Origin of the sequence: Paenibacillus sp. B01, from assembly GCF_009649995.1 — a bacterium.
GTDB classification, from domain to species: Bacteria; Bacillota; Bacilli; order Paenibacillales; family Paenibacillaceae; genus Paenibacillus_O; species Paenibacillus_O pasadenensis.
In genome coordinates this window covers 1,491,608-1,549,278 of the sequence record NZ_CP045802.1, presented here as the reverse complement: position 1 = coordinate 1,549,278, position 57,671 = coordinate 1,491,608, and the positions used below count along the sequence as shown (strand labels likewise).

General features: G+C 57.9%; 51 protein-coding genes and 1 pseudogene (2 of these 52 running past the window's edge). 10 read left to right on the top strand and 42 right to left on the bottom strand.

Annotation, left to right across the window (positions count from 1 at the left end):
- From GE073_RS06655 to GE073_RS06520, 28 genes are all read right to left on the bottom strand, one after another.
- Positions 1 to 873: the beginning of an ABC transporter ATP-binding protein gene (locus tag GE073_RS06655; protein ID WP_228551330.1), read on the bottom strand. The gene continues 1,557 nt to the left of window position 1, outside the view; only the first 873 of its 2,430 coding nucleotides appear in the window; the start codon lies at positions 871 to 873; its stop codon lies beyond the left edge, outside the window.
- A 1,152-nt stretch (positions 874 to 2,025) separates the two neighbouring features.
- Positions 2,026 to 2,838, bottom strand: a complete 813-nt coding sequence (locus GE073_RS06650) for a S24/S26 family peptidase (RefSeq protein ID WP_101808730.1) — start codon at positions 2,836 to 2,838, stop codon at positions 2,026 to 2,028.
- A complete protein-coding gene (locus GE073_RS06645) occupies positions 2,831 to 3,109 on the bottom strand; it encodes a PqqD family protein (RefSeq protein ID WP_028600625.1) in 279 nt (92 codons plus the stop codon). Before GE073_RS06645 ends, GE073_RS06650 begins: the two co-directional genes overlap by 8 nt.
- The gene (locus tag GE073_RS06640; protein ID WP_153783111.1) at positions 3,106 to 3,990 is read right to left on the bottom strand and encodes a hypothetical protein; all 885 of its coding nucleotides are present in this window, start codon (positions 3,988 to 3,990) and stop codon (positions 3,106 to 3,108) included. Before GE073_RS06640 ends, GE073_RS06645 begins: the two co-directional genes overlap by 4 nt.
- 295 nt (positions 3,991 to 4,285) lie before the next feature.
- Entirely contained in the window at positions 4,286 to 4,501 is a 216-nt protein-coding gene (locus GE073_RS06635) for a hypothetical protein (protein WP_028600463.1), read from the bottom strand.
- 33 nt (positions 4,502 to 4,534) lie between these two features.
- Positions 4,535 to 4,750, bottom strand: coding sequence for a hypothetical protein (locus tag GE073_RS06630; RefSeq protein WP_153783110.1), 216 nt, complete (start codon positions 4,748 to 4,750; stop codon positions 4,535 to 4,537).
- A gap of 34 nt (positions 4,751 to 4,784) precedes the next feature.
- Entirely contained in the window at positions 4,785 to 4,991 is a 207-nt protein-coding gene (locus tag GE073_RS06625; RefSeq protein WP_028600461.1) for a hypothetical protein, read from the bottom strand.
- 52 nt (positions 4,992 to 5,043) lie between these two features.
- Positions 5,044 to 5,541 (bottom strand): hypothetical protein, encoded by a 498-nt coding sequence (locus GE073_RS06620; RefSeq protein WP_101808726.1) that lies wholly within the window; start codon positions 5,539 to 5,541, stop codon positions 5,044 to 5,046.
- 28 nt (positions 5,542 to 5,569) lie between these two features.
- Positions 5,570 to 6,256: a VanZ family protein gene (locus tag GE073_RS06615; RefSeq protein WP_153783109.1), complete on the bottom strand. Its 687-nt coding sequence runs from the start codon at positions 6,254 to 6,256 to the stop codon at positions 5,570 to 5,572.
- Between the two features lie 42 nt (positions 6,257 to 6,298).
- Positions 6,299 to 7,243 (bottom strand): LCP family glycopolymer transferase, encoded by a 945-nt coding sequence (locus tag GE073_RS06610; protein WP_153783108.1) that lies wholly within the window; start codon positions 7,241 to 7,243, stop codon positions 6,299 to 6,301.
- Entirely contained in the window at positions 7,240 to 8,388 is a 1,149-nt protein-coding gene (locus GE073_RS06605; protein ID WP_153783107.1) for a nucleotidyltransferase domain-containing protein, read from the bottom strand. The genes GE073_RS06610 and GE073_RS06605 overlap by 4 nt, the downstream gene beginning before the upstream one ends.
- Positions 8,389 to 8,428: 40 nt before the next feature.
- Positions 8,429 to 9,766, bottom strand: a complete 1,338-nt coding sequence (locus GE073_RS06600; protein ID WP_153783106.1) for a UDP-glucose dehydrogenase family protein — start codon at positions 9,764 to 9,766, stop codon at positions 8,429 to 8,431.
- Between the two features lie 15 nt (positions 9,767 to 9,781).
- A complete protein-coding gene (locus GE073_RS06595; protein ID WP_153783105.1) occupies positions 9,782 to 11,155 on the bottom strand; it encodes a sugar phosphate nucleotidyltransferase in 1,374 nt (457 codons plus the stop codon).
- Complete coding sequence (gene rfbD, locus GE073_RS06590; RefSeq protein ID WP_153783104.1) at positions 11,121 to 12,017, bottom strand: dTDP-4-dehydrorhamnose reductase; 897 nt, start codon at positions 12,015 to 12,017, stop codon at positions 11,121 to 11,123. Before rfbD ends, GE073_RS06595 begins: the two co-directional genes overlap by 35 nt.
- On the bottom strand, positions 12,010 to 13,029 hold the full coding sequence (gene rfbB / locus GE073_RS06585; protein ID WP_153783103.1) for a dTDP-glucose 4,6-dehydratase: 1,020 nt from the start codon (positions 13,027 to 13,029) through the stop codon (positions 12,010 to 12,012). The genes rfbD and rfbB overlap by 8 nt, the downstream gene beginning before the upstream one ends.
- A gap of 20 nt (positions 13,030 to 13,049) precedes the next feature.
- The gene (rfbC, locus tag GE073_RS06580) at positions 13,050 to 13,595 is read right to left on the bottom strand and encodes a dTDP-4-dehydrorhamnose 3,5-epimerase (RefSeq protein ID WP_153783102.1); all 546 of its coding nucleotides are present in this window, start codon (positions 13,593 to 13,595) and stop codon (positions 13,050 to 13,052) included.
- A gap of 12 nt (positions 13,596 to 13,607) precedes the next feature.
- The gene (locus GE073_RS06575; protein WP_153783101.1) at positions 13,608 to 14,357 is read right to left on the bottom strand and encodes a sugar phosphate nucleotidyltransferase; all 750 of its coding nucleotides are present in this window, start codon (positions 14,355 to 14,357) and stop codon (positions 13,608 to 13,610) included.
- The gene (locus tag GE073_RS06570) at positions 14,354 to 15,604 is read right to left on the bottom strand and encodes a glycosyltransferase (protein WP_153783100.1); all 1,251 of its coding nucleotides are present in this window, start codon (positions 15,602 to 15,604) and stop codon (positions 14,354 to 14,356) included. Before GE073_RS06570 ends, GE073_RS06575 begins: the two co-directional genes overlap by 4 nt.
- Positions 15,597 to 17,150 carry a murein biosynthesis integral membrane protein MurJ gene (murJ, locus tag GE073_RS06565; RefSeq protein ID WP_153783099.1) on the bottom strand — a complete coding sequence of 518 codons (1,554 nt, stop codon included), beginning with the start codon at positions 17,148 to 17,150 and terminating at the stop codon, positions 15,597 to 15,599. Before murJ ends, GE073_RS06570 begins: the two co-directional genes overlap by 8 nt.
- A complete protein-coding gene (locus GE073_RS06560) occupies positions 17,143 to 18,492 on the bottom strand; it encodes an O-antigen ligase family protein (protein ID WP_153783098.1) in 1,350 nt (449 codons plus the stop codon). The genes murJ and GE073_RS06560 overlap by 8 nt, the downstream gene beginning before the upstream one ends.
- A gap of 14 nt (positions 18,493 to 18,506) precedes the next feature.
- On the bottom strand, positions 18,507 to 19,682 hold the full coding sequence (locus GE073_RS06555; protein WP_153783097.1) for a glycosyltransferase family 4 protein: 1,176 nt from the start codon (positions 19,680 to 19,682) through the stop codon (positions 18,507 to 18,509).
- Positions 19,683 to 19,692: 10 nt separating this feature from the next.
- On the bottom strand, positions 19,693 to 20,835 hold the full coding sequence (locus GE073_RS06550; RefSeq protein ID WP_153783096.1) for a DUF1972 domain-containing protein: 1,143 nt from the start codon (positions 20,833 to 20,835) through the stop codon (positions 19,693 to 19,695).
- 4 nt (positions 20,836 to 20,839) lie between these two features.
- On the bottom strand, positions 20,840 to 21,967 hold the full coding sequence (locus GE073_RS06545; RefSeq protein ID WP_153783095.1) for a glycosyltransferase family 4 protein: 1,128 nt from the start codon (positions 21,965 to 21,967) through the stop codon (positions 20,840 to 20,842).
- A gap of 39 nt (positions 21,968 to 22,006) precedes the next feature.
- Positions 22,007 to 22,705, bottom strand: coding sequence for a sugar transferase (locus GE073_RS06540; protein ID WP_153783094.1), 699 nt, complete (start codon positions 22,703 to 22,705; stop codon positions 22,007 to 22,009).
- Positions 22,706 to 22,712: 7 nt separating this feature from the next.
- Complete coding sequence (gene galU / locus GE073_RS06535) at positions 22,713 to 23,612, bottom strand: UTP--glucose-1-phosphate uridylyltransferase GalU (protein ID WP_028600450.1); 900 nt, start codon at positions 23,610 to 23,612, stop codon at positions 22,713 to 22,715.
- A 288-nt stretch (positions 23,613 to 23,900) separates the two neighbouring features.
- Complete coding sequence (locus GE073_RS06530; protein WP_153783093.1) at positions 23,901 to 24,593, bottom strand: CpsD/CapB family tyrosine-protein kinase; 693 nt, start codon at positions 24,591 to 24,593, stop codon at positions 23,901 to 23,903.
- Positions 24,574 to 25,326, bottom strand: coding sequence for a YveK family protein (locus GE073_RS06525; protein ID WP_153783092.1), 753 nt, complete (start codon positions 25,324 to 25,326; stop codon positions 24,574 to 24,576). Before GE073_RS06525 ends, GE073_RS06530 begins: the two co-directional genes overlap by 20 nt.
- Before the next feature lie 28 nt (positions 25,327 to 25,354).
- Positions 25,355 to 25,630 (bottom strand): hypothetical protein, encoded by a 276-nt coding sequence (locus GE073_RS06520; RefSeq protein WP_153783091.1) that lies wholly within the window; start codon positions 25,628 to 25,630, stop codon positions 25,355 to 25,357.
- Between the two features lie 393 nt (positions 25,631 to 26,023).
- On the opposite strand from GE073_RS06520, the gene GE073_RS06515 reads away from it, so the two are divergent.
- The 4 genes and pseudogenes from GE073_RS06515 to GE073_RS06500 all read left to right on the top strand — a co-directional run bounded on the left by GE073_RS06515 (position 26,024) and on the right by GE073_RS06500 (position 29,046).
- Positions 26,024 to 26,392, top strand: a complete 369-nt coding sequence (locus tag GE073_RS06515; RefSeq protein ID WP_028600446.1) for a helix-turn-helix domain-containing protein — start codon at positions 26,024 to 26,026, stop codon at positions 26,390 to 26,392.
- Positions 26,393 to 26,644: 252 nt separating this feature from the next.
- On the top strand, positions 26,645 to 26,818 hold the full coding sequence (locus GE073_RS06510) for a hypothetical protein (RefSeq protein ID WP_153783090.1): 174 nt from the start codon (positions 26,645 to 26,647) through the stop codon (positions 26,816 to 26,818).
- A 314-nt stretch (positions 26,819 to 27,132) separates the two neighbouring features.
- Positions 27,133 to 28,085, top strand: a pseudogene (locus GE073_RS06505) (IS30 family transposase).
- Positions 28,086 to 28,197: 112 nt separating this feature from the next.
- Positions 28,198 to 29,046 (top strand): hypothetical protein, encoded by an 849-nt coding sequence (locus GE073_RS06500; protein WP_153783089.1) that lies wholly within the window; start codon positions 28,198 to 28,200, stop codon positions 29,044 to 29,046.
- Positions 29,047 to 29,452: 406 nt separating this feature from the next.
- On the opposite strand, the gene gltB is transcribed toward GE073_RS06500, so the two are convergent.
- Complete coding sequence (gene gltB / locus GE073_RS06495) at positions 29,453 to 34,060, bottom strand: glutamate synthase large subunit (RefSeq protein ID WP_153783088.1); 4,608 nt, start codon at positions 34,058 to 34,060, stop codon at positions 29,453 to 29,455.
- A gap of 1,094 nt (positions 34,061 to 35,154) precedes the next feature.
- Between gltB and GE073_RS06490 the strand changes: the two genes are divergently transcribed.
- Positions 35,155 to 35,418 carry a hypothetical protein gene (locus GE073_RS06490; protein ID WP_153783087.1) on the top strand — a complete coding sequence of 88 codons (264 nt, stop codon included), beginning with the start codon at positions 35,155 to 35,157 and terminating at the stop codon, positions 35,416 to 35,418.
- Between the two features lie 79 nt (positions 35,419 to 35,497).
- Here GE073_RS06490 and kapB read toward each other — a convergent pair whose 3' ends face one another.
- On the bottom strand, positions 35,498 to 35,887 hold the full coding sequence (kapB, locus tag GE073_RS06485) for a sporulation phosphorelay system protein KapB (RefSeq protein WP_028600443.1): 390 nt from the start codon (positions 35,885 to 35,887) through the stop codon (positions 35,498 to 35,500).
- Positions 35,888 to 36,018: 131 nt separating this feature from the next.
- Here kapB and GE073_RS06480 point away from each other — a divergent pair, with 131 nt between their 5' ends.
- Together GE073_RS06480 and GE073_RS06475 are read left to right on the top strand one after the other, a co-directional pair.
- Positions 36,019 to 37,137 (top strand): MGDG synthase family glycosyltransferase, encoded by a 1,119-nt coding sequence (locus GE073_RS06480; RefSeq protein ID WP_028600442.1) that lies wholly within the window; start codon positions 36,019 to 36,021, stop codon positions 37,135 to 37,137.
- A 205-nt stretch (positions 37,138 to 37,342) separates the two neighbouring features.
- Complete coding sequence (locus tag GE073_RS06475) at positions 37,343 to 38,755, top strand: NAD-dependent malic enzyme (protein WP_153783086.1); 1,413 nt, start codon at positions 37,343 to 37,345, stop codon at positions 38,753 to 38,755.
- 204 nt (positions 38,756 to 38,959) lie between these two features.
- Here GE073_RS06475 and GE073_RS25775 read toward each other — a convergent pair whose 3' ends face one another.
- The 6 genes from GE073_RS25775 to GE073_RS06450 form a co-directional block, all read right to left on the bottom strand.
- On the bottom strand, positions 38,960 to 39,640 hold the full coding sequence (locus tag GE073_RS25775; protein WP_267238407.1) for an MFS transporter: 681 nt from the start codon (positions 39,638 to 39,640) through the stop codon (positions 38,960 to 38,962).
- Positions 39,637 to 40,197: an MFS transporter gene (locus tag GE073_RS25770; RefSeq protein ID WP_267238406.1), complete on the bottom strand. Its 561-nt coding sequence runs from the start codon at positions 40,195 to 40,197 to the stop codon at positions 39,637 to 39,639. The genes GE073_RS25775 and GE073_RS25770 overlap by 4 nt, the downstream gene beginning before the upstream one ends.
- A gap of 532 nt (positions 40,198 to 40,729) precedes the next feature.
- Positions 40,730 to 41,311 (bottom strand): hypothetical protein, encoded by a 582-nt coding sequence (locus tag GE073_RS06465; RefSeq protein WP_153783085.1) that lies wholly within the window; start codon positions 41,309 to 41,311, stop codon positions 40,730 to 40,732.
- Between the two features lie 228 nt (positions 41,312 to 41,539).
- Positions 41,540 to 43,180, bottom strand: a complete 1,641-nt coding sequence (locus GE073_RS06460) for a C40 family peptidase (RefSeq protein WP_194843291.1) — start codon at positions 43,178 to 43,180, stop codon at positions 41,540 to 41,542.
- 338 nt (positions 43,181 to 43,518) lie between these two features.
- Entirely contained in the window at positions 43,519 to 44,379 is an 861-nt protein-coding gene (locus GE073_RS06455) for a cation diffusion facilitator family transporter (protein ID WP_153784688.1), read from the bottom strand.
- Between the two features lie 305 nt (positions 44,380 to 44,684).
- On the bottom strand, positions 44,685 to 45,167 hold the full coding sequence (locus GE073_RS06450; protein WP_052333587.1) for a zinc ribbon domain-containing protein: 483 nt from the start codon (positions 45,165 to 45,167) through the stop codon (positions 44,685 to 44,687).
- Between the two features lie 193 nt (positions 45,168 to 45,360).
- On the opposite strand from GE073_RS06450, the gene GE073_RS06445 reads away from it, so the two are divergent.
- The 3 genes from GE073_RS06445 to GE073_RS06435 all read left to right on the top strand — a co-directional run bounded on the left by GE073_RS06445 (position 45,361) and on the right by GE073_RS06435 (position 48,316).
- Positions 45,361 to 46,386, top strand: a complete 1,026-nt coding sequence (locus GE073_RS06445; protein WP_153783083.1) for a Delta(5) desaturase DesA — start codon at positions 45,361 to 45,363, stop codon at positions 46,384 to 46,386.
- A 101-nt stretch (positions 46,387 to 46,487) separates the two neighbouring features.
- The gene (locus GE073_RS06440; protein ID WP_101808708.1) at positions 46,488 to 47,720 is read left to right on the top strand and encodes a sensor histidine kinase; all 1,233 of its coding nucleotides are present in this window, start codon (positions 46,488 to 46,490) and stop codon (positions 47,718 to 47,720) included.
- Entirely contained in the window at positions 47,717 to 48,316 is a 600-nt protein-coding gene (locus GE073_RS06435; RefSeq protein WP_028600437.1) for a response regulator transcription factor, read from the top strand. The genes GE073_RS06440 and GE073_RS06435 overlap by 4 nt, the downstream gene beginning before the upstream one ends.
- 1,607 nt (positions 48,317 to 49,923) lie before the next feature.
- Here the strand turns inward: GE073_RS06435 and GE073_RS06430 are convergent.
- The 6 genes from GE073_RS06430 to GE073_RS06405 all read right to left on the bottom strand — a co-directional run.
- Complete coding sequence (locus GE073_RS06430; protein ID WP_153783082.1) at positions 49,924 to 50,889, bottom strand: carbohydrate ABC transporter permease; 966 nt, start codon at positions 50,887 to 50,889, stop codon at positions 49,924 to 49,926.
- A 15-nt stretch (positions 50,890 to 50,904) separates the two neighbouring features.
- Complete coding sequence (locus GE073_RS06425) at positions 50,905 to 51,768, bottom strand: ABC transporter permease (protein ID WP_228551822.1); 864 nt, start codon at positions 51,766 to 51,768, stop codon at positions 50,905 to 50,907.
- Between the two features lie 200 nt (positions 51,769 to 51,968).
- Positions 51,969 to 53,687 (bottom strand): ABC transporter substrate-binding protein, encoded by a 1,719-nt coding sequence (locus GE073_RS06420; protein WP_194843290.1) that lies wholly within the window; start codon positions 53,685 to 53,687, stop codon positions 51,969 to 51,971.
- A 119-nt stretch (positions 53,688 to 53,806) separates the two neighbouring features.
- Entirely contained in the window at positions 53,807 to 55,582 is a 1,776-nt protein-coding gene (locus GE073_RS06415; RefSeq protein ID WP_052333584.1) for a cache domain-containing sensor histidine kinase, read from the bottom strand.
- A gap of 184 nt (positions 55,583 to 55,766) precedes the next feature.
- Positions 55,767 to 57,464 (bottom strand): cellulase family glycosylhydrolase, encoded by a 1,698-nt coding sequence (locus GE073_RS06410; protein WP_153783081.1) that lies wholly within the window; start codon positions 57,462 to 57,464, stop codon positions 55,767 to 55,769.
- Positions 57,461 to 57,671 carry the end of a beta-mannosidase gene (locus GE073_RS06405; protein WP_153783080.1) on the bottom strand. The gene runs 2,333 nt beyond the window's last position, so 211 of the gene's 2,544 nt are visible here — the last part of the coding sequence; its start codon lies off the right edge, out of view — the gene reads right to left on this strand; its stop codon occupies positions 57,461 to 57,463. Before GE073_RS06405 ends, GE073_RS06410 begins: the two co-directional genes overlap by 4 nt.

Below are 57,671 nucleotides of genomic sequence, written 5' to 3'. Positions count from 1 at the left end.
GGCGACGATGAGCCAGAGCAGCGCGCTGCGGCTGCCGCCTTCGGTGAAGTTGTCGATGAGCAGCTTCATCAGATAGGTCGGGATGAGCTCGAAGGCGATGCTGAAGAGCAGCAGGACGCCGCTGGCGATCATCAGCCGGCGATGCGGCTGAGCGTACGCCAGGATGCGGCGGACCATGAGGTATTTGTTGCTGCAGCGGAGGCACTTGGTGCGCCGGTGCCAAAGGCGCTTGCCGCAGACGCGGCAAGCGCGGGAGGGCTCGGCCGCGCCCTGCGGCTCGGCCGAGACGGCTGCGCCGCGCGGGGCGGCGGCTTGCGCCGCGCCTCTGCGCACGCGCGGCGGGAGCTTTTGGGGCGCGCCGGCTTGCGGCGCGGCGTGGGGCTCGCGCCCGGAGGGCGCGGAGGGGCTCGCGCCGGCAGCGTCGCTGCCCGGCGCGGGAGGCTGCGGAGCCGCTCCCCCGGGAACCGGGAGCGGCTCCTCGAGCCATGCGGCGATGCGCGGCATGGCGATGCGGTACGCTTCCAGATGCGGAAGCGTGAAGCGCGCCCCCTCGCGCATGCCGTCGCGTGTCAGCAGGACGAGCGCGCCTCCTGCGACGCCTTCCCGCAGCTCGATCTCGTCGATCGTGCCTTTCGGGAAGCGCCGCTGCAGACGGCCCTGCTCGTCGATCACCGCCGCTTCGCGGTCGGTGAACACGAGCTCATAGCGCTGGAACTGCCGCGCTTCGTTGATGTCCGCGCCAAGCCGCAGCCAGCCATCGGCCAGCCGCTGCCTCAGCGCCGCAGCCGCTCCATCGCCTCCCGTTCGCTCACCATCCGTCGGCTCGACCGCCTTACGTCTGCCGCCGCCTCTGCCTGCCTTGCCGTACGCCATGCCCTCCGCCTCCTTGCTGTCCTAAGTCGCTAGTGTTGGTGCTAGCGCTGCTTGCTAGCGCTCCGTGCTAGCGTTGCTTGCTAGCGTTGCTTGCTAGCGCTGCTTGCTAGCGTTGCGTGCTAGCGCTGCTTGCTAGCGTTCCGTGCTAGTCAGACCGTCGCTCCGCTGGCACTGCACGCCCCCTCTCATCACCGCCACGCTACTTCGCTTGCTCCTTGCTCTGCCCAGCGGCTAGCATTCCTCCGCTATCGCCTCGCTGATGCCACGATACCTCGCGTTCAGACCTGCAACCCGACATTTTCGGGTTGCAGCCCCCGATTCGCGCCTCCGGGCTCCTGCAACCCGATTTTTTCGGGTTACAGCCTCCGATTCGCTCCTCCGGGCTCCTGTAACCCGACATTTTCGGGTTGCAGCCTCTGACTCGATCCTCCGGGCTCCTGCAACCCGACATTTTCGGGTTGCAGCCCCCGATTCGCTCCTCCGCACTCCTGCAACCCGATTTTTTCGGGTTACAGCCTGTGACTCGCTCCTCCGGGCTCCTGCAACCCGATTTTTTCGACTTAATGCCCTTCGGGAGCCCGCGTTAGAGCACATTAGCTCGATTTTTTCGAGTTAATACCTGCTGGATGCCCAACTCGAACCCTACTAACTCGATTTCTTCGACTTAATGCCTCCTGGGACGCCCCTATTCGAGCCGAGTTACTCGGTTTCTCCGCGCAACTCCGACGCTGGCGCATCTGTTCGAGCCGAGTTACTCGGGTTTTCCGAGTAACTCCGACGCTGGGGCATCTGTTCGTGCCGAGTTACTCGGTTTCTCCGCGCAACTCCGACACTGAGGCTCCTGTTCGAGCCGAGTTACTCGGTTTCTCCGCGCAACTCCGTCGCTGCCGCATCTGTTCGAGCCGAGTTACTCGGGTTTTCCGCGCAACTCCGGCGCTGAGGCCCCTGTTCGAGCCGAGTTACTCGGTTTCTCCGCGTAACTCCGACGCTGGGGCTCCTGTTCGAGCCAAGTTACTCGGTTTCTCCGCGCAACTCCGACGCTGGGGCATCTGTTCGAGCAGACTAACCCGGGTCTTCCGAGCAACTTGGGCGCTTGGACTCTCGTTCGAGCCTATTCGCTCGTCCCGTCCGCGCATCGGCGCGCTGTCTTCGTCAACGCGAAGCCGCGCGGTACATCGGCTTGCGGGACATGCTCCAGGTGCCGAGCTTGCGCGTAAATTTGCGCGTCAACGGATAGTGCAGCACGAGCCAGCGCAGCAGCCGCGCCTGCCAATGCTTCGGCGTGATCCACTTGCCGCCGAATTCAGCGGCACGGCTGCCCGTGCCTGATGGCGCCGCTCCTGCCGCCCCAACCGCGGCTACCGCTCCCTTCGCGGCCCTTGCGCCATCCGCATAGGCCTCCGATTCCGCGGATCTCGCCGCACCAGCCCCAACCGCGGCTACCGCTCCCTTCGCGGCCCTTGCGTCATCCGCATCGGCCTCCGACTCTGCGGATCTCGCCGTACCAGCCCCAACCGCAGCTCCCGCTCCCTCCGCGGCCCTTGCGCCAGCGGCATCGGCCGCCGCCTCCTTCGCCGCGCCAGCCCCAGCTGCCGCGATCCTCGCCACGCCCGCTCCTCCGCCGCGCCGAGCTCGGCGGACGCCGGTCCAGAGGCCGAGGATCGCCTCGGGGCCGACCGGGTCGTCGGCGACATAACTCGTGTCCCCGCGGAACACGTACTGACGGCCGGCGCCCTCGCCGCGGATCTCGACCAGGCGATGCCCGGTCAGGATGCCGCTGCCGCTTACGAACAAGCATACATCCCCTACCTCCAGGTCCCGCGCGCGGACGCGCACGAAGCGGCTTGCGTCGCCTTCCCGGATTAAGGGATACATGCTCATGCCGAAGGAGGTCAGCTCCATGGCGCCGCGCTTTTGAATCAAGGCGGCCACCATGGGGGCCAGGTTGCCCGCCGGACTATTCATGCACGATCAGCCCTACGCGGATGAGCTCCGCTACATACGCCTCCACGTCGGCCTGCACCTGCAGCGGATCCGCCGCATACTCCGAGGCGACGCGCTCCGTCAGCTGCGAGATGGTCGGGCATGCCTCGAGCAGCTCCCATATGTAGCCGCCCATCTCGTTCACCTTCGTGATCGAGTGGCTTTCCAGATCGAGCAGCACCCATTCGCCGTCGAGCTCCGCCGTTTCGATCGATTCCTGCCGCTTCAGGAGCTGATTTGCCAGCACTGTCATGAGATGACCTCCCAGAATGAATCGTTTTTTTGAAAATGCAGCTCATACGCCGGCACGCGCTGCACGACCTCGCGGCAGACCGCGATCATCTTGGCCGTCTCCGGCTTGCTGTGCTTCCAATAGAACACCTTGTCCATGAGGCCGATCAGCGCCTCGACCTTGCCCACCGGCTCTCGCCGCACTTCCTCCGCCTGCACGAGAAAATGAACGCCGCCGAGCGGACTGGCATCGGCCTCGCCGCGCTCTTCGTTCTCGCTGCGCAGCGGCGAGTCGTGGATCGTCACGCCGCCGTCCGCATCCAGCAGCAGCAGCGTCGCCTCGTCCGACAGAATCGGCCGCGGCGCCGACAGCTCGGCCGCCGTCGATTTGCCCGCTCCGCTATGCCCGACGAACATCCACGCCTTGCCGCCGTCCACGACGCAGGAGCTATGCACGAGCAGCCCCTCGCGGCGATGGATCAGCCATGCGCTGTACCAGTTGATGAGCGCATGCTTCAGAGCCAGATCGTCGAATACTTGCAGCTTCACGCTCGAATAGTCCGCCGACGTCTCCATCCGGTAATCCTTGCGCGAGTACACGACCGTGTCGCCGTCCGCTTCGATCTCGACCGGACCCTCGTCGTACATCGAGCCGTAAAAATCCGTTATGTACAGCACCGCCTTGGCCCCTGCCGCTTCCGTCGATGCCAACGCCGCCACCACTTCGCTCTCGCTCGCTTCACCCGCAGCCGCCTCGACTGCCGCCTCGCCGCTCCCGACCGGCAGCGCCGCCAGCTCGTCCCGATCCTCCGGGAACCTCGCGGCGATCCATTCCTTCAGATGCTCGGTCTGCACTTCGAACCGGATGCGATGGTGGCCTACTTTTGCTTGATATAGATACATATTGTATCACCCCATATGTGACAATTCGCCGCAACGCCGACCCGAGAGAGGGGAACGGCCATAGGCCCGTTCCCCTCTTCGAGTCTGCCTGCGCTTGCTCGGCGGCAGCTTCCCGCCATCCTGCACGCTTCGACCTCGCTCCGCCCGCCTTGCAGCGGGCTTGCACGCTTCGACCTCGCTCCGCTCGCCTTGCGTCGAGCCTGCACGCTTCGACCTCGCTCCGCCCGCCTTGCGGCGGGCTTGCACGCTTCCAATCGCTCCGCACGCCTCCACGCTCGTCCGCCTGCAACGGCGCCTACTTGGCGCCGTCGTAGCGGTCCAGGTAGCCGAGCGGCTTCGTTCCGCAGCCGCATGGACCTCCCGGTCCGCCCGGCCCGTAGAACAGCCGGCAGATGAACGGCGCGAAGTTCTGGCTTTTGCACCATTTGTAGAAAAAATTATTGCTGATGTTGACCGTGCCGAACTCGACCGACTGATGGCCGAGCACGGCAGGAGCGCAATACGGCTTCATCGACACCCACCTCATCCGGATATGCTGAGTCTGCTACTTCTTCGGCGTCCAGCCTTCCAGATGGTCAAGCGGCGCCGAGAAGCCTTTTCCTCCGCTCGGGCCGATGTTGCCATAGAACAGCCGGCAGATGAACGGTTTGAAGTTGTAGCACTTGCACCACTGATAGAAGAAATTATTGCTGATATTGACGGTGCCGAACTCAACCGCCTGATGGACGAGCACTCTAGGTGCGGAATAGGTCTTGATCACGCTGCTTCACCTCGTTTTCAGCCGGGACTGGCCGTCACTTCGGCGTTCCCTTGATGCCGGAGAAAGGCTCGTTGAAGCCGTGTCCCCCGCCTACGCTCCCAGAACCAAAGAACAGCCTGCAGATGAACGGCCGGAAGTTGAACTGCTTGCACCAGCGATAGAAGAAATTGTTGCTGATGTTCACGGTGCCGAATTCGACCTGTTCGTGCATGATGACTTTGGGCGGGTTGTAAGCCTTCATGGAAACCACCTCGCTTTCTTCAATTTACGATACATTTTGTATCATGTCAAGGTTATTCCTTGTCGGATTCCCCTTGATATGACCAGAGGACCTTCCATTCACCGGACTCCTGCGCGACGAATACGTCCTGCCTGATCTCGAACGCCCCGAAGCTGCTGAGATACGTCATCGTGACCGGCACGGCGAACACCTCCTCCAGCAGAGGCTGGTCCCCACCCATCCGCCAAGCGCCGACTTCCTCAAGCTCGCCGAGCTCGAAGCCGAACGTATCGACGCCGAAGTCCTGCATGAACACATGGGCTCGCTTCTGGATATAGCTGTCCTTGGCGAAATGCTCCTTCATCTGAGAGTGGAACAGTTCCCAGGACCCTCCGAAGTTGCCCTCCCGCTCCATCGTGTAGAAATCCGACACGACTTCGCGGGCGCCCCCCGAATCGACGCCGCCTCCGAGCCATCCCGCAGCAGAGCGCACCGTCAGCCACAGCAGCGCGGCCAAGCAAGCCGCAAGCAGCAGTCCGCCAATCGGCAGCCTTCTCTTTCTCCGGAACATCCGCTCCCTCCTCGTCCCATAACGTGCCTTAGGATATGAGCCGGGACGAGCGGTTAGACCTGCGGAACGCCTTCGAGACCAGGTATAGAAGCACCACCCCGAGGCAGCCGCCGATCCAATCGATCAGCACGTCCTCGGGGTTGGGGGTACGCGATAGGGAAAATTGCTGGTTGTACTCGTCCAGGCATGCGATCAGCGCCGTCAGCGACAGCGCGATGAACGCCGACAAGCCGGGCGTCACGCGGTACAGCCGGGCGAGCGCCCAGGCCAGAGCCGCCAGCACGGCATAGACGAACAGATGGGCCGCTTTGCGGAACAGGAACTCGATTACGTCATACGGGTTGAACGAGGGCATGTACAGCTGCCCGTTGTAATGGAACGACATCGGAGGCAGCCACTTCTGCGCCGTCTCCGCATCCAGCTTGCGCTCCAGCGCAGGCTTGATCGACTGGGTCTGATACGACTGGCTGGAAAAAACGAAAATCAGCAGCAGCCACGACAGCAGGCAGCCCCACAAAAGGGCTCTTGTCCGGCTCCGGCGAGGCGGCATCGCCGCGCTTGGCGGAGCGGCGGGACGCCGTCCTGCCGCCACGGTCCCGCGTCCGGAGCCGGGAGCCGCTCCGATCCGGCCTGCCGATTCCGCCGCCGTGCCGCGTCCGGCCGCAGGCCGGTTCCGGGAGCCGCTCGCGGTCCCGTCCACGCTTTTGCTTGCCATGCGGCGCTCTCTCCTTCATGCCCGGTTCGGGCGATCCGCCCGTCAATGGAGCACGGGCTTGCTTTGCTGCTGATGCTCCTTGATCATCGCGTGGAGCCGATCCCGCTCCGCCCGATCAACGATATAGTAGTAGATGCCGCCGATGCGCGTGCCTTGGCCGCTGACCTCTTTTTGCGTGATCTTCTCGATCTTCGGCCGATAGTTCACCAGCAGGTCCTTCATCGTGTCGAACGAGATGTCCGTCTTCACGTTGCTGCCGATCTGCTCGAGCATGCCGCTCGCCTTGGTCAGGCTGCTGATCGTGAGCGCGTTTTTCATCACCTGCTGGATGATGTCGCGCTGGCGGTTCTGCCGGCCGAAGTCGCCCCGCGGATCGTCGTAGCGCATGCGCGAGTACAGCAGCGCCTGCTCACCGGTCAGCTTCAGCTTGCCTTTCTCGTACGTCTGGCCGTCGATCGTAAAGGCGAACGAATTGTCCACCTCGACGCCGCCGAGCAGGTCGACGATCTTCTCGAAGCCTTCCATGTTGACCTTCACGTAGTAGTCCACCGGATAGTCGAGGAAGCTCTCCACCGTCTGCACGGCCATGTTCACGCCGCCGAAGGCATACGCGTGGTTGATCTTGTCCTCCGTATCGCGGCCGATGATCGTCGTGCGCGTATCGCGCGGAATGCTGAGCATGAGCACGTCGCTCTTCTGCGGATTGACCGCGAGCAGCATCAGCGTGTCGGTGCGTCCGACGTCGTTCAGCCGCTCGTCCACGCCCATTACGAGCACCGTGAACGGCAGGTTGTCGGACGGCACCGCTTCTTCCTCGACGGCAGGATCCTTGCTCACGTAGACCGGCCGCTGCGTCGGCTCGTAGACCTTGTGGGCCGTGCCTTTGATCGAGCTGTAGAAATACCAGGCGAAGCCGCCGACCGACAGCGCCGCCACCAGCAGGATGGACAGGACGGCGATCAGCGCCCGTTTCTGAATCAGGCTCATGGGGTGTCAAGCTCCTTCGCGCCGGCGCGCGGCCTTCTGCTGAGCAGATGCTTCAGCCGCAGCCGGTAGATTCGGGTGTACAGGGACAGCAAAGAGCCGCCCTTATCCTCCCGGAACTGGGAGCGCGCGTAATCCGCGGGCGGCAGGAACAGATACTGGATATGGCGGAGCATCGCGGACGGCTTGTCGTACGTGACGAAGATCGAGGCGAAGCGGAACAGATAGTACCGCCGGCTTTTGATGCCGAGCCCGGCCTCGCGCAGGAGGCGCTCGCTCCAGAACGGCCAGCGGCGCCGGCGATCGAGCGGCTTCACCCACTGCAGCGACGGGCAGAGGCGGTAAACGAGCGACAGCACCGCCGTCAGCTTCGCCAGATTGCCGTCTCGCCGGGCCCTGGCGAGCAGCGACTCGTAGGACACCGTATCCCAGGTCCGGTCGATCACCTGCGCGATGTCCACGATGTACTTCAGCGACGACATATGATGGTTGAACGCATGCAGGCAGACGTGGTAGAGCGTGTCCTCGTCGTTCAGCTCGCGCAGGCACGGGCTGCCGTCCAGCGGAGCCGTGCGGCTCCACAGCGCCTCCACGTCCGTCTCATGCCCGTGCGAGCGGAGGAGGCTCCAGTGCAGCTCGACGGCCAGGAACGGGAACATCGGGTTGTCGTAGAACTTGTTGAACAGCAGGTGGAAATGATCGTCGTCCAGCTGCTCGCCGTCCTCGAACCCGAGCCGCCGAAGCAGCGCCGACGCGCGCTGCAGATCCTCGGGACGGACGAGCACGTCGAGATCCGTCGTCGGCCTCGCCGCGAAGTGGCCGAAGAAGCGCTCCGCCATGCGGATGCCCTTGAGCGGGACGAGCGGGATGCCCTCCTGCTCGAACGCGCGGAACAGCTTCTTCTGCTCGGCGCGGATCAGCATGTTTTGGAACAGGATGCGCTCGGACTCCGCCTTCAGCTCGGCCTGCAGCCAGGCGGGAGCTTCCTGGAGCAAGCCCCTTTCCTGAAGGAGATGGTAGAACTGGCTGCCGGTAAAGGAGTCGCGGATATCCGCCCAAGCCCGCCTCCAGCTCTCCTCCTCCCAAGGCTCGTTCTCGGATCGCTCATAGATCCGGTCCAGCAGCTGCATCGATTCGCTCGGCTTCAATGGAATCCTCGCCTCCTTTCCGGCGGCCAGCCGCCTCTTGCTAAAATTGCAGAGCGGGGCTCTGCTCGCGGACGCCCTTGCTCAGATTGGGACGGCCGACCGAGTAATAAACGAACGACGTGCCGGCGAGCTCCTCCTCCGTGAACTGGTTGCGGCCGTCGATCAGCACGGGACGGCGCAGCAGCGTCTCGAGCCGGGCGAGCGGGAACTCGCGGAACTCCTTCCACTCCGTCAGCAGGCAGAGGGCGTCCGCTCCTGCCGCCGCCTCCTCCGCGCTGGCGCAGTAGTCCACGCGAGGATGATCGAGCTGACGGCTGAAGTTGTCCTGCGCCACCGGATCGTAGGCGCGCACCCGGACGCCGGAGTCGACCAGCGTCTGGATGATCTCGAACGCCGGCGCGTCCCGCACGTCGTCCGTCTCCGGCTTGAACGCGAGGCCCCAGACGGCGACCGTCTTGTCGGCGAGCTCGCCGAGCGTCGCCTCCAGCTTGCGGATGACGCCGAACCGCTGATCGCGGTTCACCTCGACGACCGACTTGAGCAGCTTGAACTCATAGTCCACATGGCCCGCGATCTGGATGAGCGCCTCCGTATCCTTGGGGAAGCAGGAGCCGCCGTAGCCGATGCCGGCCTTGAGGAACGACGAGCCGATGCGCCGGTCATGTCCCATGCCCTCGGCGACGCGGGTCACGTCCGCGCCGACCTTCTCGCAGATGTTGGCGATCTCGTTGATGAAGCTGATCTTCGTCGCGAGGAACGCGTTGGAGGCGTACTTGATCATCTCCGCGCTGCGGATGTCCGTCAGCAGGATGTTGTCCGTCAGCGGACGGTGCAGGGCGCTCAGCCGCTCCCGCGCGATGCCGCTGTCCGTCCCGATCACGATCCGGTCCGGATTCAGCGTGTCGGCGATCGCCGAGCCCTCGCGCAGGAACTCCGGCACCGACGCGATGTCGAAGGAATGGATCGTATGCTCCGAGACGATCGCGCCGACCTTCTCGTTTGTGCCGACCGGCACCGTGCTTTTCGTCACGATGATCTTGTAGCCGTCGAGCGACTCGCCGATCTCCTTGGCCGCCTGCTTGATGTAGCTCAGATTGGCTTCGCCGCTCGGCAGCGACGGCGTGCCAACAGCCAGGATGACGATATCCGCCGCCCTCACCGCCGACGGCAGGTCCGTCGTGAAGCGAAGCCGTCCCGCCGCCGCGTTGGAGGCGATCAGCTCCTTCAGGCCCGGCTCGTAGATCGGCACCTCTCCCGCCTGCAGCTTGGCGATCTTGTCCTCGAGCTTGTCGACGCAGATCACGTCGTTGCCCAGCTCGGCGAAGCATACTCCCGACACCAGACCGACATAGCCGGTCCCGATCACAGCAAGTTTCATCTCTCTATCCGCTCCTTATCCGATAGGCTGCACGTAGCTCATAATGTCTTCCCAGTGCAGGCAGAGCCGCACGATGTCTTCCTCCACCAGCTCCGAGCCGCTCTGCACCTCGATGATCTCCAGCTCGCGGACGGCGCGGACGCTGTGCAGCATGCCGGCCGGCACGAGCACGACATCGCCCGGCAGCAGCCGCTGCTGCTTGCCGTCCAGGATCAGCTCGCCTTCTCCGGACGTCACCGTCCATACCTCGCTGCGCCGCTGATGGTACTGATAGCTGAGGTTCTTGCCGGCCGCGATGCGGATCCGCTTCGTCAGCACCTCCCGCCCGTCGTCGTACTTCACATAGTCGACGACCTTGTACGAGCCCCAGCGGCGCTCCTCGAACATCGGGCGCTGCTCGAGGCTGCCGTTCACGTCCTTGATGCGGGAGCTGGCCGCCTTCTCCGAGACAAGGATGCCGTCGGGGCTGGCCGCGACGACGAGGCCCGACACGCCCATCACCGTAATCGGGATGTCCAGCTCGTTGATCAGATGCGTATCGCGGCAGTCCTCGGTGACGATGCCTTTGCCGACGACCGTCTCCGTCATCTCGCCCGTCAGCATGTTCCATGTGCCGAGATCGCGCCACACGCCGCTGTACGGCGTGACCACCAGCCGCTTCAAGTTCTCCACGACCTCATAGTCGAAGCTGTTCTTGGGCAGCCTGCGGTACTGCTTCACCATCTCGTCGTACTGGATCGGCAGGTTCATCGAGATGAGCAGGTTGATCATGAGATCCAGCCGGAACGCAAAAACCCCGCAGTTCCAAAGCGCCCCCAGCTCCATGAGAGCCAGCGCTTCTTCCCTTCGGGGTTTTTCCTTGAAGCTATTCACTTGTCTAAGGCCGAGCGGCATGGGGGCGGCGGTCGGGACGATATAACCGAAGCTTTCCGATGGATGATCCGGCACGACTCCGATCAGCGCCAGCTCGGCATCCGACGCGGCCACCGCTGGCTCCAGCGACTTGACGACATCGAAGAAGGCGTCGTCCACATACGGATCGACCGGCATGATTGCGATGATCTCATCCAGGGGCACTCCGGCAATCGAGTACAGATAAGTCGCCGCGAGCGCGATCGCCGGGAAGGTGTCTCTTCGTTCCGGCTCCACGATGATCGGCACCTCATGCCCGAGCTGGCTTTGCAGCACCTCGACCTGCGAGCGGCTGGTCGCGATGTAGCTGCCGTTTGCCAGTCCCGCTTGCTCCAGCTGCCGCCATACTCGCTGGACCATCGACTCGGCCGCTCCGTCCTCCCTCTTCAGCAGCGGCAGGAATTGCTTCGACCGGAGATCGTTGGACAGCGGCCAGAGGCGCTTACCGGAGCCCCCGGATAGCAATATAGTTTTCATGGTCAACCTCCTCGGATTCCAGTCGTACAAATTCCTTCAGGCCTTCCCTCCAATGCCGCATGCCAGGAAATCCATTCTCTCTAAGCGCTCGCTGCTCAAGCACCGAATAAGCCGGGCGCCGAGCCGGACGGATGAACTGCTCGCTGGACACCGGCTTAAGCTCAACCTTCAGCCCTGCTTCCTCGAAGATCGCTTGCGCGAATTCATGCCACGAGCAGACGCCTGAGTTCGCGACATGATAGATGCCGTATCTCTCCGTCTCGACCAACTGCAGGATGCAAGCGGCCAGATCCCGAGTAAACGTCGGGCTGCCGACTTGGTCGTCCACGACCGAGAGCGGCTTGCCCTGACGAGCAAGATTGAGCATCGTTTTGACGAAGTTGGCTCCATGAAGTCCATACACCCAAGAGGTCCGGACAATGAAGCAGCGGCTGGAATGAGCCTGTGACTTCTCCTCGCCATTCAGCTTGGAAGCTCCGTAGACGTTGACCGGATTCGTCGCGGCAGATTCGGGGATCGGCTGGGAGGCGGTGCCGTCGAACACGTAATCGGTGCTCACATAGACCAGCTTCGCGCCGATGCGTTCCGCCGCTGCCGCGATGTAGCCCGCGCCATTCCCGTTTGCCTGGTGCGCGACGTCGGGCTCCGATTCGGCTTGATCGACTTTGGTATAAGCTCCGCTATGGATGATGATGTCCGGCTTCAAGAGGGACACGATCTGGTCCACCTCTTCCCGCTTCGAAAAGTCCAGTTCGGAGCGGGTCAGCCCGAACGTCTCGTATCCTTCTTCATTCAGCAAAAAAACCAGATCTCGGCCGAGCTGGCCTCCTGCCCCGGTTACGATGACCTTCCGCTTATCCATGGACCGGCTGCCTGAAGCGGTTGTCATAAGCGTTCCGGTACTCGCCGGATTGGATGTCCCGCCACCAGGATTCGTTACCAAGATACCAGTCGATCGTCTCGACGATGCCGGTCTCGAACGTATGCTTCGGCTTCCAGCCGAGCTCGGACTCTAGCTTGGCCGGATCGATCGCGTAGCGGCGGTCATGTCCCAGGCGATCCTCCACATAGCGGATCAGCTCCTTGGATTTGCCGAGACGCTCCAGGATCAGCTCGACAATCTGGATATTGGTCCGCTCGTTATGCCCGCCGATGTTGTAGACTTCGCCGGGTTTGCCTTGATGGAGCACCAGATCGATCGCCGCCGCATGATCGCGCACATGCAGCCAGTCGCGCACGTTCAGCCCGTCGCCATAGACCGGGAGCGGCTGTTCATCCAGCGCATGCGTAATCATGAGCGGGATCAGCTTCTCCGGGAAATGGTAAGGGCCGTAGTTGTTCGAGCAGCGGGTGATGTTCACGTTCATGCCGTAGGTTTCATGGTAGGCGCGAACGAGCAGGTCAGCTCCGGCCTTGCTGGAGGAATACGGACTGTTCGGAGCAAGCGGAGTCTCTTCGGTGAAGTAGCCCGTCGCCCCAAGAGACCCATATACCTCATCCGTCGAAATCTGGATGTATTTCTGAATGCCGTAGGCTCGGGCAGCCTCCAGCAGCACCTGCGTGCCCGAGATATTCGTCGTGACGAAAATGCCGGGATCGCTGATGCTGCGATCCACATGGGACTCAGCGGCGAAGTTGATGATCGCGTCGATCGCGTGGTTGCGGAGGAGGTGGCGAACCAGCGCCTCGTTGCAGATGTCGCCTTTGACGAAGTGATAGCCGCTGTCGTTCTCCAAATCCTTCAGATTATCCAGATTCCCCGCGTAGGTGAGCTTGTCGAGGTTCACAATCGTGTACTCCGGATGCTCTTCCTTCATATGCCGAATAAAGTTGCTGCCGATGAAGCCGGCGCCACCCGTTACCAGTAGGTTCATCTCTCTACATCTCCTTGGGGTCAAAAATGATGTTCCGCTTCCTGCAGGCCGGGATGCTGCCGATCCTTGTCGGACAGGACCACACGCTGTGTCGGCCAGTCAATGCCAAGCTCAGGATCATCCCAGCGGATGCCGCGGTCATGCTCTTTGGAGTAGTATTCATCCACCTTGTACATGACCTGTGTATGGGCTGCGAGCGTGCAGAAGCCATGGGCGAAGCCCTTCGGCACGAGCAGCTGGCGCTTGTTCGACTCGCTCAAGATGAAGCCTTGCCACTGGCCGAACGTCGGCGACTGCCGACGCAGATCAACGACCACATCATAGATAGCTCCGCTTACGCATCGGACCAGCTTGGTCTGTGCCTTGGGAGCGAGCTGATAGTGCAGGCCGCGCAGCGTGCCGGCTTCCTGAGACAGGGAATGATTGTCTTGGATGAAAGCATGCTCGATTCCGGCTTCCCGGAATTTCTGCTCATTGTAGCTCTCCGTGAAAAAGCCCCGATTGTCGCCGAACACGTCGGTCTCTACAATCAGGACTCCGGGAAGCTTTGTCTCGATGAGATTCATGGGTCGGCTCCTTTATACCGTCGTGAGCTTGCGCCCGAAGTTCAGGTCGAACGCATCATGACGGACCAGCTCGTTCGCATTGGCCCAAGACTCATGCGTGCCCGCATCGGTCCACCAGCCGCTCAGCACATCGTACGTCAGCAATCCTTGCTGGATATAGGCGTTGTTGACGTCGGTGATTTCCAGTTCTCCGCGACCGGACGGCTTCAGCTCCTTGACGATGTCGAAGACGTTATTGTCGTACATATAGATGCCCGTGACCGCCATGCTGCTTTTCGGCTGCTTCGGCTTCTCCTCAATGGAAACGATGTGCGAGCCGTTCAGTTCGGCTACTCCGTACCGCTCCGGATCGTGAACTTCCTTCAGCAGAATCTTCGCTCCGTTGCCTTGTTTCTTGAAGTTGTCCACAAACGGCTTCATATCGTCCTGGAAAACGTTGTCCCCCAGAATGACCGCCATCGGATCATAACCGATGAAGCTCCGTGCCAGGCCAAGCGCTTGCGCGATGCCCCCAGCCTGATCCTGGACTTTATAGGAGAAGCTCACGCCGAACTCGTATCCGCTGCCTAAAAGATTAACGACATCGCCCATATGGTCACGTCCCGTGACAATGAGGATGTCGTCAATTCCAGCCGCTTTAAGTTTGTAGATCGAATGGTAGATCATCGGATACTGCCCGACTGGAAGCAAGTGCTTGTTCGTCACCTTAGTCAATGGGTAAAGCCTGGAGCCGGTTCCTCCGGCGAGAATAATGCCTTTCATTTTTCAACACTCCTTAAAGGAACTAGTGGATATGGTTGCCCTATACTCGTTTGCAGACTCGTGTTCTCATCAATAATCTTCTCCATTTTGTCAACTTTCGTACTCCAAGTATTTTCTTTAGCTAACTTTACTCGTATTTGCAATTGATCGTGATTACTTTGATTATTTAGGTGGACATTCACCAGTTCTCGAAATTCATTGAAAGTTTCAGCATAAACTCGGTATTGGGAGAACTTTTTTAATGTAGGCAAACCTAAAGTTACAACTGGTTTCCCTGTAGCTAAGTACTCGAAAAATTTCAATGGAAAACAACCTTTGGTATACTCATTTTCATTATATGGAATTAGACAAACGTCAAAAGCTGCTATATAGTTTGGCAGAACCTCATAATCGCGCGGACCAAGAATAAATATATTCTCCACCTTTTTTAAATCATCCAAATTCGTTGATTTTTCAGCCTCGCTATGAGGACCAATAAGTACTACATTACAATCTTTTTTTTCTTGAGCCAGCCGAATGATTGCCGAATAATCAAGCTTATATTTATCTAGCGCCCCTATAAATCCTAGAATTGGTCCCGAAATTGATTTGATGTCCGAAGGGCGTTCCAGCTCTTCCGTTAATACACGATTAAAGTGATCAAATTCCGCTACATTTTCAAGTAAATACGTCTTATTATTTTGCATCTTCTTTAAATCATATAGAAACTCTGCACTTGTAAAGACCAAATCAGCTCTTCTTAATAGCTTATTCTCGCTCTCAATTATGCTTCCAAATTCTTCAGCATACCAAGGCTGTGCAGAATACTCATCAACACAATCATAAATTACTAACTTATGATCGATCCAATCGATAAAATCAACCGCATCTGGTGTATAAATCCACAAAATCGGTTTAGTAACATTCATTTTTTTTAGTTTCATTTTTAAATGAACAGCATTCAAGAAGTGAGAAATTCTTCTTATCTTAGGGTTCTTTAAAGGAAGAATTTTGATCATTGAACCAATCCATAATTGACCGAGCCTTTTTTCAAACTGAAAGATTCGTTTAAACCAAAGATGATTCTTTTGTTCTTTTTTGACTCCTAGAATCCATTTAGCTAATTGAATGAATGGATTTTTAAGTGGTTCAATATAATAAACTCTGTTCCCTCGTTTTTGTAATTCTGTCATAACTCTTTGCCTATTCGTTTGCGGTGCTTTATCAAATAAAGTCCCAGGGAAACAGACAATATCTAAATCACCCATTTAAAGATTCACGTCTCCTTCCTAGAACCTGAGTTGCTTTAAGAGCAACTCCTTTCGCAGTTTGTTCATTAAGTACATAGTTAACAAACAAATAAACTATTGACGAAAATAGAATCATTAAAAACAGCTTTAATATCATTGTAAAACTGCCATCGTGCTGGTTATAAATTTGATATTTAATCATTAAAAGACTAGCACATGCAACAGATGTACTAATAATGATCTTGTAAAATGAGTTCCAAAGATTTCTGAATGGGTTTATTCCATGCTTATATTTGAACCAAAAATAAAGAACTAAAATCGCAAAGTAGTTAGCAATAGCTGTTGCAATAGGCAACCCAGAAATTTTAAAAATCGGCACTAAAGTGAACGCTAAAAAAACATTCATAGTTACTAATATTAGTGTGCCGGTAAGTGGTCCTTTTGTATCCGACATTGAATACAACGCTTTATTTAATATCTCTCTAATACTGAGACCAATTAATATTAATATGGAGAATGTAAATGCGTATGATGTTAATTCGGTCGCTTGCTCATCAAATGCCCCTCTCCCAAAGAGTAATTTAATTATTGGATAACTAAGAATTGATAGAAAAAAACAAAGAGGGACCATAAGGAAAGATATCCCCCTTATTGAAGTACTGATTTGAGATACAAACTCGTCTTTTTTATGATCAGTCCATAGTTTGGAGAAAATCGGAAAAACAACAGTTGAAAGGGCCATAATTGTTGTACCTAGGATTAAGGTGTTAAGCTTTGTCGAATAGTTTAAAGCAGATATGCTTCCCGTCTCTAATCCTGAGGCTAGCATACGATCAACTGTAATATTGACTTGAATAATCAGAGAACCAGCTAATACAGGAAGTGAAAAAAGCAACAATTTCTTGTGTGCATCAAATAATTTAAAATTCCAAACAAATTTAAAATCATACTTTCTTAGGTACGGAATAAAAATTATTATTTGCAAAATAGATCCTGCAATTGTTCCTGCAATCAATGTTTTGACACCTAAATAGTTGTATCCAATTATAACGAACAAGATCATTGCAATACTTGTAGAGAACCCCATAATGGAGGCTCCGTTAAAGAAACCCTCGAACTGCAAAAATGCCATGATTAAGTAAGCAATACCGGAACAAATTATTATTGGCATCATAAGTTTCGTAAACATGTTTACGGCCTGAATCATTTCCATATTAAATCCGGGAGCAATTAGCTTGGTCAAAAGAGGTGAAAAAAGAATGAATAGAATTGTTAGCAACGAAAGCAATATTGTTAAAACAATCATAAGTGAACTTAAGAACGCGTTCCTCTTATGCTTAGACTCAAATCTGGATCCTGACATTACTGGAATCAATCCTGTTGATAACGCTGCTCCAATTCCATCAAATAATAATAATGGAATCATAGATGCAATTAAAAAAGCATCCAGTTCTTGAGATGTTCCAAAATAATATGCAATCACTACTTCTCTGATAAAACCAAACGCCTTACTGAGCAATGCAATAACAAAAAATATCCCCATACTTTTAAAAAGCCTATTCATTATTGTGCCCTACTCTACTTATGAGCACATTTGAAAATAGCGCAAATTCTATCCATACAAAGACATCCCTTGAATAAGAAAACATAGGGCTATCAATTTGACCGTGAATAAATGTGGTTATAATCATAAACAAAAAACCAATAATGATAACCCTCTTAATAGGATCATCATTATTTTTCAATCCCTTCTTGGCACTAATTAATACACTCAAAAATAACACCGAAAAATACAGCAATCCAACGACTCCAGTGAAAACCAAAATATCTAATAAGATATTATGCGATCTGGATAAGGAAACTACAGTTCTAAAATTCTGTTCATAATAATAAACAAAATCATTCAGTGGAATGCCAAATAAAAAATTCTCTTTAAAGATCTTTATGGACATTTCCCATAAATCAGTCCGAAAAAATAATGTAGACTCATCTGTAAATAATCGAGTTCTAATAGGTTCAATTACTAAGACAGAGATTGTTGTAAGAATACAGGCTATTATTACTGCAAAAAACTTTTTGTATAATAAGAGTACCATAAAGACTAGAATCACTATCGATGCCCATCCACCACGAGACAGAGATAAAAAAAGAACCGATGCAAAAAAAACAAGAACTAGCACTAGAGCTTTTCGGAATTGATCATTGTTATTTTTATTGGATTTCGATGTCAACACTAGTAACAATATGAATGGGATTATCTTTTCTAAATTCATAGCTAAGCCATTTCCTTGTCCTAATATTCCTCCAGCTAACCTATATTCAGAATCACCAACAAAATTAACAGAAGATTGGTTTAACACAAAGAATTCGAATAATGCATATCCACTAAATACAATTAGTGAAGTAACTATCGCATATAAAATATGAAGCCCGTACTTATTGTAATCCCTGTAGTAAATTCTGATATAAAAATATATAGCCACTGGTATTATGAACGCTTTGACATAGCCATTTAGCCAGCCTTCAAATCCGCCGACTTTATTTATTGCTGGCAGCAAACCAATAATTAGAAATGAAACTGATAGAAAATCGAACTTATTGAACTTCATAATAGCAGCATCATTTTTCATGAACAATTTAATAAAATAACAAATCAATAGGAAAGGTATACTTAGATTTAGCTCAAGATTTAGAAGAGTTATGTTAGCTGGTAAAGGTATCAGCACAAACAATATATAAAGATTTATCTTGTTATTATATGATTCCAAAATAAATAAAATGGTTATTATCGCCAACATAATAGCTATCGGAGTAACCATTACAGTTGTTGAAACAATCAAAGATATTCCCAATAAAATTCCGACATATCTTAAAAAGGATCTATTATCGATTTGGCTCATCCACATGTTAGGACTTCCCTTTATATAATTTTTTTATATAGCTCTTCAGTATCGGAAATCATTCTTTCATAAGAAAAAAGTTTCTTTTGTCTAAGATTAAAATTATTAATTATGTTTTCTTTTTCACTATCAGACTTTGAAAAGTAATCATCAATTAACATGGCTAACTCTTCGTGATTAGACGGAGTAAACAAAAAGCTTTGATCGCCAATAACTTCTCTTGTTGCTTCATGATCAGATGATATGACAGCTGTTCCGCAAGCCATTGCCTCTGCAGCAACAAGGCCAAACGCTGGACTGGTTAGTTCAGGATAGATAAACAAATCTGCAGCGCTATAGTAAAGATATTTATCTGAGTCATGTACAAAACCGGCAAACACCACATTATCTAATCTCATCTTTTCGACAATCTTTTTTAGCTCGTCTTCAAAAGGACCTTTTCCCACAATGACAAGTACAATATCATTCCGTTTTTGATCTAAAATCTTTAGAGACTCTAATACAACTTGAATACCTTTTTCCTGGACAATTCTTCCCAGACATAACAGAACTTTTTGGTCTGAGTTCATTTTAAGGGCTTTACGAGCTTCAATCTTATCTGATCTTTTTAAAAGATCATCTTTAATCCCGTGGTAAACAACCCTTATTTTGTGGTCTATTTTTTTGTTAGAGAATTTTCTTTTAGAAAACTCAGAAGCCACAATTATTGCGCTGGATTTTTTCAACATAATTTTAGTTAAAAAATGAACGAAAATTCTTTTATACAACTTTAATACTGTGAGTATTTTTTCCTTCGAATTTTTTCTATTAAAAATATTCGGATTTAATTGAGTTTCTGTTTTTAAGGAGCCATGCATCGTTGTAATAAGTGGGGTATTAATTGAAAAGATCAATGAAGCTAAAGCCGCTGAGCTTTGACTATGCAATACATCAAAATGAAAAATTTTATCCAATTCTCTATACTTAATTATGGCTTTAATAAAGAAACCTTTGTAGGATAATGGACTTGGATTATCTAAATAAAAAATTTCAACTCCATTAAAAATTTCATGAGGAATACTTTGCGGATGTCTAGAGGTGATTAAAGTAACTTCATGCCCTTTTTTTACAAGACCTTCACATAGCTTTTGGGTATAGTCTTCCATTCCACCTGAACAATTAGTAACATAAGCTCTTGATAACATACATATTTTCATAGATTTCTCCTTAAGATTCTAAGGTATATTCTCTGTTTTTTTTCAATACCGCTGCCCAATTTAGCGAAATATTCTTATATTTTTCAGCCACATCGTTCCAATCATATTTTTTCTCAACAGAAAGCTTTAGTAACTTTTGATTTGATTCTGACTTCAATATTTCTTTGAATTTGTGATGGAGGTTTTCAATCTTAAAGTATGTACCAAGTTCTCCGAGTACTTCGTGACTAAACACAATATCTATCGCCATTACCCTCTGAGAACTGGTCATTGCTTCTAGAAGAGCTGGATTAGTACCTCCCACTGAATTCCCATGCACATAACTAAATGCATTTTCTCTTAATACTTGAAGTTTTTCTTTATCGTATAATGCATTCAGGACACGGACTCCATATCCCCCATCATATTTCAATATCTGTTCTGAATAGTTATTTGAGTCTTTATATCCTATTAACAAGAACTGATACCCATCCTCATATAATTTGGATTTTATAAATGACTCAATAACTTTCAAAGGCAAATTGTCGGGTTCGAATCTTGTTATCTGAATAAAGTATTTATTTTTCATTACCGCATACTCTTGTAGAATTTCATCTTTTCTTTGGTCTCTAATCTCTATTGGATTAGGCGCTCCATAGGGGATCATGATTGTTCTTTTTTTAAACTTTTTATAGTAATAGTCTTTTATACCTTGAGAATCCGAAATAAGATTCTTACAAATCAAGCTTATAAAAAGCGAAGATAGAAAATAATAGAGTTTAAATGGCAACGACCATTTAGCTCTTCTCCACTCTAGACCATCTGTATTTACAGCCATTGGAATTCCAATAATTCTTGTTATAAAAATCCCAGGTAAATTGGCATTATTAAACCAAAACACAAAATCATATTCTTTTCTGTTTTTCAATAAATATAATCCCGTATTGATTGAGCTTATGAACGTATCTAATTTTCTGTTTTCACTACCTTTTATAAAAATTATTCTTCTTTCGTCTACAAATTCAGGTTCTCTATCCTCCATTGATCTGCAAAAGACATCGCACTGGTACTCGTTATTTTGTAAGCGTATTGTGATTTCATCGACCGCCGTTTCAAACCCACCGTATGCAGCCGGAATTCCTCTCGTTCCGCAGAATGCAACTCTTCTTTTCATGATACTACCTTCCAATCTCAACAGTTTTAGTTGTCAGATCTTTGACTGATTGAATGAAATGCTTCGCTGCGGCTTCCCAGGTCCATTTCTCCGCCTGAGTTAATCCTTTTTTTATGAGTCTCTCTTTAAGCTCCGAATTCTTGGTTATCGTTGCAATGCTCGTAGCAATTTCCGAATAACTCTCCGGGTCAACCATTATGCCCGCATCCCCAATCACATCCGGAATTGCCGTCGTATTGGACGACACTACCGGCACGCCGCTTGCCATGGCCTCAATGGGCGGGATGCCGAATCCTTCGGCAAAAGTCGGATAAACAAAAACAGATGCCGCCCTATAAATGTGAGGGAGCATCCGATCGTCAACCGATTCAATTATGTGGACGTAAGGCTTCAATTGCAGCTCGTCGATTCTATTGAAGAAATCCTGGAAGCCAAAATCAGGCTTGCCTACGATAACAAGAGGCCCTACCTTAATATTCTTTTCCATTAAAATCTTATAAGCCTCTAATAAAGCGATATGATTTTTACGAGGCTCAATACGGCCCACGGTCAGGATATAGTCGCGCACTCCGTATTTTTGCTCAATAAGGCCTGCGGATTCATTCTTCCCTTCCGAAGTAAAACGAGTCAGATCAACTCCGTTAGGAACGACCTTCACTTTGTGCTCTGGAATGCCATATAGCTCGACTATTTTGCTTTTTGAATACTGCGAAACCGTATGAACCTGCTTCGCTCTTTGCGCCGAGAAGCGCACCAATATTTTGTTGCGAATGACTTCCTGTTTAGAAAAATACTGCGGGTGCGTTTCGAATAAAATATCGTGGATGGTACAGATAGTATCGCAGGGCATCATAAGAGGAGAGATATACTGAGTATGGTACAGATCGATGTTATGATCCTTAAGCAGCGGAAGGGATTGGTAAGTAAGCCGTTTTACTTTAGAACCGGACTTGAAGTTGACATACTTGGATTGTGAGCTGTAAGGCGGCGAAGCCTCATTCTCCCAATGACCAAAGAACACATAGTCCTCAGGATCGCTTTGTTTCAGCACCTCCTGATACAGATTCAACAAGTAAGTCCGGCTTCCCTGGAACTTTCCAGCCAGTACATGCGCATCCACACCTATTTTCATCTCTATATCTCTCCTTCTCCTGCAACCGTGAGAACTTGTTCAAAAAGCATCTTTGGAGCCGAGCAATACCTTGAGCGTGCGAAGCAAAATATGTACATCGAAGAATAAATTCCTTTCTTTGATATACCTCACATCCAGCTCCACCATGTCCTTGAAGCTCAGGTTGTTCCGTCCGCTCACTTGCCAAAGACCCGTGCAGCCCGGCGTCACTTTCAGCCGTTGCTTGTCATATGGCGTATACTCCGCAACCTCTCGGGGCAGCGGCGGCCTTGGCCCGACCAGCGACATGTCGCCTCTGACCACGTTCCACAGCTGAGGCAGCTCATCGATGCTCGTCTTGCGGATGAAACGGCCGATCCTCGTAATGCGCGGATCATCCTTCATCTTGAACATGGCGCCTTCGATCTCATTCTGAGCGAGCAGCTGCGGCAGCAGCTCCTCCGCATTGGAGACCATCGAGCGGAATTTATACATGCGGAAGGCCCGCTCGCCCTTTCCCACTCTTTCTTGAGAGAAAAAGACAGGCCCGTTGCGATCCTCCAGCTTGATCAGCACCGCAAGCACGATAAAAACCGGCAGCAGCAGCAGCAGTCCGATTGATGCCGCGATGATATCCATTGCTCGTTTCATCATCAGGTAGCCTCTGAGGCTTCTTTTGGCTTCTGCAGCATAGGTAGAGTAATAGGAGGTCGAGTCGAGCACCGCTTCGGCTTCCTTGCCATTCGGGTTCAGGCTCATCGTATCGTCACCTCAGCTTGATCATATTGGATTGGTTCGTATGGTCTTTGATCATTTCTTCGAGTGCGGTCAAGAGAGGGTGCTTCAGCTCATCGTTGCGGAGCGCGAAGTCGATCGTCGTCAGGATGAAGCCGAGCTTCTCGCCGACATCGTAGCGTTTGCCTTCAAAATCATAGGCGTAGACGCCTTGCCGCTCATTGAGCTTCTGAATGGCATCCGTCAGCTGAATCTCCCCGCCGGCGCCAATGCTGTGCTCGCCGAGATAGTCGAAGATCTCCGGCGTAAACACATATCGCCCCATGATGGCCAGATTGGAAGGCGCTTCTCCCAGCGGCGGCTTTTCGACGAAGCGCTTCACCTGTACGAGCCGTCCCAACGTCTCGATCGGATCGACGATGCCGTAGCGGTCCGTTTGCTCGATGCCGACCGTCTGGACGCCGATGACGGAGCGCCCCGTGTCTTGATACTGCTCGATAAGCTGGCGCGTGCAAGGAACGTCCGCCTGGACGATGTCGTCGCCGAGAAGTACGGCGAACGGCTCGTCGCCGATGAAGTTGCGGGCGCACCAGACCGCGTGGCCCAGCCCCTTCGCTTCTTTTTGCCTTATGTAATGAATGTCCACATTGGACGATTTCTGCACCTCGCTCAGCAAGCCGAGCTTTCCCTTCTCCATCAGGCTGTGCTCCAGCTCGAACGCGATGTCGAAGTGATCCTCGATCGCCCGCTTGCCTTTGCCCGTCACGATAATGATGTCTTCGATGCCGGACTGGACCGCCTCTTCCACGATGTACTGGATCGTCGGCTTGTCGACGATCGGCAGCATCTCCTTGGGCATCGCCTTGGTGGCCGGCAGGAATCGGGTTCCGAGACCGGCAGCCGGGATGATAGCCTTGCGCACTTTTTTCATGCAATCACCTATCCTTATCTTTTTCTCTCTGGCTCTTCAGCCCTAACATGAAGAAATGCCAAAAAAACGAGCTACGTTCCCCTGTCGAAACATAACCCGTTTTTATGGCTTTTCTTGATGCTTACCCTCTCCATAAGGGTAAAGTGGGGCATTCAACCCCGCCTCACGCCATACCATCGACGACTCGCGTCTAAGGTCCGCAAGCGGACCCACAGTATGGCCGAGTGCCTACAGTGATAAAGGTTCAGTAGGCATTACCTATACGATTCCTTCATCAGGCTCGAAAACTTATTTCGCTTCCGCTCCGTAATAGTAGTAATTGTATTTGTCGCCTTTACGGCTTTTCGTGTTGTTGAGCACGACGCCCAGGATGCGGGCGTTCACATGCTCCAGACTGGACTTCGCCTTGCGCACCAGCTCGCTTTTCACTTTGCCGGCATGCACGACGAGCAACACGCCCTGGCAGAGAGAAGAGACGATGATCGAGTCGGTGACGGCAAGCACCGGCGGCGTATCGAAGATGACCACATCATAGTCGGCTTTGAACTGCTCCAGCGTCGCCTTCATGCTCTGGGAAGCGAGCAGCTCCGAAGGATTGGGCGGCACCGGTCCGGACGGCAGGACGAACAGGTTGTCGACTTGCGTCTCCTGTACGGCGTCAGCGGCGCGGCATTGGCCGGATACGACCGTCGATAATCCCACGCGGTTGGACACCTGGAATACTTTGAACACGGACGGCTTGCGCAGATCGGCATCGATCAGCAGCACTTTTTTGCCTTCCTGGGCGTAGGTCACCGCGAGGTTGGAGGCCGTCGTGCTTTTGCCCTCGCCCGGATTGGCCGAGGCGACCATGATGACCCGGATCGCTTCATCGAACGAGGAGAACTGGATGTTCGTGCGCAACGTCCGGTACGCTTCCGAGATCGGCGACTTTGGATCGTAATAGGTGACGAGGCTGGATTCACTGGTTGAGCGTGGCATATGATCCCTCCCCTACAGGCTTAGGCTTGGATGCGGACGGCTTTTTCGAGCGCGTGCCGTATTTGTCGATTTTGGTGATGAGCGCCAGCATCGGCAGCTCAAGCTCTTTTTCGATATCGCGCTCCGTCTTGATCGTGTCGTCCAGATAGTGGAGCAGGAACACGAGGCCGACCGCGAGCATGAACGAAACGACGAATGCGATGAAGATCAGCACGATCGGGCTGGTGTTGATGCTGTATGCCGCCGCTTCGACATCGGCTTTGTTGAGAATCGTGACGTTGTCCACTTTCATGATGTCGGGGTTGGTCGTGCGGAACGTTTCTGCGATCGCGTTGACCGCCTTGGCCGCTTGAGGGTAGGAGGTGCTGACGAAGCTCAGGTCCATGACCTGGGATTCCGCAGAGGATCCGATGCTGAGGCCGCTGCGCAGCTCATCGGCGCTCATCTTCAGATCGGGGAAGTTGGTCGATACTTTGTTCAGGATCGCGTAAGACTGTATAATTTCTTTGTAGGAATTGATGACGGTAATATTGGTCTGCATCGTACTTAGATCCAGCATCGACGTTCCCTGAAAATCGAACGCCTGGTTGACGATGAGCTTGGCCGAAGCCTGGTAGATCGGCGTCGTATACATGAAGCTCTTGATTCCGGTCGCGACGCAGGCCAGCAGGACGATCGCGGCGATGAGCCACTTGCGCTTGGCCAAAATGCTGAGATACTCTTTCAACTCCACGTGATGGGCCTCCCGTTATGTATAGTGGTCAGTTCCGATATAAATAGTGGACTTTATGCTCGGGCAACGCTGGCTGATGCCGGAGCAGCCACTCGTTCAGCTCCCGGATCCAGTCCGTGCGGCTGATCGAGCTTCCGGCGATGCGGAGCTCATACAGATAGAGGTTTCCTTGCTTGACTCGCGAGGCGACGATGCCTTCGAGGATGATGCTCTTCTCCCCCAGCTTCAGCTGGAAGGACAGGCGGTACCGGTCGTTTACCGGAAATCGGAGCGTCGTGGAGAATTCCAGTTCGTTTGCGTTCATATGAATCAGTAAGACTTTGCGGACGCCGGATCGGACCGGTTCTCCGCCGACCTGGGAAATCGCAAGCTCCGCCAGCAAGGCGCGGCTGTTGCCGGTTCGGGAAATGACGCCAGCAGAAGTCTCCATATTCCGACGCAAGAGCACGGTTCACCTCCGACAAATGCCTCCGGGCCTAGGTTTGAGAAAAGCTCCGGCGGGGAAGAATGATGACTAATTGATACGTTTTGTATCGCTTTGACATCTCCAACTTTACGATACAATTCGTAACATGTCAAGGGCTTTTCAGGCTTAATTTTCAAGATTGCGTCTTTTTGTATCATGCCCTCAGAAATCCTTTTAGCGGCGGCATTTCCGTATTAAACTTGAATACAGAGGGAGTTAGGAGGTACGTAAGTGGACATAGGATCACGGCTTGCAAGTCTGAGGGAAGACCGGGGATGGACTCAAGAGCATACGTCTCAGGTTCTTGGCATTTCCCGCGCAGCCTTGAGTCATTATGAGAAGAACCGGCGTGAACCGGATACCGATACGCTTGCGAAATTTGCGGATATCTATCAGGTCTCGATCGACTACCTGGTGGGAAGAACCGACAATCCGGAGGCGACGCTAGATCCGGACGTCAGGGAGTTTGCCGGCAGCATCGAGCTGTCCGATCAGGAGCTGTTGGAGAAGTTCGCCTTCTCCATCGACGGCAGCCCGCTTACGCCCGAGGAATCCAAAATGTTCATCGCTTTCATTCGGGCGAACCGGTCTATGAGATAATCTGGAATATTGCAATGCTTGCAAACCTGCCGTTGGCGGGTTTTTTTGTTGTTTTAAGAACGGGTAGTAGGAGAAAGGAATCAAATAAGACAATTTATTAATCCAATAGTCCTGATTCGACAAAAACTCCTTTATTTTTCTCTGAATGCCGCTTCACATTCCGACACTCTTTGCACCTTCAGTCGGATATACTTTATCCTATGTTCCCAGTACATAGAGAAACTAAATAGGAAATGGGAGTGGGGTACAGGAATGAACAGCCATCAACCAGAAAGCAGCTCAAAATCTCCTGTGAAGGTATTGGACGTCAGGCAAGTGCTCGAACAGCTGGGGTTGCAGCCCGATGCCGCACTGAAGGAATTGTTTCCGGAACGAACCTCGCCGCCTCCTTCGGAGGACCGTCAGAACCGCACCTCGAAGAAATAAAGCGCTGAACGCCTCTCCCCCCAACCCGAGGCATCGCTTATCTCTACCGCTAGCTATCCTCCATTCGCTACCATCTCGAAGGTCTCTCGGTACATACTCGATACACCCTGTATAGATACATATTGTATCACCAAGGAGCCGGCTTGTCAGCCATCAGGATAGGCCCTCCCACACTTATTGACGGCCGATACGGCCGTCTTTTGGTTATGACGGATTGTAATATGAAGTGCGACACCTAGAAAAACGAAAAGGCCCATGCGGGCTTCGTGTAAAATGGAGGTTACCACACGACCATCTACAGGAGAGAACCCAACATGAGCTACTCCCATTTTAGCCTAAGCGCGGACAACTAGAAGCGCTACATCGTCTCAAATGGTCGACCCGCAGGATCGGTCAACAGTTGGGCCGTCATCACGCTACGATTGCGCGTGAACTCAAGCGTGGCCGTGAATCCGGAGTGTACCGGGCTGAGCCCGCGCAGCAGGCCTACGAAGAGCGCAGAGCGTGCTGCGTGCCTATCGGTTCATACACGCCAGAACTGGCGCAGGAGCTCCATGAGCAGCTGCAGAAGACTTGGTCGCCGGAGCAAATCGCCGAGAAGCGCCGAGCGGCAGGGCATTCCTTTGTTTGCTTCAAGACCATCTACCGCTGGATCTATGCGGGACGTCTTTTAGCGGGCGACATACGCGTCCTTCGCCATAAAGGCAAACGGCGCAAGCCGGTCGAGACACGCGGACGTTTTCTCGTCGGCACCCCAATCCGCCAGCGCCCCAAGGTCGTTCGCACCCGAAGCACGTTTGGCCATTGGGAACTGGACACCGTCGTTTCGAGCCGAGGCAGGAGCAAGGCTTGTGCGGCTACGTTCATCGAGCGCAAGACGCGATTGTATCAGGCCGTCCTCATGCCGGATCGAACGGCCGCTTCGATGGAAGCCGCCTTCCAGACCGTAGCCGCTCGGTATCCGGACGGCACCTTTCAAACCGCTACAACCGATCGGGGCAAGGAGTTCGCCTGCTACGAACGCTTGGAAACGCTCCACGGAGTGAAGGTCTACTTCGCGGACCCGTACTCGTCCTGGCAGCGTGGCTCCAATGAGAACGCCAATGGTCTGCTGCGGGAGTTCTTTCCGAAGGGGCACGACTTCGCCACGGTAACAGAGGCGCAACTAGACGAAGCCTTGCGCCTCATCAACGATCGCCCGAGAAAATGTTTGGGCTGGAACTCCGCTCACGAAGCCTTCATGGATGAGGTGTCGCACTTAGCTTGACAATCCGTCTTATTTAAAAATATCCTCTTAATTACCATCATGTACCTGTGGATTTAATTATTGTCCTCAATTACCATAAAGATGTTATAAAAAATGAAGAAAAGGTGATATTTTGAAAATTAAATCGAAAATCAAGTTTGCCGCTTCGTTAGTAGCTATTTCATATTTAACGAGTGCTTTTGGAAGTATAAGTTTTGCTAATCCATCGGTAATCCAGTCTGACGTAAACCAATATCTCCTTGAAGCAAAATATCCTCAGGAAATCATTAACCAGTTGGATGAATCTCAAAAAGAGTACATAGCTACCGAAAAACTTGTCTACTCCAGTCACTCTTTTGAAAACAGTATGGCTGTGGAGAGCTTGCAACAAAATTTAATTGTGCCATTCTTAACGACTGGAAACTGGACCAGAACATTGGTTGCCTCCAAGGTTACTACCCCTACTAAAGGTAAAAATGAATTTGTACTTGATTTTAATTGGACTTGGAAGAATAATCCTGACTACGCTTTAGAAGACAAGTTTGGGATTGCGTGGACAGATGATTTTGATGCCTATCCTGAGTCTGCAGTCTACTCTTATCGAGCCACGGGCTATAATAGTGTAAGAAACGAAACAAGAGACTACTCGACCGGTAATGTATTTGGTTATCGAGATTGGAAAGCTGCAACAGGCGTTGGTTGGGAATATGACATTAAGGACTTCTTTTACTACAATAATCTTTCTTATGTAGTCAACACGCATAAGGGTTGGGGAAGAATAAAAATCGGGAAATATAGTAACAAGTCAGGAACAACCGAATCCACTTCTGCAGTAGGATCCTATTTCCATAAGTTTGGAGCCTTTAATGGAACCCTCTCGTTCCAGCCAACTCCATCAATCGGTATTTCTAATGCTATTAATTATGATCAATTCCCTGATGCGGCTGCAAGTCCATTTTCTTGGACAAACTATAATTACTAACTATTGAAGGGAGACTCAATTCATTGGATCTGCTCGCACTTGCCTCCATGACGTTCTGTATGATTTTCTTCATGTATACAATCCGGTCTATCATGAACAAGGAAAAGGAACGACATTTCTTCTTCCTTGTGATTTTGACTTCCATTCTTGCAGGGGTATCGTTCTTCCTCTTGTTTGGAGCTATCGGATCAGCTGTTTCGTTACAGTAAAGCATTAAAAAAGAAATCTTCAGTCCGACAACCGGGCTGAAGTTTTTTTACTCTATGCCAATGTATTTCACAATCAATAACATGAATAGTATCTTACATTCAAAGCATAACAATGTTTATAAGCTTAAACAAAGAGCCGCCAGCCCATAATCGGGCTAGCGGCTCTTTGCATGCCGGCCGGCTGCATCGCCAGAGGCTTAGTTGCCTCCGACTCGCGCCAGCTCTCTCATATTGGCCTCGAAGGCGGCCAGCAGGGCTTCGTCGCCCTTCAGGCCTTGCGCCTCCTCGGCATGGCGGATTTGCTCCAGCATCCGCTTGTAATCCTTTGGAATGACGCGGACGAAGTCGCCCAGCGACTGCTCCCAGTTCGCCAGGACGCGTTCGCCGATCGCGCTGCCCGTATAGCGGACATGGTCTTCGATCAGCGAGCGCAGCTCCTGCACGTCCGCCTCGTCCTCAACGCGCTCCAGCAGCACCATTTCCAGGTTGACCTGCTTGTAGAAGGTGCGGTTCTCATCGAGCACATACGCCACGCCGCCCGACATGCCGGCCGCGAAGTTCCGTCCCGTGCCCCCCAGCACGACGACGCGTCCGCCTGTCATGTATTCGCATCCGTGGTCGCCCGTACCCTCGACGACAACCTTGACGCCGCTGTTGCGCACGGCGAAGCGCTCGCCCGCGATGCCGCGGATGTACGCCTCCCCGCCCGTCGCGCCGTAGAAGGCGGTGTTGCCGATGATGACGTTGTTCTCCGCCGCGAAGGTCGCCTTCGGCGACGGAGCGACGATGATCTTGCCGCCGGAAAGGCCCTTGCCGACGTAGTCGTTGGAGTCGCCCTCCAGCGAGAGCGTGATCCCCTTCGGCACGAACGCGCCGAAGCTCTGGCCGGCGGAGCCGACGAAGTGCATCTGGATCGTATCCTCCGGCAGCCCCTTGGCTCCGTAGCGGCGCGTCACCTCGCTGCCGAGGATCGTGCCGACGACGCGGTTGGTGTTGCAGATCGGGAACGTCGCCTTGACCGGCTCTCCGCTCTCCAGCGCGCTCTGCGCGGCCGGCAGCAGCGACTGCATGTCAAGCGACAGCTCGAGGCCGTGGTTCTGCTGCTGCACGTTGTAGCGGACCGCGTCCTGCGGCACCTCCGGCTGATGCAGCAGCGGCGACAGGTCGATGCCGCGCAGCTTGTAGTGGTCCACTAGCTCCTTGGCTTCCAGTACATCGACGCGGCCGACCATCTCGTTGATCGTGCGGAAGCCAAGCTCGGCCATATACTCGCGCATCTCCTGGGCGACGAAGCGCATGTAGTTGACGACATGCGACGGGTCGCCCATGAATTTCTTGCGCAGCTCCGGATTTTGCGTGGCCACGCCGACCGGACAGGTGTCCAGCTGGCAGACGCGCATCATGACGCAGCCGAGCACGACGAGCGGGGCGGTCGAGAAGCCGTACTCCTCGGCGCCGAGCAGCGTGGCGATCGCCAGGTCGCGGCCGTTCATGATTTTGCCGTCCGTCTCGACGACGACGCGGTCGCGCAGGTTGTTGAGCATGAGCGTCTGATGCGTCTCCGCCAGGCCGAGCTCCCACGGGAGGCCCGCATGGCGCATCGAGTTCATCGGAGACGCGCCCGTGCCGCCGTCGTAGCCGCTGACGAGGATGACGTCGGCGCGGCCCTTGGCCACGCCCGCCGCGATCGTGCCGACGCCGACCTCGGAGACGAGCTTGACGTTGATGCGCGCGCGCGGATTGGCGTTCTTGAGATCATGGATCAGCTCCGCGAGATCCTCGATCGAGTAGATGTCATGATGCGGCGGAGGCGAGATGAGGCCGACGCCCGGCGTGGAGCCGCGCACCTCGGCGACCCAAGGGTACACCTTGCGGCCCGGAAGCTGTCCGCCCTCGCCCGGCTTGGCGCCCTGCGCCATCTTGATCTGGATCTCGTCGGCGTTGACGAGGTAGTTGCTCGTGACGCCGAAGCGTCCCGAGGCGACCTGCTTAATCGCGCTGCGGCGCGAATCGCCGTTGGCGTCCGGAATGAAGCGGGCCGGATCCTCGCCGCCCTCGCCCGTGTTGGACTTGCCGCCGATGCGGTTCATCGCGATCGCGAGGCTCTCATGCGCTTCCTTGGAGATCGAGCCGAAGCTCATCGCGCCGGACTTGAACCGCTTCATGATCGCCTCGATGCTCTCGACCTCGTCGATCGGCACCGGCTGGCGGTCCTTCTTGAAGTCGAGCAGCGAGCGCAGCGTCATGAACTTGCGGTCCTCGCCCTGCACGAGATGCGAGAACCTTTTGTACAGCTTGTAGTCGCCAGCGCGGGAAGCCATCTGCAGCGTATGAATCGTCTGCGGGCTGAACAGATGGTCCTCCCCGTCCTTGCGCCACTGGTACTCGCCGCCGGAGTCGAGCTCGCGCTCTCCGCCCTGCTGCTCGGCATAGGCGCGGTGATGCGGCTTGAGAGCCTCCTGGGCGATGATGTCGAGGCCGATGCCGCCGATGCGCGAAGGCGTCCAGGTGAAGTACTTGTCGATGACCGACTCCTGCAGGCCGACCGCCTCGAAGATCTGCGCGCCGCGGTACGACTGGATCGTGGAGATGCCCATCTTGGACAGGATCTTGAGCACGCCCTTGGTCGCCGCCTTGATGAAGTTCTTGACGGCCTTGTCATGCGTCACGCCGCGCAGCATGCCCTGGCGGATCATGTCGTCGAGCGTCTCGAACGCCAGGTACGGGTTGATCGCGCTCACGCCGTAGCCGAGCAGCAGCGCGAAGTGATGCACCTCGCGCGGCTCGCCGGATTCCAGCAGCAGGCTGACGCGGGTACGCGTGCCTTCGCGGATCAGATGGTGATGCAGGCACGAGACGGCGAGCAGCGCCGGGATCGGGCAGTTGTCCTTGTCGGAGCCGAAGTCGGACAGGATGAGCACGTTATGCCCCTTGGCGATGACGCGGTCGGCCGCGTCGCACATCGTCTGCAGCGCCTGGCGCAGGCCGGCCTCGCCCCCGTCCGCCGGGAAGAAGATCGGCAGCGTGATCGACTTGAAGCCCGGACGGCGCACGTGGCGCAGCTTGGCGAACTCCTCGTTGGAGAGGATCGGCGAGTCGAGGCGGATCTGACGCGCGCTCTCCGGCTCCGGATGGAGCAGGTTGCGCTCCGGTCCGAGCGACGTGCCGGTCGCCGTGATGATCTCCTCGCGGATCGCGTCGATCGGCGGGTTGGTCACCTGGGCGAACAGCTGCTTGAAGTAGCTGTACAGCCGCTGCGGGCGCTCGGACAGGACGGCCAGCGGCGAGTCGTAGCCCATCGAGCCGACCGGCTCGACGCCGGAGGACGCCATCGGCTCGAGCACCTTGCGCAGGTCCTCGAACGTGTAGCCGAACGACTGCTGGCGCTGCTGCACCGTCGCATGCTCGAGCTCCGGCAGCTCCGGCGCGTCCGGCAGGTCGGCCAGGCTGATCAGGTTGTCGTCGAGCCACTGCTGGTAAGGCTTCTCGGAGGCGATGAGGCTCTTGACCTCCTCGTCGGAGACGATGCGGCCCTCCTTGGTGTCGACGAGCAGCATGCGGCCCGGACGCAGGCGGTCCTTGTACAGGATCTCCTCCGGCTCGACCGGCACGGTGCCGGCCTCGGAGCCGAGGATGATGACGTCGTCCTTGGTGACGTAGTAGCGCGCCGGGCGCAGGCCGTTGCGGTCGAGCACGGCGCCGATCTGCGTGCCGTCGGTGAACGCCATCGCGGCCGGTCCGTCCCACGGCTCCATCAGGCAGCTGTGGTATTCATAGAAGGCTTTTTTCTCCGGGCTCATGTCCTCGTGGTTCGACCACGGCTCCGGCACCATCATCATCGCCACATGCGGCAGCGAGCGGCCGGCCAGGTACAGGAACTCCAGCGTGTTGTCGAACATCGCCGTGTCGGAGCCGTCCGGGTTGATGATCGGCTTGATCTTGTCCAGGTCCTCGCCGAACAGCTCGGAGGCGAACAGCGACTGGCGCGCGTGCATCCAGTTGACGTTGCCGCGCAGCGTGTTGATCTCGCCGTTGTGGATCAGGTAGCGGTACGGATGCGCGCGCTCCCAGCTCGGGAACGTGTTGGTGCTGAAGCGGGAGTGGACGAGCGCGATCGCCGTCTCCATCGCCTCGTCATTGAGATCGACGTAGAACGAGCGCACCTGCTCGGTCGTGAGCATGCCCTTGTAGACGATCTTCTTGGACGAGAAGGATGGGAAATAGAACATGTCGCCGCCCTCAAGCCCCGCATAGCGGATCGCCAGCTCGGCGCGCTTGCGGATGACGTACAGCTTGCGCTCGAAAGCCAACTCGTCCGCGAGTGCCGCATCGCGCGACACGAACACCTGGCGCACGTAAGGCTTGGCCTTGAGCGCCGACTCGCCGAGCTTGGCGTCGTCGGTCGGCACGGTGCGCCAGCCGATGACGCGCTGGCCTTCCTCGGCGATGATCGCCTCGAGCTTGCTCTCGAGCGCCTCGCGCACGGCCGAGTCCTGCGGCAGGAAGAGCATGCCGACCGCATAATCGCCCTCGGCGGGCAGCTCGACGCCCTGGCGGCTCAGCTCGCGCTTGAAGAAGCCATGCGGAATTTGCAGCATGATGCCCGCGCCGTCGCCGGTGTTGGGCTCGCTGCCCTGGCCGCCGCGATGCTCCATGTTCTCCAGCACGGTCAGCGCCTGCCGGATGATCGTATGGGACTTCACTCCCTTGATGTGCGCGACGAAGCCCATGCCGCATGCGTCTTTTTCGAACTGTGGATCGTAAAGGCCTTGTTTCGGCGGCAATCCCGTCATTTTCCTGTTCATCGGATGGCAACCTTTCTGTCGGAGGATGGATATAGAACGGACGGCTGCGAACGGCTACCTATTAGATAGACATCTTCACTCCGGAAGCGGCTCCCGCCTGGCATGGAAGCTCTCCGATTCCATCTCATGAATAAAGATGCATATTAATACATATCCATTACGTCCCGTCCCGTCGTTCAAAAGGCAGAAATCGGTCGGATCTCCCGGACGGCGATCCCGGAAAAAGGAAGGGGGGCTTATATAGCTATTCCTCGATTTTATCACTAGGGTCGGCGCAGATCAATTTAATCTTTTTGATCGCGAGAGGAAAAGTTTCGCTCCCGATCCCTCCCTTCCCTTGCGCGGCAAGGGTTTGAAGCGGGTCCAACCGTTGCTTTGCCACGCCACAGCGGCGCTTCTGCATTCATCCTATCACAAGGCTCGGCAGCTTGGGTATACCAAGTTTAAGGAATGGCGGATCTGCCCGAACAATGACGTTCCATGTCAGGTCAAAGTGAGCCGGCACATGTATACTCATGCAAATTTTTGAACCAAAACTGCAACTGCGGCGGCCGCAGCTTCATGAAAACGCTGTCTCGCTGTCAGCTTGCCGGAAGCTCCAGCGCAGGGGCGCGGGCATGTGCGCGGGATGCCGGCGCGGGCGTGCGGGCGCGGGCGTGCGGGCGCGGGATGCGGGCACGGGATGCCGGCGCGGGATGCCGGCGCGGGATGCCGGCGCGGGATGCCGGGCGCCTGAGGCGAAGCGCTCCGAGCGCTAACGATACTGTCGATCGCTATTGGCGTCAAAAGAGCCCGTTTCGAAATGTAACGATACTGAGACGCGCTATTGGAGGCTGGAGAGCCGATTTTGCGGGTTTTAGGACCAATAGCGCTTGTGAGTATCGTTAGAAGTTCCAAAGGGCGGTGTGGAGCGAAATAGCGTCTCTGAGTATCGTTAGCGCTGTGCATGGTGCGGGCGGCGCAACAGAAGCAGACGGCAGCCGCCTCTCCTTCGTCAGCAGATACGGGTTGTCGAGGGTGCAGCGGACAACGGCATGGCGTAGGTCCACTTGCATAGGGCGATGCATGGAGAAAGCGGACGACGAGGTACGGGGATGCAGACGATGCGCGCGAAGGACGGAAAAGACTCAAGCCCGAAACGCAAACAACGCACGAATGCACGCAGTCGGCGTGCGCTCAGAGCGCAGGCGGCGCAAGACTGCATGGATTCAGGCGACACCCAGGCGGCGCAAGACCGCATGGACGCAGTCGATGCCCAAGCGGCGCAAGACCGCATGGACGCAATCGATGCCCAGGCGGCACAAGACCGCACGGACGCAGACGGTGCCCAGGCGGCGCAAGACCGCGTGGATTCATAGAGCGCGCGCAAAGGACAGAGGCGACTCGTGCTCGAGGCGCAGACAGCGCGGACTGACGAGAGTCCGCGCCGAGCGCCGGCTACCGGTAGTCCGCGGACACGGTCCGCAGCTGGTCGGCCGCGCGCGCCGCCCAGCGCTGCAGCCGGTCGAGCTCCTCCAGCATGCGGGCGACGGCCTGCTCGCGGGAGGCTTCGTACTCCGGCAGCTCCGCCGCGGCATGCGGCTGGATGTCGCGGTTCGGCACGAGCGCCTTTTCGCGATGGGCCAGCGCCCGCCTTTCATGGAAAAAAGGCACGTCGGGATCGTACGGATGGTGCAGGTCGCCCTGCTCGGGATGGCGCAGCACGGCCAGCGTCTCCACGACGCTTCTTGGCGAGCCCTGCTCGACCAGCCTGCCCGCATACTCCCCCGTCTTGTAGACGAAGCGCACCCAGCCCTCCGCGGCCTTGGCCTGATTGTCGTCGCTCATCGGTCATCGTCTCCTTCGGATCGTTTCCCCAAGAATATAGGAAGCGGGCCGGTAAGCACAAGCGGACAAGCCGAGCTTGTTTTATAGGCGGCGCTCGTCGTAATATTGGAAGTGGAAAAGTAGGTGAGTGCATGCGTAAAAAAAGAGTGCTGCTGCTATCGGAGGGGTTCGGATCCGGACACACCCAAGCGGCATATGCGCTCGCTGCCGGGCTGAGGCAGCTGTCTCCGGATGTCCAGACCCGCGTGCTGGAGCTGGGCAAATTCCTGAATCCGGTGCTCGGTCCTCTGATCATGTCCGCCTATCGCAAGACGGTCGGCAAGCAGCCCAAGCTGGTAGGCATGATGTACCGCACCAACTATAAGCGATCGTTCAACCGGTTCGCGCAGCTCGCGATTCACCGGATCTTCTATACCCAGACGGAGCAGGTCATCCAGCAGCTGCGCCCGGAGATCATCGTCTGCACGCATCCCGGCCCGAACACCGCCGTCGCCAGGCTCAAGCGGCTCGGCCTCGACGTGCCTCTTTACACGCTGATCACCGATTACGACGCGCACGGCACCTGGGCCAGTCCGGAGGTCAACCACTACCTCGTCTCCACGCCTGTCGTCAAGCGCAAGCTGATGGACCGAGGCATCCCGTCCGGCCGCATCGAGGTGACCGGCATCCCGGTCCATCCGCAGTTCTGGGAGTCCCAGGACCAGGTCCAGGCGCGGAGCGGGCTGGGCTTGCGGAACCTGCCGACGGTGCTGGTCATGGGCGGCGGCTGGGGGCTCATGGAGGAGGAAGACGAGCTCTTCACCTACATGACCCGCTGGCGCGAGGAGGTCCAGCTCATCTTCTGCACGGGCACCAACGAGAAGTCGCGGGAAAGCATGCTGGCCGACGAGCGGTTCAACCATCCGAACATCCAGGTGCTCGGCTTCACGCGCGAGATCTCCAAGCTGATGGACGCCTCCGACCTGCTCGTGACCAAGCCCGGCGGCATGACCTGCACCGAGGGCATGAGCAAGGGCATCCCGATGCTGTTCTACAAGCCGATTCCCGGCCAGGAAGAGGAGAACCTGGACTACTTCGTCGGCAGCGGCTTCGGCGAGATGCTGCAGTCGGCTGCGACGATCGACCGCTGGTTCCAGCTCATCCAGGAGCCCTACAGCTCCGGCCGGCGCCGGCAGCGGCTGCAGTCCAAGAGCAGCCAGCAGTACGATCCGCAGGAATGCCCGTCGGCCGTGCTGCGGCTGATGCGCTGACCGCCGACGCGGAGACGTCCGCGTCAGGCGCAGGGACAGGATCTGCGCAAGCGACTGCGACGGACGCGCGGACGGCGCGCCGAGCGTTTGGAGCGCATGCGCCGAGGCAATACCTATACGGGGGACGGGAGGACGCTCCCTCCCCTTTTCTTTCTCCAACACGTATTCTACGCCTCTAAAGGCAAAAGCCAAGGAGATGAGCCGATTGAACAACAAGGCATTGGACGGCAAGACCGTCATCGTCCGGCTGGAGATCGACTCCGGCACCAACTTCAGCTCGGTCGTATCCGCCATCGAGGCGGCCGGCGGCGACATGATCGCCATCGACGTCATCCAGACGGGCAAAGGCAGCACGACGCGCGACTTGACGGTCAAGGTGAAGGACACCGGCACGACGGAGCGGCTCGGCAAGACGCTGGGGCAGCTGCCGGGCATCCGGGTCATCAACACCTCCGACCGCACCTTCCTGCTGCATCTCGGGGGCAAGATCACCGTTCAGCCCAAGACCGCCATCCACAACCGCGACGACCTTTCCCGCGTCTACACGCCTGAGGTGGCACGCGTCTGCACGGCCATCCACGAGGATCCGTCCAAGGCGTTCACGCTGACGATCAAGCGCAACATGGTCGCGGTCGTCTCCGACGGCAGCGCAGTGCTCGGCCTCGGCAACATCGGCCCCGAAGCGGCGATGCCCGTCATGGAGGGCAAGGCGATGCTGTTCAAGCAGTTCGCCGACGTCGACGCGTTCCCGATCTGCCTGGACACGCAGGATACCGAGGAGATCATCCGCACGGTGAAAGCGATTGCACCTGCCTTCGGCGGCATCAACCTGGAAGACATCAGCTCGCCGCGCTGCTTCGAGATCGAGGAGCGGCTGCGCGAGGAGCTCAACATCCCGGTGTTCCACGACGATCAGCACGGCACCGCCGTCGTCCTGTACGCGGGCCTGCTCAACGCGCTGCGCCTGACGGGCAAGTCGATCGAGGACGCGCGCATCGTCGTCTGCGGCATCGGCGCGGCCGGCACCGCCTGCACGAAAATGCTGCTCGCCGGCGGCGCCCGCAACGTGCTCGGCGTCGACCGCGACGGCATCCTGACGGCGGATCGCGACTACGCGCATCCGATGTGGAACTGGTACGCCGCGAATACGAATCCCGGACGCGTCTCCGGCAGCCTGGCCGATGCCGTCGCCGGAGCGGATGTATTCATCGGCCTGTCGGCCGGCGGCATCCTGAAGCGCGAGATGGTACTCACGATGAACAAGCAGCCGATCGTGTTCGCGATGGCGAATCCGGAGCCGGAGATCCGGCCCGAGGAGGCCGAGGATATCGTCGCGGTCATCGCCACCGGGCGCTCGGACTATCCGAACCAGATCAACAACGTGCTCTGCTTCCCGGGCATCTTCCGCGGAGCGCTCGACTGCCGCGCGACGACGATCAACGAGGAGATGAAGCTGGCCGCGGCCGAGGCGATCGCCTCCACCGTCGGCGAGGACGAGCTGAGCCGCAGCTACATCATCCCGAGCGTGTTCAACGCCAAGGTCGTCGAGGAAGTGCGCCGCCGCGTCGTGCAGGCGGCCCGCGAGAGCGGCGTCGCCCGCCGGAACCCGCGGGAATAGCGCGCGGCACGCGGCAGCGGCGTCGCCCGGCGGAATCCGCAGGAGCAGCAGGCGGCAGCAAGGCCGGTTCGCCGCGCGAGAGCGTCTCTGCAGCTGGCGCAGACGAAGCAGCCGTTGCGGCTGGCCTTAGAAAAGAAACAAGGCAGAGAGCTCGCTCTCTGCCTTGTTTCTTTCTTGCCGCGGAACGCTTCGCTTTGCCGGCGGTCAGAGGCCGGCCGCGCGGGCGGCTGGAGCTTCCGTAGAGCCGAGGCTCGATTGGCGCCGCGCTCCCTTTCCATAGAAGAAGGATGAGCTGAGCAGGATCGCGGCGATCAGGGTGAAGACGATCATGCCGCTGGTTCGGTCGAGCAGCCAGCCGCCGAGCAGCGGACCGAGAAAGTAACCGAAGTTGCCGAATGTCTGCGCGCCGAAATACGTGCCGCGAAGCGCCTCTGGCGCCAGCCGGTCCAGGAGCAGGCTGCCTGCCGGGTAATTGAGGATTTCGCCGATCGTGAACAGAATCATCGAGACGAAAAGCAGAGGAATGGTCGGAGAGATGCCGAAGCCGACCAGGCCGAGCGCGAACAGGATGTTGCCCGCATGGATCGCCGAGATGGGACGATGCTTTTCGAGCAGCCTGGACAGCGGCATCTGCAGGACGATGACCGTGACGGCATTGGCCGTCATGAGCCAGCCGAACACGTAGACGCCCTGATTGAAGCTCATCTCCAGATGTTGCGAGAGCGTGACGGCATGCTGGCTGTAGCCGATGGCGACGAGGATCGCGCCGATCGTGTACAGCTGCAGCACCCGGTCGCGGCGGACAGCGGCCCATGCGGAACCGATCGTGACCTTCTCCTTTTTGGCTGCGCCCTCGATCTCCTTTATACCGAACGCATTCATCATCGCGAACAAGATGCAGCCGTAGAGCAGGAAATGAGTCCCGTCACGAGAAAGGGAAGCGGGCTGCTGCCGACGCCGAGATAGACGCCGAGCAGCGGTCCGATGGCGACGCCGACGTTGCCCATCAGATAACGGAGCGAGTACAGCTTGAACCGGCGCTCCGGCTCGGTGAGATCGCCCATCAACACTTGGGAGACTGGCTCGAACCAGGAGCGGCAAATGCCGTTCAGCAGGCTGAGCAGAAGCAGCAGCGCCGGCTGCTTGAAGAAGGCGAATCCGATGAAGACGGCGCTCCAGGCGAAAAGCGAGATGAACATGATGAGCCTGCGGCCGCAGCGGTCTGACAAAGCTCCGCCGATGAAGCCTCCGAACGTGCCGGCGAGAGATCCCGCACCGGCGACGAAGCCGATCATCGCCGCGCTCATGTCGGTGTTTTTGGCGAGGTACAGGGCGAGAAACGGCATGCTCATCGACATCGCGATCCGGGAGATCATCTGGCCGAAGAGCAGCGACGTGACTATCGGATGGTAGCTGCGGAACAGAAGCTGAATTCGGTTCATGGCTTCACCGACCTTGGAAGGATTGGCATGTACAGGATGCGACGATCGATGCTGGACATGGGCGGACGAATTCGTCTTGGATTAGAGCACGCATGATCAAACGGGCGGTCGGTTGCGACGGCCCGCGGACGGACAGGAGCCCATTTTATACCAGATACGTCCGATCTGCACAGGTATATTTTGGACTAGACCGTTTTCCCCCTGCCGCGGCGCTTCCTAGGGCCGTGTAGCACTAGCGGGCGTGCTATCCAGCGGCTGCGGCGCTTCTTAACGCCAAATTTGCCGTCAGCGGCATCCGGTTCCCCGGCTGCCGCGCTTCTTAACGACAATATTGCCGTTAGCAAGGCCGGTTCCCCCGTCGCGGCGCTTCTTAACGCCAAATTTGCCGTTTAGCGAGAGCGTCTCCACTCCGTGGACCCGGCTCTGCTTAAGCATGGTCAGCCCCGCTCTCCGAGCTCCGGCACATAACGATACCGGCGAGCGCGTTTCCCTGCGGATATCAACTGGACTTTCCCTTCAAGCATCAGCTTCTTCAGGTACTTGATGACGTCCTAGGATCGAGACCAAGCTCGTCCGCAGCTTTGCTTGGATAGATGCACTCGCTGTGCTTTCTCGCATAATCCAACAAGGCTTGTTCGGCCAATGGACGCTCGGCCCGGCGGCCGGCACGCGCATAACGCAGGATGTCCGGCTTCAGAAAATCGCGGATCAACGCCGGATCTTCCTTCAATGCATCATAGGCGATGGAAATATTCGTGTACCCTCTGCTGTGAAGGTACAGCTCTCGCATCAGCTCTCGTCTGTATCCCGTCCGATCGGCCTGCTGCACATGCGGGCCGAAGCCTTTCACATCGATGTTGAAACGACGCAGGCCCGGCAGCCACGCGAAATCCAGATACAGCGTCCCGCCTCTCCAATCCCGCACCTCATATTCGGGATGCAGATCATCGAAATTCCCGACCAGCGGCCACCAGACGTTCTTCAGAAAAAGCGCCTCTCCATGACCGTGCCCGCGCTTCAGACGATCCTTCCTCTCCCCACTCCTGGCTCTGAGATGCCGCTCCATCCATGCATTCCGCGCTTCTTCGAATTCTTGCATCCGATTCTTGTCCATGTCCATCTGCTCCTTCGCACTCAAATCGAAAAAACGCCCGGTTTCATGCCTCGCCTCCTGCCCGGTCCCATGTAAAGGGAATCCGAGAACAAGATTCGAAGAGAAACAGGACGTTCTTCGTCACTGCATGTCTTGCTTATCTGTCTGTGCCAGCCGTTTAGGAAAGAAGCCTCCAGCTCGATTTCATCCGAAAGCCCCGCCGGCCTTGCAGGCTGGCAGCTCCGCTCCCTACAGCGCGCTGCCGCCGAACATGAAGCGCGTCTTCCAGGTCGAGTTCTGCGGGATGTCCGTCACCTGCACGCCGCCCGACTCCTTGGAGTACGTCTGCAGGATCTTGTTGTCGCCGAGGTAGATGCCGACATGGGAGATGAGCGAGGCGTCGAGGCTCTCCTCGGCCGTCATGTCCTTGCCGATCGCGGTGGTCGTGAAGAACATCAGGTCGCCGCGCTTCAGCTCGTTCCAATCCTGCGTGTAGGCGCCTTTGTTCTTGACCTGCTGGCCTTGGCCGCGCGAGTCGGCTGCCAGCTTGATCCCGAGAGCGTCGAGAAAAGCTTGGCGCACGAAGTCCGAGCAATCGAACGTCGTCGTGTCGTTGCGGCTGGAGCCGAACTCATACGGAGTGCCGAGATACTTGAGGCCGGCGGCGATGACCGCCTCCAGCTCCGGCGAGGCGAGGCCTTCCCCATCGCCGGACGGAGCCGGCGTCGGAGATGCGGGAGCCGCGCTCGGCGTCGGCGATGCGCTAGGAGCAGGCGTCGCGGTTGGAGCGCTCGGGAGCGTCCCTGTCAAGGCGATGTACTTGGCGTCGGAGCTGACGTAGCCGGATTGGCCCGATGCGTCGACGATCTGGTACCAGCTGCGATTGGAAGTGGAGACGATCTGCACGGCCTCGCCCGTCTTCAGGTAGCGGATGCGGTCTTGCGAAGTGGACGGGCCGATGCGGAACGCCACCGCCGAAACGGCCTTCGCGTTCGGCGAGAACGCCTCCGTGCCGCCTTCTGGCGTCGGCGTCGCGCTCGCCGCTGGCGTCTTGCTCGGCGTCGGCGTCGCGCTCGCCGCCGGCGTCTTGCTCGGCGTCGGCGTCGCAGTCGCCGCCGGCGTCTTGCTCGGCGTCGGCGTCGCGCTCGCCGCCGGCGTCTTGCTCGGCGTCGGCGTCGCGGTCGCCGCCGGCGTCTTGCTCGGCGTCGGCGTCGCGGTTGCCGCCGGCGTCTTGCTCGGCGTCGGCGTCGCGCTCGCCGCCGGCGTCTTGCTCGCCGCTGGCGTCGCGCTCGCCGCCGGCGTCTTGCTCGGCGTCGGCGTCGGCGTCGCGGTCGGCGTCGCCGACGGCGCTGGCGTCGATGCTCCGGGCAGGACGCCGGTTACGGTGACGTATTTCTTGTCGGAGCTTATGTATCCGCTGTTGCCCTGCTCATCCAGGATCAGATACCAGTACGCGGTCGGCACGGCCACGATCTGCACCTGCTCGCCCTTGTTCAGGTAGCGGATGCGGTCGCTGGAAGCAGAGGCGCTCTTGCGCAGCGTGACGGTAGCCGCAATCTCCGCGTTCGCGGCGAGCGACGGCTTGGCGGAGGCGGCAGGCTCCTCGATCAGGCTGATGTAGGCGGAGGAGGAAGAGACGAAGCCGATCTTGCCTGCGCGTTCCTTGACTTTGTACCAGCTGCCGTCCACCCGCTCGAGCACGGTGAGCGGCTCCCCTTTGGCGAGCAGGCGGAGCACCTTGCCCTTGGTCGACGGCTCTTCCCTCAGGTTGACGGTGGACTGGGTGACGGCAAGCTGGGCGGCGGCGGATGGAGCGGCCTCCGCCCCGGTCGGGGGCATGCCCGCAAGCAGCAGGCTCGCGGCCAGAACGGCGGCGACGGGCTTTCTCATTCGATCACGACTCCTCATCTGGTTGAATGTCGATTGTCCATGGTCTAGATCACAGGTAGGTTATCGGCATCCGGCTTGTCCGGATTTAGGCTTGACTCTGTCGAAGGAGGAGCGATCGTGCGGCTCGCTGGGATGTTCTGGCGTCTTCTGGTGTCTATTGTAAATAAAACCGGCAAAAAGCGCATGGACCGCTGCTCCCAAGTTCGCCGCGGACTCAAGCTAGGACGAGCGGCCCGCCTGCGCCAAGCCTCCAGGACCGCTCTGTTTTTTACATAAAAAAAAAGCCCGCCTCCGTCCCTGAAGGGACTTGGAAGCGGGCTGACGGACGGAAAGCAGGCTCAAGCCGGCTCCGGCTCGTAAGGCTCCACATGCACATGCACGTTCATGATGTTGTGCTTGCGCTCCATCCGGCTCTCGATCTCGTCGCTGATCCGATGGCTCTCGACCAGGCTCAGCCTGGAGTCGACGGTCACGATGACGTCGACGAGCACATGGCTGCCGTGGACGCGGGCTTTGAGGTCCTTGATCGACTTGACGCCCTCGACCTTCTCGATCGAGCTGCGCAGCGTGCGCAGCTCGCCGTCGTCGAAGCCGTCGGTCAGCGCATGGGTCGAGCCGTAGAAAATTTCCCATGCCGTCTTGCAGATGATGAGGCCGACGGCGATCGCCGCTACGGGATCGAGCCACGGCATGCCGAGCGAAGCGCCGGCGATGCCGACCGCCGCGCCGATGCTGACAAGCGCGTCCGACAGATTGTCCTTGGCCGCGGCGTCCAGCGCCTGGCTCTTGATCTGCCGGGCGAGGCGGCGGTTGTACAGATAGACGCCGAGCATGACGACGGCCGAGACGATCGCCACGACGGCGGACAGGATGTTCGGCGCCTCCTCGCGCCCGGCGAACAGCGAGCGCACGGAGCTGATCAGCACCTGCAGGCCGACCGTCGCCATGATGAAGGAAGCGATGAGCGAGGCAATCGTTTCCGCGCGGAAGTGTCCGTAGGGATGGTCCTCGTCCGGCGGCTTCTGCGAGATGCGCAGGCCGATGAGCACGGCGAACGAAGCGACGATGTCGGTCAGATTGTTGAAGCCGTCCGCAGACAGAGCCTTGGAGGCGAACAGGTAGCCCGCGCCGACCTTGGCGATGGACAGCACGACATACGCGCCGATGCTGATCCAGGCTCCGCGCTCTCCTCGGCGCATATCGGCGTATTGTTGCTCGGTAGACACGTTTTCTTTCCCCTCTCAAAAAAACACTCTCCCCACCTTACCGTCCGATCCCCCAGTGGGTCTAGAGAAACATTGTTGTCCTAATGCGCCTTTTTGTGGCTCTGCGCAACACTTTCCGCCTCCTGCAACGCCGCTTAGCCTGCTCTGGATATGCCATTTTTATGCAGGATGACGTCTCGTTTTTTCCAAGCGGCGGCAGCAAAAAAAATCCAAGGCAGATGGGGCTGCCTTGGATTCGTAGCCTCGCGCTGCGCCGCAGCGCCTGCGGTCGAGGCCGCCTATTGCCAGGAGGCCAGCTCGCTGCCGCAGCGCGTGCAGCGCTTGGCGTCGAGCCGGTTCTCCGCCTTGCAGCGGCCGCAGAGCACATGCACCTGGCCCTCGAGCTGCAGCGCCGGCAGCACGCCCTCTTCGGGAAAGGGGGCGCCGCAATCCGGGCAGTAGCGGGCCTCATGGTCGGCCTCGCGCCCGCAGGTCGCGCAAGCCTTGAGCGCCTTGAGCGCGCGGATGCGCTGCTCGAGCTGGTCGATCTGCCCCTGCGCCGACACGATCTGCTGGCAGAGCCGATGGGCGGCCTCATGGGAGGCGGCCATGTCGTCCTTCATATAAGCGGCGAACACGGCGTCGCCGATCTCTTTCTTGAGCCGCGAGATGTCGCGCTGGCGAAGCGCGACCTGGGACTTGAGCCGCGCGGTCTCCATCGTCTGCTGAGCCGCCTTCGCCGCTTCGGCCGCTCCTTGCTTCATTTTGTCGAATATGGACATGATGCACGCTCCCCGCTTCCGGGATGGAGGTTCTTCCCCTAAGGCTACACCAATCGCAGCTTGACCGGCAAGGCATGACAGTTGTCATGTCGGATCGCTTACGGCTATGACTGCCTGCGCCCCGCCCCTTTCCCTATACTGGAATTATCAGCCGCAGCGCTCCGCGCGCCATACGGCCACCCGGGAGGAAGCCATGAACCAGACGAAACAGCTCCGCAAGATGATCGCTCCCTTCGAGCGCAACGACAAGACCGCCAGCGTCCGCCAGCTGCTCAATACGATCCCGCCGTTCATCCTGCTCTGGATCGCGGCTTATGCCAGCTTGCAGGTCTCGTATGCCCTGACGCTGCTGCTGTCCGCGCTCGCGGCCGGCTTCCTCATCCGCAGCTTCATCATCTTTCACGACTGCTGCCACGGCTCGTTCTTCCGCAGCCGCAAGGCCAACGACGCGCTCGGCACTCTGCTCGGCATCCTGACGCTGTTCCCGTACGAGCAATGGAAGCACAGCCACAACATCCACCACGCCGGCAGCGGCAACCTGGAGCGCCGCGGCACGGGCGACATGTGGCTGCTCACCGTCAAGGAATACAAGGAAGCGTCCGCTTGGACCAAGCTGCGCTACCGCATCTACCGCAACCCGTTCGTGCTGTTCGTCATCGGACCGATCGCGCTCATCCTGATCACCTACCGCTTCAACGAAAAAGGCGCGCGCCTCAAGGAGCGACGCAACACCTGGCTGACCAACGCCGGCATCGCCGTCCTCTACTCGCTGCTCATCTGGGCGATCGGCTGGCAGTCGTTCCTGCTCGTGCAGCTGCCGGTATTCTGGATCTCCGGCGCCGCCGGCATCTGGCTGTTCTACGTCCAGCATCAGTTCGAGGACTCCTACTTCGAGCATGAGGAAGAGTGGGACTACGTCAAGGCGGCCGTAGAAGGCAGCTCGTTCTACAAGCTGCCCGCCTTGCTGCAATGGCTGACCGGCAACATCGGCTACCACCATGTGCATCATCTAAGCCCGCGCGTGCCGAACTATCATCTGCAGCAGGCGCATGAAGCCGCGCCGCCGCTCGAGCATGCGACGACGATCACGCTGCTCACGAGCCTCAAGTCGCTGCGCTTCAACCTGTGGGACGACGAGCGGCGCCAGTTCGTCACGTTCCGCGAAGGCATCCGCCGCGCCGCGGAGCCGCCGCTTCGCTCCACCGGACGCCCGGCCTGAGACGGATATTTTGCCGGATAGTATGCTACAATGAGGCTAACCATCCCTGCCGGAAGACAGCGGCCTGAGCGCCGCCGTCCGGCCCAAGGAGCACGCAGCGCATGCAGCAAAAATGGAATCAGATCCTGCCCCGCAACACCGGGCTCGGACCGTATATCTGGCTGGCCTTCATCGTCCTGCCGTTCTATTTCATCTTCCGCTACCCGGATACGGGCAGCATTCTCGCCGGCAGCCTCATGGTTGCCGTCTTTTTCATCTGCTACCGGCTCACGCGCGAGGGCCGGGGCTGGCGGATGTATACCGGCATCGCGATCCAGATGGCCATTTCGGCGGCGATGACGATTTATTTCCACTACCCTTACTTCGGCTTCTTCCTGGCGTTCTACATTGGCAATACGCGCAGCCGGGCCGGCTTCACGAGCCTCTATGTCGTGCATCTCGTGCTCGTCGCCGCCACGATCTATACCGCCTACTTCATGCATAACCGCTTCTTCATCCAGCAGTCGCCCTTCGTCGCGATCCTGCTGATCGGCGTCTCGGTGCTGCCGTTCAGCCGCTACAACTGGCTCAAGCAGGAGCGGCTCCAAGGGCAGCTCGAGGATGCCAACCGACGCATCGCCGACCTGCTCGTGCTGGAGGAGCGGCAGCGGATCGCGCTCGACCTGCATGACACGCTCGGCCAGCAGCTGTCGCTCATCCGCCTCAAAAGCGACCTTGCCGGCAAGCTCGTCTCCAAAAATCCCGAGCGGGCCCGCGCGGAAATGAGCGACGTGCACCAGACCGCGCGCATCGCGCTGCAGGAGGTGCGCGACATGGTCTCGCATATGCGCGGAGCCCGGCTCGAGGACGAGCTCGGGCGGGTCGGCCAGATTTTGCGCGCGGCCGAGATCGAGTTCGAGCTGGTCGGCGATCCGAAGCTTGCGCATACGTCCCGGTTCACCGAGAACGTGCTCAGCATGTGCGTCAAGGAGGCGGTCACGAACGTCGTCAAGCATAGCCGGGCTTCCCGCTGCCTCGTGCGGATCGAGCAGAAGCCCGACCTGCTCCGCGTGCTCGTCCAGGACAACGGCATCGGCATGCGGCTGCCGCGCGCCCAGGATCGGGGCAACGGCCTGCAAGGGATGAAGGAGCGGCTCGAGTTCATCAACGGCAGCCTCCAGATCGGCCAAGGCGCCGGCATGGATTCGAAATCGGCCGCCGGCGCGAAAGCCTCGGATTCAAAGGGCGGGACGCGCGCTGCCGGGACGGACGGCGCTGCCGGAAGGCCGGGCACGACGTTGTATATGATTGCGCCGCATAATGTCAGCCGCAGAGAAAAGGAGGATTTCCAATGATCCGAATCGTGCTTGCCGAGGACCAGCGGCTGCTGCTGGGCGCTCTCGGCTCCCTCATCGACCTCGAGGAGGACATGCAGGTCGTCGGCCAGGCGACGAGCGGCGAGGACGCCGTCGCGCTCGTGCGCAAGCACAAGCCCGACATCTGCATCATGGACATCGAGATGCCCGTCATGAACGGGCTCGAGGCGGCCGAGCAGCTGAAGGACAGCGGCTGCCGGGTGATGATCCTGACGACGTTCGCCCGCAGCGGTTACTTCGAGCGGGCGCTCAAGGCGGGCGTGCAGGCGTATCTGCTCAAGGACAGCTCGAGCGACGAGCTCGCCACGTCCATCCGCAGCGTCATGGAAGGACGCCGCCTGTACGCGCCCGAGCTCGTCGACGAGGTGTACAACGAGAGCAACCCGCTCACCGAGCGCGAGCGGGAAGTGATGGAGCTCGTCTCCGCCGGCAAAAACACCAAGGAAATCGCGAGCCAGCTGTACCTCTCGAGCGGCACGGTCCGCAACTACATCTCCGTCATCCTCGACAAGCTCGGCGTCAGCAACCGGATCGAGGCCGTCTCCCGCTTCAAGGAGAAGGGCTGGTTCAAGTGAAATTGAGTAAAGGCCGCAGAAGCCGACTAATCGGCTTCTGCGGCCTTATTTTCGCTCCTCGCCTGCTCCAGCTGCAGCTCCAGCGCCGGAGTTACTCGGAAAAACCGAGCAACTTCGCTCCAAATGCTGCCCTAGCGCCGACGTTGCTCGGAAGAACCGAGTAACTCCTCTCCAGCCGCTGCCCTAGCTCCGCCGTTGCTCGGATAAACCGAGTAACTCCTCTTCACACGCCGCCTAGCGCCGCCGTTACTCGGATAAACCGAGTAACTCCTCTCCAGCCGCTGCTCCAGCTCCGCCGTTACTCGGATAAACCGAGTAACTCCTCTCCAGCCGCTGCTCCAGCTCCGCCGTTACTCGGATAAACCGAGTAACTCCTCTCCAGCCGCTGCTCCAGCTCCGCCGTTACTCGGAAAAACCGAGTAACTCCTCTTCACACGCTGCTCCAGCGCCGCCGTTACTCGGATAAACCGAGTAACTCCTCTTCACACGCTGCTCCAGCGCCGCCGTTACGCGGATAAACCGAGCAACTCCTCTTCACACGCTGCTCCAGCGCCGCCGTTACTCGGATAAACCGAGTAACTCCTCTTCACACGCTGCTCCAGCGCCGCCGTTACGCGGATAAACCGAGCAACTCCTCTTCACACGCTGCTCCAGCGCCGCCGTTACGCGGATAAACCGAGCAACTCCTCTCCGAGTTTGTGTACCGCAGCGCAACTCGATGGCTGTAACCCGAAATTGTCGGGTTGCAGGCGTCCGGGAGCTCGGTTCAGTGGCTGTAACCCGAAATTGTCGGGTTGCAGGTGTCTGAGAGCTCGGTCCAGTGGCTGTAACCCAAGATTGTCGGGTTGCGGGCGTCTGAGAGCTCGGTTCAGAGGCTGTAACCCGAAATTGTCGGGTTGCAGGCGTCCAGGAGCTCGGTCCAGTGGCTGTAACCCGAAATTGTCGGGTTGCGGGCGTCCGGGAGTTCGGGCCAGAGGCTGTAACCCGAAAATGTCGGGTTGCAGGCGTCCGGCGGGCAATCGATTGGTAGGTCAAATGAAGCGCGACCATCCGAGCGAAGTTGGACTTGGAGCAAAGGTCGCTTGCGCTGCGGCAGTGGGCGTGCTGGCCCAGCGGAGCGGACGGAATCCTCCTGGAGAAGCGGCAGCGGTTCCCTTGAAGGCCGGATTCCTTCCGTTTCGGAAAGGGAGATCAGAGGAATCTGGGCTTCAGCGGAATCGGAGGGAGGTTCCGTCCGCGCAGCGGCTCTACTCGGCACGCAGCTCCGTCCGCGCAGCGGCTCTACTCGGCACGCTGCTTCGTCCGCGCAGCGGCTCTACTCGGCACGCTGCTCCGTCCGCGCAGCGGCTGTCCTCGGCACGCGGCTCCCTCTGCGCAGCGGCTCTCCCCGGTACGCAGCTTCGTCCGCGCTGCGGCTCTCCCCGGCACGCAGCTCCCTCCGCGCAGCGGCTGTCCTCGGCACGCTGCTCCGTCCGCGCAGCGGCTCTCCCCGGCACGCAGCTTCGTCCGCGAAGCGGCTCCAGCCGTCCGCGAAGCGGCGGACTACGCCAATAACCCCGCCGCTCGGAAGCCAGGCTTCCGAGCGGCGGGGGCGGCTTCCCGTCGGCTCAGCCCTTCACGCCGCCGACGGTCATGCCTTTGACGAAGTATTTCTGCAGGAACGGATAAACGATGATCATCGGCAAGCTCGCCACGATCGTCATCGTCGCGCGGATCGACGTCGGCGTGACGAAGTTGGCGCTCGCGTTCGCGCTGTTGGCGAACGCCGAGGCGGACGTCATCGACGAGTTCGAGTTGGAGTTGGCCAGCATCTTCATCAGCTCGTACTGCAGCGTGCTGAGGTTGGCCTTCTCGGAGTTGTACAGGAAGACGTCGAACCACGAGTTCCACTGGAACACGCCGGTGAACAGCGCCACGGTGGCGAGCGCCGGCAGCGCCAGCGGGATGACGATCTGCATGAACGTGCGGAACTCGCCCGCGCCGTCGATGCGCGCCGACTCGATGATGCCCTCCGGCAGCCCTTCGATGAAGGAGCGGATGACGATCATGTTGAACACCCCGATGATGCCCGGCACGATGTACACCCAGAAGCTGCCGATCAGGTCCAGGTCGCGCATGAGCAGGTAGTTCGGGATGAGGCCGCCGTTCAGGTACATCGTCAGGATGAACGTCACCGTCACGAAGCGGCGCAGCAGGAACTCCGGCCGGCTGATCGTATAGGCGACCATCGCGGAGCAGAACACCGTGACGATCGTGCCGATGACCGTCCGCAGGATGGAGACGAGCGTCGCGTGGAAGATCGTCGCTTCCTGGAACACGTACTTGTAGTTGTCGAGGCTGAAGTCGCGCGGCAGCAAGTAGATGCCGCCGCGGATCGAGTCGTTGGCGTTGTTCAGCGACACGGCCAGCGTGTTGAGGAACGGGTAGAGCGTGAAGATGACGAGCAGGGAAAGGAAGATGAAGTTGAACAGGTCAAACAGGCGGTCGCCCGGGGATTGGAACCGTTTGTACACCTTGCGCGGCTTTTCGGGCTTCTTGCCCGCGCCAGCCTGCTGCGCTGCCGGTGTTGCCATGATACATCGCTCCTTTTAGAACAGTCTCTGCTCGCCAAGACGCTTCGCCAGCGAGTTGGCTCCGAACAGCAGGATGAAGCTGACGACCGTCTTGAAGATGCCGGCCGCGGTCGCGAGCGAGAAGTTGCCCATCGAGATGCCGTATTTGAGGACGAAGATTTCCAGGTTTTCCGAATAGTCGGCGTTCATGCCGTTGCCCATCAGGTACTGCGGCTCGAAGCCCGTCTCGAGGATGTTGCCGAGGTTCATGATGAGCAGGATGATGATGACCGGCTTGAGGCCCGGCAGCGTGATGTGCTGGATGCGCTGCATCCGGTTCGCGCCGTCGATCTCGGCCGCCTCGTACTGCGACGGATCGATCATCGTCATCGCCGCGAGATAGACGATCGTATTCCAGCCGACGTCCTTCCACACCTCGGAGGCGCCGAGGATGCCCCAGAAGTAATGGCCGACGCCGAGCCACATGATCGGCCGGTCGATGATGCCGAGCCACATCAAGAGCTCGTTGACGATGCCGCCGTCGATCGACAGCGCCGTCGAGATGATGTTCGCCGCCACGACCCAGGAGATGAAGTGCGGCAGGTAGCTGATCGTCTGCACGGCGCGCTTGAAGAACGCGATGCGCACCTCGTTGAGCAGGATCGCCAGAGCGATCGCGGTGACGAAGCCGAGCACCAGCTTGATGACGGCCATCGCCAGCGTATTGCGCAGGACGCGCAGGAACGAGTCGTCGGAGAACAGGAAGCGGAACTGCTCGAGGCCGACCCACTCCTGCTCGAACATGCCCAGGTTCGGGCGGTAATGCTGGAAGGCGATCGTCCAGCCCCACAGCGGCACATATTTGAAGATGAAAATCCAGATGACGAACGGCACCGACATGAGCACCAGCGCCTTCTGCTTGGACAGCGTCCTGAACCAGCGTCCTACCTTTCCCGGCTCCGCGGACGGCGCGGACGGGACGGCGGCGGTTTCTTGGCTGCGCATCGTATCTCTCCTCTCCTATCCAACCGGCATGCCGATCGGCAAAAACCGGACCGGTGCGACTGACCCGGTCCGGTCCGAAACCATTCAGCCTGTTCTCAGTTGCCTTGCGTCTTGGCAATCTTCGCGGCGACTTCCTTGGTCATCGTCTCCTCGTAGGCCTTCACGTCGAGCTTGTTGAATTCCTTGAGGTATTCGTCCCAGATGCCGTCGAACTGCTCCGGCTTCGCCAGCACGAGCTTGGAGAAGTACTTGAGCTTGAGGTCCTTGGACTTCTGCGTGAAGATCTGCGCCGGCGAGCCTTGCTCCAGCGAGATGCTCCAGGCCGGGTACCACGGACGCTCATCCGGCTTGGCGAACAGGTCGGAGAACGTCTTCGCGCCGTATTTCTCGAGAATCAGCTTGTCGCCTTCGGTGAACGAAGCCTGCGCGACCTCCGGCTGGCGGCCGGCGTTGAACGAGTTGCCGTCGGCCAGCGTGGAGCCGCCGCCGTACATCGGCCAGCTGTAGTTGAAGTAGGAGAAGCCGATGCTTTCCTGCGTCTTGTTGTCCTTGAGCATCTCGATCTGCTCCGGCGTGCGGTAGAAGCGGCCTTTGTCGTCCACCTCGTACTCCTCGCCCTTGACGCCCCACTGGATGAGCACCTGGTTCTCTTCCTTGAGCATGTTGTCGAAGAACTCGATGATGCGCACCGGATCCTTGGCCGACGTCGTGATGCCGACGCCGCGGTTGTTGACGAAGGACGGCGGATCGAGGTACTGGTCCTTCTCGACGCCGCTGAACACGATCGGCAGCGGCATGTAGTCGAGGTCGTCGTTGCCCGTCTTCTTGATGTTCTGCAGCGCCTGGTTCACCTGCCAGCCGTAGTCGAAGAAGCCGAGCACGTTGCCGGAGGAGATTTTCGCCAGGTACTGGTCGTAGTTGTTGACGAACGAGGATTCGTCGTAAAGTCCCTTGCTGTTGACCTCGTTCAGCTTCTTCAGCCAGTTTTTCGTGTTGTCGGTGTTCGAATACGTCTTGGCCTCGTGGCTCGTCATGTCGACGATGACGTCGCCGTCGTTCGGATAGCCGGCCAGATGCATCGGCGGGTTGAAGATGCCCATCGTGCGCCAGTCGTAGATGAGCGAGGTGAAGCCGGTCAGCTTGTCGCCGGAGTGGTTCGCCTTATACTTGTCGATCAGGTCGAAGTACTCGTCCAGCGTCTTGATTTTCGGATAGCCGGCTTCCTTCAGCACGCGGCGCTGGATGAAGAACGCGCCCTGCTCGATCGTCGGGTTGGAGATGTATTCGCCTACGACCGGGCTGAACGGCAGGAAGTAGATGTTGCCGTCCTCCGCCTTCATCAGGTTCATGTAAGGGCCATAGACGCGCTGGATGTTCGGAGCATGCTTCTCGATCAGCTCGTTGAGCGGGATGAACGCCTTGGCGTCAAGCACCTTGTCGATGGCCGTATCCGGCGAGAGCACGTCCGGATAGTTGCCGCTCGCGATCATCGTGCCGATCTTCGTGTTGACGTCGCCGACCGGATACTGGAGGTTGAAGTTGACGCCGGTCTGCTCCTCGAGCAGCTTGCCGATCTTCGTCTTGTTGGACTCGATGTTCGGCACCTGGGCTCCGGCGTTGAAATACGTGAACGTGACCGGATCCTTCGCCGGCGCCGCTGTCTCGCCTGCGCCCGCGTTCGCCGATGCCTCCGGAGCTGCCGCTCCTCCGTTGCTGCCCGCGTTCCCGGAATTGCCCGAGTTGCCGCTGCAGCCGGCCAGCGCCGTGGCCATCGCTACCGCGAGGACCAGCAAGCCCTTTTTCGTCTTGACCATCTCTTTGCTCCCCTTCCCTATCGTCCGTGAATGTGCAGCTGTTCCTGTAAGCACTTTCATTTTATGACGGAAGCGCTTTACCGACACCCCTGCAAACTTTAGCTCCTACCCTAAAAAGTTTAGGAGTTGCCTCGGATCGCTGCCGGCTCCGCGATTTCCTCGCGCTGCGGAAGGCGGATGCGCACGCTCGTGCCCTGGCGGCGGACGCTGTCCATCTGCAGCTCGAACCGTTCGCCGTAATAAAGGCGCAAGCGCCGATAGACGTTCTGGATGCCGACATGGTCGCCGAAAGGCTCGTCCCGCTGCAGCCCGCCGCGGATCGCCTCCAGCTCCTCCGGCTCCATGCCGGCTCCGTCGTCGACCACCTCGGCGATCAGCGCGCTGCCCTCGACGCGGAACAAGAGGTTGATGCTGCCGCCGCGCTTGCTCTTCTCGATGCCGTGGATGCTGGCGTTCTCGACGAACGGCAGGACGGACATCTTCGGCACGAGCCAGCCGAGCGCCTCGTCGTCGGCCACGACGGAGTAGTCCAGCTTGTCGCCGAAGCGGTATTTCTGGATCTCGAGGAAGCAGTGGATCAGCTCGAGCTCCTCCCGCACGGTCATCCAGTCGCGGTCCCAGGAGAGCGAGCGGCGGAAGATCTTGGCCATGTTGTGGATGATCTTGGCCGTCTCCTCCTCTTTTTTGATGAGGCTGCGCATGCGGATCGTCTCCAGCGCGTTGAAGAGGAAATGCGGATTGATCTGGCTCTGCAGCGCATGCAGCTGCGCCTGGTTGCGCTTGATCTCGAGATCCTTGCGCAGGATGTCGGCCAGGTAGACGTCGTCGATCAGGCTTTTGATCTGCAGCGTCATGCGGTTGAACTCGTTCGTCAGCTGGCCGATCTCGTCGCGGTAGTCGGGCTGCTCGACCGGCTCGAACGAATGGTTGCGCACCCGCTTCATCTGGTGCAGGATGCGGGCGAGCCGCGAGCTGAGCGAGCGGGTGAACCAGAGGATGATGAGCGTCGGCACGAGGATGTTCGGCAGCGCGAGGTAGACGACGAAGTTGCGGGATTTGTACACATCCTGCAGCACCCGATGCTCCGGGAACGCGCCCTCGAGGCTCCAGCCGCGCAAATAATCGACGTTGGCGATCGGCTTGCTCACCGAAATCGCGTCGGCCGCGAGCGCCTCGGGCAGGAACGACGCCTGCTCCTGCTGCCGCTCCGCGCCGCCGGACGCCGCCTCGATCCGGCCTTCCGGCCCGACGAGGTACACGTCTCCCTGCAGCGTCGCGTTGCGCATCAGCGCGCTGATGGCGCTGTAGCCGATGTCGATCTTGAGGATCGGATAGCGGCCGTGCTTCTGGCCGAAATAGTCGAGCCGGCGCACGAAGCTGAACACCGTCTCCGGACCGTGGGAAGTCTCGTTGACGCTGCGGATGACGATCGGCGAGCCGTCGCCGCCGCCGAGCGCGAGCGCGCGGTACCACGAGGAGGCCTCCACCTCCTCCGTGATCGGCCGCATCCCGCCGCCCCCGACGATGGTCGGATTGGGGGTATAGATGGCGACGTCGCGGATCGCCTTGTAGATCGGCGAGTAGCGGTACATCGTGGCGTAGATGTCCGCGTAGTAGGCATCCACATATTCCGAGGAGCTCGTGTAGGAGCGCTCGATCGCCTCGTTGAATTTGGCGTCGGTGTAGAAGATCGAAGAAATGCCGGCCGCGACGTCCATCTGGTCGAGGAAGTCGCGCCGGATCTGGTCCATCGCCGCCGAGATGTCGCTCAGCTTCTGCTGCCGGACGTTATGGGTCGTCACCTGATAAAAGACGATGTTCGTCAGCACGATCGGGATGAGCACGCAGACGATATAGACGATGAGCATCTTTTTGCGAAGGCGGACGTGGTTCAAGCTGAATCGCATCTCCGTATCCCCGTCTCTGTTTCGATTAAGGACCTTGCGCTGCCGCCGCTGGCGGCTCCAAGCAAAAAAAGCCCTTTCAAGTAGACTTTAGTCGGCTTTCGCCGCCCTGTCTACCGAAAGGGACGATGCGGGAAGGCGCTTTCTTTGCGAGAGCGGCCGTTCCCCGGCGGGCTCAGCCCGCCTTTCCTTCGATCTTGGAGCCTGCGCGCACGATGCTGTAGCTCAGCACGGCGCCGCTCCCGAAATGCAGGCGAAGCCGGACCTTGCGCCCCTCCTGCAGCGATTCCAGCAGCGGCTTCTTGAGCATGATGTCGCCCGTCGGATAGGAGGGCGCGAACGCCAGGCCGTACTCCTTGAACGGAGTCCACTCGCCAGGCCCCGGCACGCCTCCGTCCTCGTACTCGGCCTCCAGCGTCGACAGCCGCTCGCCGCCAAACGCGACCGGAATCGCCAGCCCCTCGATCGAGCCGGCCGAATCCTGGGCCACGGGCTGCGAGACGACGGCGACAAACACGTCCCAGTCCGCTCCGCCGCTGAACGACAGCGTCAGCCGGGCGGCATCGCCGGCCTGGCCGCCGACGAGCGACGAGAGCAGCGCCGCCGACAGCTTCAGCTGGCCGTCCTCCGCCGTGTAGTCGGCGCCTTCCTTCAGCGTCCGCTCTCCCGCGGCGACCGCCTGCAGCCGGTTGCCGTTCAGATCGAGCTGCAGCACGGCTTCCGCCGCCGGCTCGCCGGCCTGCATGTACACGGTGTCGGGCGACGTCGTGGAGGAGCGGCCGGTCCAGCCGGCGACCATCGTCTCCCGCAGCCGGGCGTCCGACCAGCTGCGCGTCAGGCGGTTGAAATGCTGGCCGTTGTCCCACAGCATCGTCGCGAAGCCTTTCTCGCGGGCGTAGTACGCCAGATGCTCGAAATACTTGAGCTTCTCCCCCTGCTGCACCGTGTCCAGCGACTTGTCGAACCCGAGCAGGCCGAACTCGCCGAGCACGACGGGGATGCCGGCGGGAGAGAAGGTCGCCGCCACGCGGTCGAACGTCTCCTCCAGGTCGCGCCTCGCCCGTTCGTCGAACGTCGTCGCTCCGCCGAGATTGACGCTGAACGGATAGTAGCCGTAATAGTGGATCGTCGCGATCAGCCGCTCGTCCTCCATCTTGCGCATCGTCCGCAGCAGCTCGTCCAGCCTCGCCTGCGACGCGCTGGCCGTCATCGACGAGATGACGAGCGGCCGCCGCGAGTTGCCTCCTCCCGAGCCGCGCACGATTTCATGGAAGGCCACGTTCAGCTCATCGAGCATCGCGAAGTACGCGGGATCGTCCTTGTTCCAGTCGTCCGAGAAGCGCGGCTCGTTGACGCTCTCGAACATCAGCTGCTCGGGATAGCCGCGGAACCGCTCCGCGATCTGCCGCCAGAGCGCCTCGTAGCGGGCCTTCACCTCGTCATGGCGGCTGCCCATGTCCTTGATCCACTCGCCGGAATCATGATGCAGGTTGAGCATGACGAGCAGGTCCGCCTCGAGCGCCCAATCGACGACTTCCTGGATGCGGTCCAGAAAAGCGGGATCGATCCGGTATTCCGGCCCCGGCCCGGTCCGGTGGAACCAGGTGACCGGCAGCCGCAGGCTCCGGTAGCCCTGGCCGGCCACCGCCTCGACGAGATCCTTCGTCGTCCGCGGATTGCCCCATGAAGTCTCGTCTCCGATCGCGTCGAACGTATTGCCCAAATTCCACCCGGGCTGCATGCGCTTCACATAATCGTCCATCGCCATCTCCTTTTCGGGCTTGACCAGCATCGCCGCCAGGACGGCGCAGACGGCCGCAGCGGCCGCCAGTCCCAGCATCGCGGCAGCCCATCGCTTGTGGTATGCCTTCATGAGCCGCCTTCGATCCGGTCCGCCCCGGTGTCCTGCATGGACATCCAGGAGATGCGGCCGGGCCGGGCCGGCTGCCCCGAGGCGCCGTGGAACGACACCATCCTCGGCAGGCCCGGCAGCACGTCGAAGAAATTGTCCGAGAACCGTCCGGCCTGCTCCGCCGTCAGCCGCACCTTCCGCGCCAGCGTATCGGACGAAACGGTCCAG

Bases quoted from the DNA above. Each gene is read 5' to 3' on its own strand.
- GE073_RS06650 (WP_101808730.1), bottom strand. From the start codon at position 2,838: ATGAATAGTCCGGCGGGCAACCTGGCCCCCATGGTGGCCGCCTTGATT.
- GE073_RS06645 (WP_028600625.1), bottom strand. From the start codon at position 3,109: ATGACAGTGCTGGCAAATCAGCTCCTGAAGCGGCAGGAATCGATCGAA.
- GE073_RS06640 (WP_153783111.1), bottom strand. From the start codon at position 3,990: ATGTATCTATATCAAGCAAAAGTAGGCCACCATCGCATCCGGTTCGAA.
- GE073_RS06635 (WP_028600463.1), bottom strand. From the start codon at position 4,501: ATGAAGCCGTATTGCGCTCCTGCCGTGCTCGGCCATCAGTCGGTCGAG.
- GE073_RS06625 (WP_028600461.1), bottom strand. From the start codon at position 4,991: ATGAAGGCTTACAACCCGCCCAAAGTCATCATGCACGAACAGGTCGAA.
- GE073_RS06620 (WP_101808726.1), bottom strand. From the start codon at position 5,541: ATGTTCCGGAGAAAGAGAAGGCTGCCGATTGGCGGACTGCTGCTTGCG.
- GE073_RS06615 (WP_153783109.1), bottom strand. From the start codon at position 6,256: ATGGCAAGCAAAAGCGTGGACGGGACCGCGAGCGGCTCCCGGAACCGG.
- GE073_RS06610 (WP_153783108.1), bottom strand. From the start codon at position 7,243: ATGAGCCTGATTCAGAAACGGGCGCTGATCGCCGTCCTGTCCATCCTG.
- GE073_RS06600 (WP_153783106.1), bottom strand. From the start codon at position 9,766: ATGAAACTTGCTGTGATCGGGACCGGCTATGTCGGTCTGGTGTCGGGA.
- GE073_RS06595 (WP_153783105.1), bottom strand. From the start codon at position 11,155: ATGAAAACTATATTGCTATCCGGGGGCTCCGGTAAGCGCCTCTGGCCG.
- rfbD (WP_153783104.1), bottom strand. From the start codon at position 12,017: ATGGATAAGCGGAAGGTCATCGTAACCGGGGCAGGAGGCCAGCTCGGC.
- rfbB (WP_153783103.1), bottom strand. From the start codon at position 13,029: ATGAACCTACTGGTAACGGGTGGCGCCGGCTTCATCGGCAGCAACTTT.
- rfbC (WP_153783102.1), bottom strand. From the start codon at position 13,595: ATGAATCTCATCGAGACAAAGCTTCCCGGAGTCCTGATTGTAGAGACC.
- GE073_RS06575 (WP_153783101.1), bottom strand. From the start codon at position 14,357: ATGAAAGGCATTATTCTCGCCGGAGGAACCGGCTCCAGGCTTTACCCA.
- GE073_RS06570 (WP_153783100.1), bottom strand. From the start codon at position 15,604: ATGGGTGATTTAGATATTGTCTGTTTCCCTGGGACTTTATTTGATAAA.
- murJ (WP_153783099.1), bottom strand. From the start codon at position 17,150: ATGAATAGGCTTTTTAAAAGTATGGGGATATTTTTTGTTATTGCATTG.
- GE073_RS06560 (WP_153783098.1), bottom strand. From the start codon at position 18,492: ATGTGGATGAGCCAAATCGATAATAGATCCTTTTTAAGATATGTCGGA.
- GE073_RS06555 (WP_153783097.1), bottom strand. From the start codon at position 19,682: ATGAAAATATGTATGTTATCAAGAGCTTATGTTACTAATTGTTCAGGT.
- GE073_RS06550 (WP_153783096.1), bottom strand. From the start codon at position 20,835: ATGAAAAGAAGAGTTGCATTCTGCGGAACGAGAGGAATTCCGGCTGCA.
- GE073_RS06545 (WP_153783095.1), bottom strand. From the start codon at position 21,967: ATGAAAATAGGTGTGGATGCGCATGTACTGGCTGGAAAGTTCCAGGGA.
- GE073_RS06540 (WP_153783094.1), bottom strand. From the start codon at position 22,705: ATGAGCCTGAACCCGAATGGCAAGGAAGCCGAAGCGGTGCTCGACTCG.
- galU (WP_028600450.1), bottom strand. From the start codon at position 23,612: ATGAAAAAAGTGCGCAAGGCTATCATCCCGGCTGCCGGTCTCGGAACC.
- GE073_RS06530 (WP_153783093.1), bottom strand. From the start codon at position 24,593: ATGCCACGCTCAACCAGTGAATCCAGCCTCGTCACCTATTACGATCCA.
- GE073_RS06520 (WP_153783091.1), bottom strand. From the start codon at position 25,630: ATGAACGCAAACGAACTGGAATTCTCCACGACGCTCCGATTTCCGGTA.
- GE073_RS06510 (WP_153783090.1), top strand. From the start codon at position 26,645: ATGAACAGCCATCAACCAGAAAGCAGCTCAAAATCTCCTGTGAAGGTA.
- gltB (WP_153783088.1), bottom strand. From the start codon at position 34,060: ATGAACAGGAAAATGACGGGATTGCCGCCGAAACAAGGCCTTTACGAT.
- GE073_RS06490 (WP_153783087.1), top strand. From the start codon at position 35,155: ATGCAGACGATGCGCGCGAAGGACGGAAAAGACTCAAGCCCGAAACGC.
- kapB (WP_028600443.1), bottom strand. From the start codon at position 35,887: ATGAGCGACGACAATCAGGCCAAGGCCGCGGAGGGCTGGGTGCGCTTC.
- GE073_RS06480 (WP_028600442.1), top strand. From the start codon at position 36,019: ATGCGTAAAAAAAGAGTGCTGCTGCTATCGGAGGGGTTCGGATCCGGA.
- GE073_RS25775 (WP_267238407.1), bottom strand. From the start codon at position 39,640: ATGATGAATGCGTTCGGTATAAAGGAGATCGAGGGCGCAGCCAAAAAG.
- GE073_RS25770 (WP_267238406.1), bottom strand. From the start codon at position 40,197: ATGAACCGAATTCAGCTTCTGTTCCGCAGCTACCATCCGATAGTCACG.
- GE073_RS06465 (WP_153783085.1), bottom strand. From the start codon at position 41,311: ATGGACAAGAATCGGATGCAAGAATTCGAAGAAGCGCGGAATGCATGG.
- GE073_RS06460 (WP_194843291.1), bottom strand. From the start codon at position 43,180: ATGAGAAAGCCCGTCGCCGCCGTTCTGGCCGCGAGCCTGCTGCTTGCG.
- GE073_RS06455 (WP_153784688.1), bottom strand. From the start codon at position 44,379: ATGCGCCGAGGAGAGCGCGGAGCCTGGATCAGCATCGGCGCGTATGTC.
- GE073_RS06450 (WP_052333587.1), bottom strand. From the start codon at position 45,167: ATGTCCATATTCGACAAAATGAAGCAAGGAGCGGCCGAAGCGGCGAAG.
- GE073_RS06445 (WP_153783083.1), top strand. From the start codon at position 45,361: ATGAACCAGACGAAACAGCTCCGCAAGATGATCGCTCCCTTCGAGCGC.
- GE073_RS06440 (WP_101808708.1), top strand. From the start codon at position 46,488: ATGCAGCAAAAATGGAATCAGATCCTGCCCCGCAACACCGGGCTCGGA.
- GE073_RS06435 (WP_028600437.1), top strand. From the start codon at position 47,717: ATGATCCGAATCGTGCTTGCCGAGGACCAGCGGCTGCTGCTGGGCGCT.
- GE073_RS06430 (WP_153783082.1), bottom strand. From the start codon at position 50,889: ATGGCAACACCGGCAGCGCAGCAGGCTGGCGCGGGCAAGAAGCCCGAA.
- GE073_RS06425 (WP_228551822.1), bottom strand. From the start codon at position 51,768: ATGTCGGTGCCGTTCGTCATCTGGATTTTCATCTTCAAATATGTGCCG.
- GE073_RS06420 (WP_194843290.1), bottom strand. From the start codon at position 53,687: ATGGTCAAGACGAAAAAGGGCTTGCTGGTCCTCGCGGTAGCGATGGCC.
- GE073_RS06410 (WP_153783081.1), bottom strand. From the start codon at position 57,464: ATGAAGGCATACCACAAGCGATGGGCTGCCGCGATGCTGGGACTGGCG.